At 68.6% G+C, this 57,671-nt stretch carries 42 protein-coding genes, 1 tRNA gene, 1 pseudogene and 1 riboswitch (1 of these 45 running past the window's edge); of the genes and pseudogenes, 24 read left to right on the plus strand and 20 right to left on the minus strand.

Annotated elements, in window-relative coordinates; genetic code table 11:
* Positions 1-151: 151 nt before the first annotated feature.
* Entirely contained in the window at positions 152-6,499 is a 6,348-nt protein-coding gene (locus tag QSK31_RS40645) for a non-ribosomal peptide synthetase (protein ID WP_285690254.1), read from the plus strand.
* A 62-nt stretch (positions 6,500-6,561) separates the two neighbouring features.
* Here QSK31_RS40645 and QSK31_RS40650 read toward each other — a convergent pair whose 3' ends face one another.
* The 6 genes from QSK31_RS40650 to tcuA all read right to left on the minus strand — a co-directional run bounded on the left by QSK31_RS40650 (position 6,562) and on the right by tcuA (position 13,402).
* On the minus strand, positions 6,562-7,782 hold the full coding sequence (locus QSK31_RS40650; protein WP_285690162.1) for an FAD-dependent oxidoreductase: 1,221 nt from the start codon (positions 7,780-7,782) through the stop codon (positions 6,562-6,564).
* A gap of 4 nt (positions 7,783-7,786) precedes the next feature.
* The gene (locus QSK31_RS40655) at positions 7,787-9,412 is read right to left on the minus strand and encodes a (2,3-dihydroxybenzoyl)adenylate synthase (RefSeq protein WP_285690164.1); all 1,626 of its coding nucleotides are present in this window, start codon (positions 9,410-9,412) and stop codon (positions 7,787-7,789) included.
* A 91-nt stretch (positions 9,413-9,503) separates the two neighbouring features.
* On the minus strand, positions 9,504-9,938 hold the full coding sequence (gene panD / locus QSK31_RS40660) for an aspartate 1-decarboxylase (RefSeq protein WP_285690165.1): 435 nt from the start codon (positions 9,936-9,938) through the stop codon (positions 9,504-9,506).
* A gap of 119 nt (positions 9,939-10,057) precedes the next feature.
* A complete protein-coding gene (locus tag QSK31_RS40665; protein WP_285690167.1) occupies positions 10,058-10,282 on the minus strand; it encodes an MbtH family protein in 225 nt (74 codons plus the stop codon).
* A 21-nt stretch (positions 10,283-10,303) separates the two neighbouring features.
* A complete protein-coding gene (locus QSK31_RS40670) occupies positions 10,304-11,725 on the minus strand; it encodes a lysine N(6)-hydroxylase/L-ornithine N(5)-oxygenase family protein (protein WP_285690168.1) in 1,422 nt (473 codons plus the stop codon).
* Between the two features lie 228 nt (positions 11,726-11,953).
* Positions 11,954-13,402: an FAD-dependent tricarballylate dehydrogenase TcuA gene (tcuA, locus tag QSK31_RS40675; protein ID WP_285690169.1), complete on the minus strand. Its 1,449-nt coding sequence runs from the start codon at positions 13,400-13,402 to the stop codon at positions 11,954-11,956.
* A gap of 124 nt (positions 13,403-13,526) precedes the next feature.
* On the opposite strand from tcuA, the gene dapB reads away from it, so the two are divergent.
* From dapB to QSK31_RS40690, 3 genes are all read left to right on the plus strand, one after another.
* The gene (gene dapB, locus QSK31_RS40680) at positions 13,527-14,273 is read left to right on the plus strand and encodes a 4-hydroxy-tetrahydrodipicolinate reductase (RefSeq protein ID WP_285690170.1); all 747 of its coding nucleotides are present in this window, start codon (positions 13,527-13,529) and stop codon (positions 14,271-14,273) included.
* Between the two features lie 251 nt (positions 14,274-14,524).
* Entirely contained in the window at positions 14,525-15,250 is a 726-nt protein-coding gene (locus QSK31_RS40685) for a hypothetical protein (protein ID WP_285690172.1), read from the plus strand.
* A 62-nt stretch (positions 15,251-15,312) separates the two neighbouring features.
* Entirely contained in the window at positions 15,313-16,791 is a 1,479-nt protein-coding gene (locus tag QSK31_RS40690) for a GGDEF domain-containing protein (protein ID WP_285690173.1), read from the plus strand.
* A gap of 220 nt (positions 16,792-17,011) precedes the next feature.
* Here the strand turns inward: QSK31_RS40690 and QSK31_RS40695 are convergent, their stop codons facing one another.
* The 3 genes from QSK31_RS40695 to QSK31_RS40705 all read right to left on the minus strand — a co-directional run bounded on the left by QSK31_RS40695 (position 17,012) and on the right by QSK31_RS40705 (position 18,568).
* Positions 17,012-17,392, minus strand: coding sequence for a hypothetical protein (locus tag QSK31_RS40695; protein ID WP_285690175.1), 381 nt, complete (start codon positions 17,390-17,392; stop codon positions 17,012-17,014).
* A 153-nt stretch (positions 17,393-17,545) separates the two neighbouring features.
* Positions 17,546-17,947 carry a GntR family transcriptional regulator gene (locus QSK31_RS40700; RefSeq protein ID WP_502873095.1) on the minus strand — a complete coding sequence of 134 codons (402 nt, stop codon included), beginning with the start codon at positions 17,945-17,947 and terminating at the stop codon, positions 17,546-17,548.
* Positions 17,948-18,049: 102 nt separating this feature from the next.
* Positions 18,050-18,568 carry a monooxygenase family protein gene (locus QSK31_RS40705; RefSeq protein ID WP_285690176.1) on the minus strand — a complete coding sequence of 173 codons (519 nt, stop codon included), beginning with the start codon at positions 18,566-18,568 and terminating at the stop codon, positions 18,050-18,052.
* 215 nt (positions 18,569-18,783) lie between these two features.
* Here QSK31_RS40705 and QSK31_RS40710 point away from each other — a divergent pair, with 215 nt between their 5' ends.
* The 14 genes from QSK31_RS40710 to QSK31_RS40775 all read left to right on the plus strand — a co-directional run bounded on the left by QSK31_RS40710 (position 18,784) and on the right by QSK31_RS40775 (position 40,993).
* Positions 18,784-19,218, plus strand: coding sequence for a DUF2690 domain-containing protein (locus tag QSK31_RS40710; RefSeq protein WP_285690178.1), 435 nt, complete (start codon positions 18,784-18,786; stop codon positions 19,216-19,218).
* A gap of 102 nt (positions 19,219-19,320) precedes the next feature.
* Positions 19,321-20,298: an ArsR/SmtB family transcription factor gene (locus QSK31_RS40715; RefSeq protein WP_285690179.1), complete on the plus strand. Its 978-nt coding sequence runs from the start codon at positions 19,321-19,323 to the stop codon at positions 20,296-20,298.
* Positions 20,299-20,390: 92 nt separating this feature from the next.
* Entirely contained in the window at positions 20,391-24,155 is a 3,765-nt protein-coding gene (locus QSK31_RS40720; protein WP_285690180.1) for an endonuclease/exonuclease/phosphatase family protein, read from the plus strand.
* 113 nt (positions 24,156-24,268) lie between these two features.
* The gene (locus QSK31_RS40725) at positions 24,269-25,120 is read left to right on the plus strand and encodes an FG-GAP repeat domain-containing protein (RefSeq protein ID WP_285690182.1); all 852 of its coding nucleotides are present in this window, start codon (positions 24,269-24,271) and stop codon (positions 25,118-25,120) included.
* 16 nt (positions 25,121-25,136) lie between these two features.
* Positions 25,137-25,574: a DUF2690 domain-containing protein gene (locus tag QSK31_RS40730; protein ID WP_285690183.1), complete on the plus strand. Its 438-nt coding sequence runs from the start codon at positions 25,137-25,139 to the stop codon at positions 25,572-25,574.
* 44 nt (positions 25,575-25,618) lie between these two features.
* The gene (locus tag QSK31_RS40735) at positions 25,619-28,555 is read left to right on the plus strand and encodes a hypothetical protein (protein ID WP_285690185.1); all 2,937 of its coding nucleotides are present in this window, start codon (positions 25,619-25,621) and stop codon (positions 28,553-28,555) included.
* A 368-nt stretch (positions 28,556-28,923) separates the two neighbouring features.
* On the plus strand, positions 28,924-30,231 hold the full coding sequence (locus QSK31_RS40740) for a glutamine synthetase family protein (RefSeq protein WP_285690186.1): 1,308 nt from the start codon (positions 28,924-28,926) through the stop codon (positions 30,229-30,231).
* A 33-nt stretch (positions 30,232-30,264) separates the two neighbouring features.
* On the plus strand, positions 30,265-32,271 hold the full coding sequence (asnB, locus tag QSK31_RS40745) for an asparagine synthase (glutamine-hydrolyzing) (protein WP_285690188.1): 2,007 nt from the start codon (positions 30,265-30,267) through the stop codon (positions 32,269-32,271).
* Entirely contained in the window at positions 32,268-33,005 is a 738-nt protein-coding gene (locus tag QSK31_RS40750) for a class I SAM-dependent methyltransferase (RefSeq protein ID WP_285690190.1), read from the plus strand. The genes asnB and QSK31_RS40750 overlap by 4 nt, the downstream gene beginning before the upstream one ends.
* A gap of 155 nt (positions 33,006-33,160) precedes the next feature.
* Entirely contained in the window at positions 33,161-33,688 is a 528-nt protein-coding gene (locus tag QSK31_RS40755; RefSeq protein ID WP_285690191.1) for a hypothetical protein, read from the plus strand.
* 162 nt (positions 33,689-33,850) lie between these two features.
* Positions 33,851-36,727, plus strand: coding sequence for an nSTAND1 domain-containing NTPase (locus tag QSK31_RS40760; RefSeq protein WP_285690193.1), 2,877 nt, complete (start codon positions 33,851-33,853; stop codon positions 36,725-36,727).
* A gap of 77 nt (positions 36,728-36,804) precedes the next feature.
* Positions 36,805-38,739, plus strand: coding sequence for a glycoside hydrolase family 76 protein (locus QSK31_RS40765; protein ID WP_285690196.1), 1,935 nt, complete (start codon positions 36,805-36,807; stop codon positions 38,737-38,739).
* Between the two features lie 271 nt (positions 38,740-39,010).
* The gene (locus tag QSK31_RS40770; protein WP_285690198.1) at positions 39,011-40,015 is read left to right on the plus strand and encodes a magnesium and cobalt transport protein CorA; all 1,005 of its coding nucleotides are present in this window, start codon (positions 39,011-39,013) and stop codon (positions 40,013-40,015) included.
* Positions 40,016-40,387: 372 nt separating this feature from the next.
* A complete protein-coding gene (locus QSK31_RS40775; RefSeq protein WP_285690199.1) occupies positions 40,388-40,993 on the plus strand; it encodes a DedA family protein in 606 nt (201 codons plus the stop codon).
* A gap of 489 nt (positions 40,994-41,482) precedes the next feature.
* Here QSK31_RS40775 and QSK31_RS40780 read toward each other — a convergent pair whose 3' ends face one another.
* A complete protein-coding gene (locus QSK31_RS40780) occupies positions 41,483-42,592 on the minus strand; it encodes a glycosyltransferase (RefSeq protein ID WP_285690200.1) in 1,110 nt (369 codons plus the stop codon).
* Between QSK31_RS40780 and QSK31_RS40785 the strand changes: the two genes are divergently transcribed.
* From QSK31_RS40785 to QSK31_RS40800, 4 genes are all read left to right on the plus strand, one after another.
* Positions 42,591-43,313, plus strand: a complete 723-nt coding sequence (locus QSK31_RS40785; RefSeq protein ID WP_285690201.1) for a TetR/AcrR family transcriptional regulator — start codon at positions 42,591-42,593, stop codon at positions 43,311-43,313. The genes QSK31_RS40780 and QSK31_RS40785 overlap by 2 nt on opposite strands.
* A 189-nt stretch (positions 43,314-43,502) precedes the next feature.
* Positions 43,503-43,805 (plus strand): hypothetical protein, encoded by a 303-nt coding sequence (locus tag QSK31_RS40790; RefSeq protein WP_285690203.1) that lies wholly within the window; start codon positions 43,503-43,505, stop codon positions 43,803-43,805.
* 32 nt (positions 43,806-43,837) lie between these two features.
* Positions 43,838-44,446, plus strand: coding sequence for a hypothetical protein (locus QSK31_RS40795; RefSeq protein WP_285690204.1), 609 nt, complete (start codon positions 43,838-43,840; stop codon positions 44,444-44,446).
* Between the two features lie 70 nt (positions 44,447-44,516).
* Positions 44,517-45,602, plus strand: a complete 1,086-nt coding sequence (locus tag QSK31_RS40800) for a ScyD/ScyE family protein (RefSeq protein WP_285690205.1) — start codon at positions 44,517-44,519, stop codon at positions 45,600-45,602.
* A 304-nt stretch (positions 45,603-45,906) separates the two neighbouring features.
* Here the strand turns inward: QSK31_RS40800 and QSK31_RS40805 are convergent.
* A tRNA-OTHER gene (locus tag QSK31_RS40805) sits at positions 45,907-46,003 on the minus strand.
* Positions 46,004-46,028: 25 nt separating this feature from the next.
* Complete coding sequence (locus QSK31_RS40810) at positions 46,029-46,760, minus strand: DUF7873 family protein (protein ID WP_285690257.1); 732 nt, start codon at positions 46,758-46,760, stop codon at positions 46,029-46,031.
* Between the two features lie 718 nt (positions 46,761-47,478).
* Between QSK31_RS40810 and QSK31_RS40815 the strand changes: the two are divergent.
* Together QSK31_RS40815 and QSK31_RS40820 are read left to right on the plus strand one after the other, a co-directional pair.
* Positions 47,479-48,063 (plus strand): annotated as a pseudogene (locus QSK31_RS40815) (ice-binding family protein); the annotation flags it as partial.
* Positions 48,064-48,238: 175 nt separating this feature from the next.
* Positions 48,239-48,718: a hypothetical protein gene (locus QSK31_RS40820; RefSeq protein ID WP_285690261.1), complete on the plus strand. Its 480-nt coding sequence runs from the start codon at positions 48,239-48,241 to the stop codon at positions 48,716-48,718.
* A 227-nt stretch (positions 48,719-48,945) separates the two neighbouring features.
* On the opposite strand, the gene QSK31_RS40825 is transcribed toward QSK31_RS40820, so the two are convergent.
* The 8 genes from QSK31_RS40825 to QSK31_RS40860 all read right to left on the minus strand — a co-directional run.
* Entirely contained in the window at positions 48,946-49,101 is a 156-nt protein-coding gene (locus QSK31_RS40825; RefSeq protein WP_285690206.1) for a hypothetical protein, read from the minus strand.
* 207 nt (positions 49,102-49,308) lie between these two features.
* Positions 49,309-50,286, minus strand: coding sequence for a ribonucleotide-diphosphate reductase subunit beta (locus QSK31_RS40830; RefSeq protein ID WP_285690258.1), 978 nt, complete (start codon positions 50,284-50,286; stop codon positions 49,309-49,311).
* Between the two features lie 17 nt (positions 50,287-50,303).
* The gene (locus QSK31_RS40835) at positions 50,304-52,652 is read right to left on the minus strand and encodes a ribonucleoside-diphosphate reductase subunit alpha (RefSeq protein WP_285690208.1); all 2,349 of its coding nucleotides are present in this window, start codon (positions 52,650-52,652) and stop codon (positions 50,304-50,306) included.
* Between the two features lie 128 nt (positions 52,653-52,780).
* Positions 52,781-52,988, minus strand: a riboswitch (cobalamin riboswitch).
* A 266-nt stretch (positions 52,989-53,254) separates the two neighbouring features.
* Positions 53,255-54,343: an aldose epimerase family protein gene (locus QSK31_RS40840; RefSeq protein WP_285690210.1), complete on the minus strand. Its 1,089-nt coding sequence runs from the start codon at positions 54,341-54,343 to the stop codon at positions 53,255-53,257.
* A 26-nt stretch (positions 54,344-54,369) separates the two neighbouring features.
* Positions 54,370-55,314 carry a sugar kinase gene (locus QSK31_RS40845; RefSeq protein ID WP_285690213.1) on the minus strand — a complete coding sequence of 315 codons (945 nt, stop codon included), beginning with the start codon at positions 55,312-55,314 and terminating at the stop codon, positions 54,370-54,372.
* Positions 55,302-55,958: a bifunctional 4-hydroxy-2-oxoglutarate aldolase/2-dehydro-3-deoxy-phosphogluconate aldolase gene (locus tag QSK31_RS40850; protein ID WP_285690214.1), complete on the minus strand. Its 657-nt coding sequence runs from the start codon at positions 55,956-55,958 to the stop codon at positions 55,302-55,304. The genes QSK31_RS40845 and QSK31_RS40850 overlap by 13 nt, the downstream gene beginning before the upstream one ends.
* Positions 55,955-57,052: a zinc-dependent alcohol dehydrogenase gene (locus tag QSK31_RS40855; RefSeq protein ID WP_285690215.1), complete on the minus strand. Its 1,098-nt coding sequence runs from the start codon at positions 57,050-57,052 to the stop codon at positions 55,955-55,957. The genes QSK31_RS40850 and QSK31_RS40855 overlap by 4 nt, the downstream gene beginning before the upstream one ends.
* Positions 57,010-57,671, minus strand: partial view of an IclR family transcriptional regulator gene (locus QSK31_RS40860; RefSeq protein WP_285690216.1) — the 3' portion only. The gene runs 196 nt beyond the window's last position; the window shows 662 of its 858 coding nt (coding positions 197-858); its start codon lies beyond the right edge, outside the window; it ends in the stop codon at positions 57,010-57,012. The genes QSK31_RS40855 and QSK31_RS40860 overlap by 43 nt, the downstream gene beginning before the upstream one ends.

Genomic DNA, 57,671 nt, shown 5'->3' on the forward strand with positions numbered 1-57,671 from the left:
ACTCGCCACCCGAGTCGTCGCGCGCGCCAACGCCCTGCTCGGCACCGCACTCACGCTCCGCGACGTCTTCGACCACCCCCGCATCGGCGAACTCGCCCACATCGCCGACACCACCACCACCACCACCACCACCGAGACATCCGGCCCACGCATCGGTGACCTACCCCGCCCAGCCGTCCTACCCGTCTCCTACGGACAACAAGCACTCTGGTTCACCGAGCAGATCGCAGGGCGTTCGATCTATCGGACCGAAATCGTGTTGCAGGCAGGTGAGCGGCTCAACCTGGATGCTTTGGCAACGGCGATCCGTCGGATAGTCGCTCGTCACGAGATTCTACGTACGATCCTCGTGCCGGACGAGGAGTCCTCATCACTGCGCCAGGTCATATCTCCGGTACCCCGCGAGGACACCAAGGTCCTGGAGGTCGAAGACGTCGCTTCCGAGCTGCTCGGCGACAAGATCGCTGAGGTTGCCGGACTGCCACTCGACTTCACCTCCGAGTTCGGGCTGAAGTTTCATTTGCTGCGTCATTCTGGCGGCGATGTTCTCGTCGCTTACGGGCATCATATTGTTACCGATGCGGATTCCTTTGTCGTCCTCGTTCGTGAACTGAACGAGTTCTATATCGAAGCGGTTACCGGAAATCCCACTGAGGTCGAGCCCCTGCCGACTCAGTATGCTGACTTCGCGGTCTGGCAGCGGCATGTCCTGGGAAGTCGGAGAGACCCGGATTCCCGCTATCAATTGGACCTGCAGTACTGGCAAGATGCGCTGTCGGGGCTCCCGACGGAAACCGCCCTGCCTCTCGACCGGCCACGTGACGGATCCGAAGAACGAACAATTCAGCCGGCAACCACGTCCCTCACCGCCGATGAGACAGCCAAGGTCAACGAATTACTGGTCGAACACAAGGCAACGCCGCTGCAGGCGTTGATTGCGGCATTTTCATTGGCGCTCTGGGACGAAGGGGCAGGCGATTCTGTACCTATCGGCACTCCGGCCAGTTTGCGCGACAAGCCCGAGTTGCACGACCTGATCGGGTACTTCGTCAACACCGTCGTGGTGCGCGCCGATATCGACGCTGAAGCGGGCTTCGTGCAGACGCTGCTACGTTGCCGTGATCGCATGCTCGAAGCTGCCGACCACAAGCTCGTTCCGTTCGAGCACGTCGTCGAGGCGGTGAACCCGCCGCGGCAGGTCGGGATCAGTCCGCTTTTCCAGGTGATGGCCGCCTACGTGGATCGCGGTGGAGATATTGGTGCGGCGTCGCCGCTCACCAACTACGCCTCGACCACTGCGGATGGCCCACTGGCATCTCAGCCTGCGCTGTTCGATCTCGTGTCGAGTATCGAAAGACTCGGCAGCGGGGCATTTGGAATGAATCTGAACGCGGCCCGCGAGTTGTTCTCGGCGGAAACCACGTCACGGTTGTTGCGGAACACAGCGCGCTTCCTTGTGCTCGGCTCCCAGCACCCGGATCTGACGGTCAAGCAACTCGCCCAGATCGTTCGCGCCGGCGGCGAGGGCCAGGCCGAAGCTGACGACAACGTCGGCGACACGCGCCGCTTCCATCTGCCGCTTGAAGATTTCGACATCAGCGTGGCTCCGCTCTGGCGGGCGGCGATCGACCACGTCAGTCACTCCCTGTCGGGAGCAAGCCTCGCCTTGCGGCTGGCGATCCGCGACAGCGGCACCGGTGAACTGGTCGCCGAGACCGGCAATCCTGAGATGCTGGATGCGGTCACGAAGAAGCTCACCGAGCTGGTCACCGCATATCGGGCAAAAATCCCGATGGTCGTCGTCACGTCCACTTCGACTGCGGCCGGATACAAGGACGACGAATTGGCGGCCGTCCTTGACGATCCGTTCTGGGAGGAGTGGGTAGACCAGCTCGCTGATGCGACCGCCACCGTGCTGCGGCAGCGAGGCGACTCGGAAGCGTTGAGCGTCACGGCTGGACGAGCGGTTCCCGCCGCAGATGAGACTTCGCTTTCGTCCGTTGTGCTGGCGGCCGTGGCCAAGGCCTTGTCCGGGATCGCTGAAGGTGATCTGCTCGTGGAGCTCCACGAGTCCGACGGTCCCCTGAAGACGCGTAGATTCCCCGTGCTACTTGACGATGACGGAGTCACCGGATTGAGCCCGGAGCGAGCGGCCGAATACGCCGCGCTGGCCGGACATCCCCGGTTCAGCCGCTTCTTCGATGACCTTCCGATCCCACGGATCCGCGTGAGCGTGTTCCGTAGCCGAGCGGAGCTGATCGCCGAGTCTGCCGCGGGTGTCGGCGTACCAGAGGATGGACTTGGCATCCAGGTCCACGTCGCGGGTCGTGAGTCTGGCGACTACGTCGTCCGCGTCTGGGTGGAGTCGGCGGACACCGTTGATGTCGACACAAGGGCGCTGGCCGCCGCCATTACTGACGAGGTTGCCGGCGCCGGAATCCCTGCTGCCGGCCACGAGCGTCGAGAAGCATTCACTTTGCGTCGCGCTGACCGGGCCACGTTGACGCCCGTCGAAGAAGAGTCCATCCGCGCCCGCTACGGGCACGATGCCCAGATCCTTCCGCTTGCCCCGTTGCAACGCGGATTGTTCTATCACCTACTACGGTCCCGGGAATCCGACGACCACAACACCTACGTCTCGCAGATCACCCGACAGCTTGCGGGAGATGTCGACCCCGAGCGGATGACGACCTCCATCGCCAGTGCGATGGAGAGGTACCCCAATCTCCGGGCAGCGTTCGTTCCTCCCGGTGACGTACAGGTGATCCCGTCCGGTGTCAAAGTCCCGGTGCGGGTCATCCGATTGGACGACTGGGGTGGCCGTGGGGTCGATGTGGAGCAGTTCCTGGCGGCCGAGCGAGGTGAGCCGTTCGACTTCGAGGTCCCGCCGCTGATCCGATTCACACTGCTCGAAATCGGCCACCGAGCGTGGATATTGGTCATGAGTTTTGAGCACATCCTGCTGGATGGCTGGTCCATCAACGCGCTGTTCGCCGAGATCCTCAGCATCTACGCCGATGACGGATACGCCGATCGCGTGCGACCGGCGTCTTTCCGCTCTTATCTGGACTGGGTCGACGACCAGGATCCCGCTACCGCCTATCGCGCCTGGGACGGCTACCTTGCGGAATTGGCTGGTCCCACGTTGCTGTGCCCTGACTTCGTCGACCTCGGTGATGCACAGAGCGAGACCGGTGAACTTCACCTCGATCTCAGCCCGGCAGAGGCCGCGATGGTGTTCGGTACCGCACGAGACGCCAAGGTCACGGTGGGTACCCTGCTGCAGACCGCCTGGGGGATCGCGCTCAGCCGGCTCACCGGCAGCAACGACGTCGTATTCGGTAACACCGTTTCCGGGCGGCCGCCGTCGTTGCCCGACGCTGACCGGATCATCGGGCTGCTGTTCAACACGGTCCCGATGCGGGTGGGTCTGCCCCCGTTCGAAACGAATCGGCAGTTGCTCGCCCGGGTCCAGCGCGAGCAGCTGCTCGTCATCGACCATCCGCAAGCCGCTCTGACACAGATCCAGACCAATGCCGGCGTTCCTGTTCTGTTCGACACGCTGTTTGTGGTGCAGAACGTGCCGCTCGGCAAGGCTGGGGGGCAGGACACAGCCGGATTGCAGGTCGTCGGCGCAAAGGTCGATGACGCGACACACTACCCAGTGACGTTCGCGGTCGACCCAGAAGAACGCGACGGAGCGGCGACCGTGCACGTGCGCCTGTCCTACCGCCGGGACATTTTCGATGCCCCGGCCGCCGAGCTGTTGCTCAAGCGCTACGTCCAGGTGCTCGTTTCTCTTACTCGCCGGCTTGACGAGCCCGTTGGCACATTGTCCGCCCTGTTGCCGGACGAGGCTGCCCCGCATACGGGTATCGCCGCTGATCTCATCCGCGACATCGAGCCGGTCACGGTCGCCGAGTTGCTGCATCGGCAGGTGGGGCTGTCCGGATCGGAGACGGCGCTTGTCGCCGGCGATCGTGCGTTCACCTTCACGGAGTTCTTCGCCGAGGTGAATCGCTACGCCCGCCTGCTCCTTGAAGAGGGGGTGTGCCCGGAGCGTCGGGTCGCATTGCTGCTGCCGCGCGACGAGCGCACGGTCATCGCGATGTTTGCGGTGTTCGCCATTGGAGCTGCCTACGTCCCGGTGGACAGTGAACTGCCGGACGAACGGATCGGCTACATGCTCGAGGTCGCTGAACCGACCGTCACTCTGGTGACTGACCGCGACGTGGATCGGGTCGCCGGCACCGCCGGCAGGGTGATCAACCTGGATTCCGCGACGACGGTGGATCGCCTCGCGCAGATTGCTCCAGCTCCGGTCACGGCAGCGGAACGAGGCGGGCAGGTCTCGCTCGACAACCTCGCGTACATCATCTTCACCTCGGGAACCACCGGACGGCCCAAGGGAGTCGCCGTCGGCTACCGCGGACTGACGAATATGTACTTCAACCACGTCGAGAAGATTTTCGATCGGGTGGTGGACCACCAGCGCGGGCGCCGGTTGAAGATCGCGCACACGACGTCCTTCTCCTTTGATGCCTCGTGGGAGCAACTGTTCTGGCTCCTGAACGGGCACGAGGTTCACGTCATCGACGAGGAGATGCGACGCGACCATCAGCGGCTGCTGGCTCACTATGACGAGGTGCGTGTGGACGGGTTCGATGTGACCCCGTCCTACGGGCAGTTGCTGGTCGAAGAAGGACTGCTCGAGCGAGACCGGCCGGCCGGCCGGTCCGTGTTGTCCGATGCGGCCGGTGTCGTCTTCGTCTCCCTTGGTGGCGAGGCTGTCCCCGACCGGCTGTGGCAGCAACTGCGCGGCGCACCCGGAGTCGAGTCGTACAACCTCTACGGACCTACCGAGTACACAATCAATGCTCTCGGTGCCGATCTGGCCGACAGCACCACCTCCAGTGTCGGAACGCCGATCTTCAACACCCGGGCGTACATCCTCGATGAGAACCTGCAACCTGCCCTTCCCGGCGTCGCCGGCGAGCTCTACCTCGCCGGCGCAGGAACGGCGCGCGGATATTGGGGCCAAGCCGCGCTGACTGCCGAGCGTTTCGTCGCCTGTCCGTGGGAACCAGCGGAACGCATGTATCGCACCGGGGACCTCGCCCGGTGGAATGATGACGGGATGATCGACTACCTCGGTCGCGCCGACGAGCAGATCAAGATTCGCGGTTATCGCATCGAACCGGACGAGATCCGGGACGTGGTACAGAAGTTCCCCGGGATAACGCGCGCCGAAGTGGTGGCTTTCGAGCATTCCACGGGGCTGCAGCTGGCTGCCTATTACATCACCACTGCGGACCTCGACATCAGTGAGTCGTTGCGTAACCACCTGGCCGTGTACCTGCCTGACTACATGATCCCGGCGGCCCTCGTCGCGGTGGACTCCTTCCCCCTCACCCCGACCGGAAAGCTGGATCGCCGAGCGTTGCCTCCGGCCGACGTGGCCGCGGCCGGAGTCGGCATGGGCCGGGCACTCGAGTCGGATACCGAGTTCGCGGTGGCCGCGATCTTCCGTGAGGTGCTCGACCTCGATGAGGGACTGGTCCTGGGCGCGGCCGACGACTTCTTCCGGCTGGGCGGGCATTCACTCGCGGCGATGCGGCTCGCCTCGCAAATGAACCGCACGTTCCCCGTGACCGTAGCGATGCGGGATGTCATCACCGCTTCGACGATCGGCGAGCTGAGTTCGGTTGTCGATACGAAGATGCATCCGGATGCAGATCCCAATGTCGACATCACCGCGATCGCAACCCGATTCACTCAGTCCCTGAATGGCCGCACGCTGTTCTGCGCACACCCGAAGTTCGGCGCCTCATCCATGTACTCGGAACTGTCGAGATATCTCCCGCACGGGGTCGGGCTGGTCGGAATCGATGATCCTGCGATCGTCGGACTGGATATCGAGTTCGATGACCTTGCAGACCTCGCCTCGACCTATGCCGACGTCATCCAGGGGCTGCAGCCGACCGGCCCGTACGAACTGCTGGGGTGGTCATATGGCGCGCATATCATGTTTGCCGTGGCGCGCCAGCTCCTCTCCCGAGGGGAGCGCGTCGGACCCCTGGTGATCGTGGACGCCATGCCTGCTGGTTCAGAAAGCTCGATGGAGCTCCTCGTGCGACCGGGATCTGCCGAGTCGATGCGTGACGAAATGCTGAAAGCCTTCGGCGAAGAAGCGTTCAACGAGTTGCTCGCCGACGCGAAGCAGTTGAAGGCTGTCGAGACGGCTGGACGTCGTTGTGATGTCCTGACGTCTACTCCGACGGGGGGCAGTCTCGACATCGAGGCGCTCGTGATCGCGTCCTCCGCAACTCATACGCCCCGGCTGGCGGAGCTGGGTCGTGAGGACGCGCTGGGATGGGACGGCTATTTGACCAACTATTCCTTCTTCGTTGCTGAGGACGAGGACCATCAGTCCATCCTGGAGCCCGATTCCGGGCTGCTGAAATGGGGCCCACTACTGACGAACTTGTTGGTCAGCTGAGTGGATTTCGTTGTCTGGTGCGGTACGGCGCGTCGTACTGCACCAGACCCGCAGCCGATGGCTCAGGTGACGGCGGCAGCGTCCTGCAGGCTGTCGAACAGGGCCGCGCGGCGCATGTAGGCGCGGGCGGTGTCGAACTTCTCGGCGGTGCGGCGCAGTTCGTTGAGGTTGCGTCGACGCACCTCGGGGTCGCGTTGCTCCAACAGGCGTTTGTTGGCGATCGTCTGGGCCTGTACGTAGTTCACCGCGGCATGGCGACGCTGGCGGCTGTAAAGGTCGAGCAGGTCGTCGCCGGCCTCACCGGCGATCACCTTCGCGAGCTTCTCCGTCAGGTTGATGGCGTCATGGATGCCGCCGTTCATGCCCATGCCGCCGATCGGATTGTTGACGTGCGCGCTGTCGCCGGCGAGCAGGATGCGCCCCTGACGGAAGCTCGCAGCCACGCGCTGATTGACTCCGTAGACGTTGCGGTACTCGACGTGGTACGGGCCGGTCTTCGGGAGGAACCTCTGCAGGCGCTCCTCGACGCGCGCCGGCGACAGCGCGGTGGCGTCGTCCTCGTCGTGGCCGATCGGCAGAATCACTCGCCAGAGCCCCTCGGGTGCTTCTCCGCGCACCTTGAACACGTTGGCCCACTCATTGGGGTCGGAGAAGTAGTTGCGCAGCGCCAGATCCGGCTTGACGGTCATGAAGTCGAAGCTGGTCGCGATCTTGATGAACCGCTCCGGATAGGTGAATCCCTCGAACTCGATGCCGGCGAGCTTGCGAACCGTCGATCGGCCACCGTCGCAGCCGACGACGTAGGCCGCCGACATACGTTCCGTGCCGCCAGGGGAGGTGTACTCCACCTCGATGCCACCTGCGGCTTCGGTCAGACCGGTCAGCGTGTGGGAGAACCGTACGTCGAAGTCGGATTCGTCGGCGTATTCCCCGGCGATGGCGGCGGTCAGTTTGTACTGCTCGTACTGCAGTACATACGGGAACCGGACCTCGTCCTTGAGCCGGCCGAGATCGAACTCCGCCACGACGTCTCCGGTCGGCCGGTCGTGGAAGCGATAGGTGCTCGAGAGCAGGCTGTGCGCTCGGATCTTCTCGGTGATGCCCAGGTCGTCGAGCATCTCCAGCGTGCTCGGATGGATGGTTGCCGCGCGCTGATCCTGCACCGGTGCCGGCTCGGACTCGAGAACGGTCACCGGGATGCCGCGCCGATTCAGCGCCAGCGCGCAGACCATGCCGACGGGGCCCGCGCCCACGACGAGGACACGTGTGGTCTTGTTCGACATGCGTCTAGTTCAGCTCGCGCTGCAGACGCTTGCTGACCTTGCCGACCGCGGTGTACGGGAACTCGTCGACGACCTCCACGACGTCGGGGAGCTTGAACGTGGCGAGACCCTTGTCGCGCAGGAACTGGCGCAGCTTGCCCAAGGTGAGATCGGCCGCGCTCTGCGGCGTCCGGGGAATCAGGTACGCCTTGACACGTTCGCCGAGAACCTCGTCATCGACGCCGACGACGGAGACATTGTGGACGCCTGCATGAGTGAGCAGCGCGTTCTCCAGCTCCTCGGGCGCGATCTTCTCGCCGCCGCGGTTGATCTGGTCCTTCGACCGTCCCACGACTCTGATGAATCCACGCTCGTCCCGCTCGACGATGTCGCCGGTGCGGTAGAAACCATCGCTGGTGAACGCCAGCGCATTCTGCTCGGGATTGCGGTAGTACCCGCGAATCACCGACGGTCCTCGGGTCAGTAAGTGACCAGGTACACCGGGTGGCACCTCGTTGCCCTCGTCATCGATGACCTGGATCTCGTCGGCCGCTGACGCCGGACGGCCCTGGTATCGCACGCTGGTGGCCCGATCGACGTCGGCAGGATTGCTGACGACGAGGCCCTCTCCCATCCCGAAGCTCTGCGACAGTTGCACGCCGAACTCCGGCTCGACCCGACCCGCCACTGATTCGGTCAGCTTCGCGCCTCCGCACATGAGCACCTTCAAGCTGGAGAGGTCACAGGACTTTCGGAGCGAGGAGTTCAGCCAGGCCAGCAGGATCGGAGGTACCAGCGAAACGCGGGTCACCCCGTGCTTCTCGATCAGCGGGAACGCCGCATCGGGGCTGCCGTTCGGTGCGATCACAATGGTGGCGCCTACGCTGAACGCACCGAGAAATCCTGGCGAACGCGTCGACATACTGTGGCAGATCGGAATGACCAGCAGATGCACGGTGCGCTCGGTGATGCCTCGTTCCCCAACGCTTCTCCGCAACGCGTAGCCGTACGTCTGGTGGGTGTGCGGCATCAGCTTCGGAACGCCCGTCGTGCCGCCTGACATCTGCAACAGAGCGACGTCCTGCGGGTTGCACCGTCGCGCGTGCTCGAGCGATCCTTTCGACTGCAACGCCAGGTACTCAGCGCCGCCGCCATCACGTTCGAGTACTACGGTGTGCTCCAGGTGTTGCCATCGCTGCTTCAGCTCGGCAGCCATCGCAGCGAGATCGGTGCCGCTGTCCGAGGCGACTGTGATGTAGGCACGCGCCTCGGCGATCTCGATGAAATGCTCGATCTCGGCACGGCGGTGCGCGATGGGAGCGACGACGGGAACCGCCCCGAGCTCCCACAAGGCGAAGACGAAGGCGATGTACTCATAAATGTTGGGCAGGTGTACCACCACCCGGTCGCCACGGCTCAGCCCCAGATCCTGCAGACCGGCAGCGAGGCGCAGAACCTCGTCCGTGAGCTGTGTATAGCTCAACTCGGCTTTGCGGTCGACGACAGCGAGTTTGTCGGGACAGCGCTCCGCGGTGGCGAACAACAGCTCCGGCAGCGTCTGGTCGCGCCAGTACCCCGCCGCGACGTACTTGGCTGCCGTCTCCGACGGAAACGGAACGACCCCGTCAAGGGCCAGCGGTTCGATGCTCAATTGGTTTCCCTTCGAGGAGCCGCCTCCGAGAGCGTAAAAGGTAGGCTTGCTGGTGGAGAAACATGCCGCCCACAAGCACCTGTTCGCGATGTCACCGGCTTGGTGTCGAAGGCGCCGTCAGGCGACCAGAAGCCTGGTCGTCCGCTCCTGGGACCGGCTCGGCGAGGTCGTTGCCCAAGGCGATGATGCGGTTGGTGGCGTCGACGTGTACGACCTTGGGCTGGTAGCCGACCAGTTCGGACTCCTCGGCCAGCACGAAGGACATGATGATCACCAGGTCGCCGGGATGGACGAGATGTGCCGCCGCGCCGTTGATGCAGATGTCGCCACCTCCGGCGGGCCCGATGATGATGTAGGTCTCGAGACGGGCTCCGTTGGTGATGTCGACGACTTGAACTTTCTCGCCTTCGGTCAGGCCCGCGGCACGCGCGAGGTCTTCATCGAGTGTCAGCGAACCCACGTAATGCAAATCGGCCTGGGTGACGGTGGCGCGGTGGATTTTTCCGCCCAGGACTTCGCGAAGCATGTCCGGCTCCTCTGTGGCTTGTGCAGGGTGGGTTCTACGGGATCAGCGATGGTGTTCAGGCCGTCTTGCTACGCAAGGGCGGCATCGGAGGTGCCGGCGGCCTTGTCGGTGTGGTGTATCTAGTACTGGGAAATATGGTCGCGCAACGACTTCGGGCGGATGTCGGTCCAGTGCTCGTCGATCCAGTCGAGCACTTCCTGACGCGGTCTGCCGCCGGGTTCGCCGTACACGATGCTCCAACCGGCTGGCACCGGCTTGAACGTCGGCCACAACGAGTGTTGCTCCTCGCGGTTGATCAGCGCGTAGAAGGAACCGTTGTCGTCGTCGAACGGGTTCTGGGCCATAGGTGCTGCTCCTCGTTGTTCCTATCGGGGGTCGGTCCGGATCGCAGCAGGCAGTCGTTGCTGGGCGGCGGAGTGATCGGGCTGCTCGTCGGTGATCGCACGCAGAATGTCGGCGGCGCGGACCGCGACGTTGGACAGCAGGGATGAGGTCAACCCGTGGCTGTGCTGGACCCCACCATTGAGGAAGATCCGTTCGGGAACGCTGCGCAGACGCAGCCGGTAGTCACGCTCGACGATCGGGAGATCCCCCTCGAACGAGGACGACCCGTCAATGCTCGGCCCGAGCATGCTGCGGGTGTCTGCGGGACGGAACCCGGTGGCGAAGACGACAGCGTCGACCTCGAGCGTGGTGCTGCCCCTGTTTCCCAGGTCCCGGATCGTCACTGTGACCCCGTCGGAGCCTTCGCTCAGCTGTTCTATCCCGGTGACCCGGTGCACGATCAGCCGACGCACACCACGCGTGCTTTCGTCGTACTCACGCTGGTAGAGATCCCTGATGAGGTCGGCGTCGACGGCGGAGTAGTTGGTCTGCCAGTGATAGTCCATCAGTTGCTGCTTGAGCTCCGGCGGTGCCGTGTAGAACTCGTCAACCGCTTCCGGATCGAAGATGCGGTTGGCGTAGGGCGTGTCATCGGCCGGGCTGTAGCCGAACCGGCGGAAGGACGCGTGTACGTCCGCATCGGGATACGAATCGTGCAGGTACGCGGCGACCTCCGCCGCACTTTGCCCGGACCCTACGACAAGGAAACGGCCGTGCGGCCGCGAGGGCAACCCTGCGAGCCTGTTCAGCAGCTGATGGTTATGGAACACCCTGGCGCCCGGCACGATCCCCTTCGGCAGCACCGGCCGGCTACCGGAGCCGATCACGACATGACGTGCCGCGGCCGTCGTCACCTCCGAGCCGTCGACCATGGACTCGAGCGTGACCTCGAACCTCCCGCCGGCCCAGTCGATACAGGTCGCCCTCGTACCGTAGGAGACCGGAAGGTCGATCCGGCTCGCGGCCCAGCTCAGGTATCCATGGAACTCACGTCTGGTCGGGAAGAACGTCTTGAGATTGATGAAGTCGGACAGCCGCCCCTGCTCGTGCAGATAGTTCAGAAACGTGAACGGACTGGTCGGGGTCCGCAGCGCGACCAGGTCTTTCAGGAAACTGATCTGCATGGTCGTACCCGGCAACAGCATCCCGTCATGCCATCCGAACCGTCGCCGGACATCGACGAATCTCGCCGTCAGCCGGGGGCCCGCACGGCGACGATCATTGAATTCCTCAATCGCGATCGCCAGGCTCAGATTCGACGGCCCGAACCCGATACCAAGAATGTCGACCTCATCGCCGGCGCGATCTCCCGATTCGAGATGTCGATCGCCGTCCTTGATCAACTCATCCATCGACATCCGGCAATTGGCCCCTTTTTTCCAGGTCGCGAACGAACGGCGCAACGACCGGCCATCCCTGATCGAGGGCCAACTATAGCACCACGACTTAGGTTAGCCTAACTTTGGTGGTGCACGCCGCAAGCCGCCGCGGAACAACGGCTGGACGAGGTGACCGGCATCGATCAGCCATCGTGAGAGCCTCGCCCAGACCGGCAGACCGGCGCTCATCCCGAGGCATGCGGCCGCACGGCGGCTTCCAGCCGCGAACGTGCTCGCGCCCAGGGCGGCGGCTCAGGCCAGTGAGCCGGCACGTCGCCCGATCACCATTCCCCCGGTCAGGCCAGAGCCAGTCGGGTAGTTCTCGCTGAAGAGCCCCCCGAGCGTTTCACCGCACGCGAAGAGTCCGGGGATGGGCTCACCCGACCGATCAAGCACCCGGCCGTCAACGTCACCGCGAAGGCCTCCAAAGGTGAAGCTGATTCCACAAGTCACCGGATACGCGTAGTACGGCGGCGCCTCGATCGCCGATGCCCAATTGCTCTTGATGGGCTCCACCGCTGCGCTGCGGCCATCCTTGATCGTCGGATCGAGCGGACGGCTGGTATCGATCGATGAGTTGAACTCCCGAACCGTCTGCACGAATCCGTCGACATCGACATCCATGGCCGCGGCAAGCTCTTCGACACTGTCGGCAACAACCGGGATGATCCCGGGCATCTCGTACTCGTACGCCGCCAGCATCGGGCGCGACTCCGCGTCGAACACCTGAAACGCTACCGACCCCGGCTGTTCGAGGATCGCCTTGCCGTACTTCGCGTACGTGAAGTTGCGAAAGTCCGCGCCTTCGTCGATGAACCGTCGGCCCAGGCGGTTGACGACGATGCCGAGCGGATAGCCGTACCGGCTGAGCCGGTTCGTCAAGGCGCGATTGCTCTCGTTCTCGGGAAATGACGCGTCCCACGGAACACTATGGCAGGTCGACCAGTCGCCTCCACGGTCTGCACCTATCTCCAGAGCCGCGTGGATCAGGTCACCGGTGTTGTACGGCGTGCCACGCACCTTCGCGTGCTGCCAGCCGTCTCCCAGGTAGCGCTGACGCCATTGCGCATTCGCCTCGAAACCGCCGCTGGCGATCACCACCGACTCTGCTGGAAGCTCCTGATCGCCTATCCGAACGCCAACGACCGAACCACCATCAGTCATCAGTCCCGTGACCGAGCGGTTGTAGTGCACCTCGACTCCGAGTCGTGATGCGACGCGCTCATGGACCGACATCAGCCCGGGGCCGCCGTCGACGTTGCACACGTGCGATCCACCCCAGAACACGAACGTCCCGTCGGGACGCTCGTGAGCTTGCCGCTCGTACATCAGTTGGAATCGCAGTCCCAATGCATGCAGCCAGCGGACAGCGTCACGCGAGCCCTCGACGACAGCCTCGGTGAGTTCCTTGTCGCCCCGCCCTCCGGTGACCCGCTCCAGATCGGCCAGGAACTCCGCCGCCGAGTACGGCGGGACCTCGGTACGCGCGTGGCGCTCATCAGGGTCGAGGACCTCGAGCAGGTCGCCGAGCCCGTCGTGCACCATCCGGATCGAACCTAGCGTGTAGTAGCTGTTCCCACCGGCATGTGCCCGCGGGGCCTTCTCCAGCAGCACTACGCGTCGCCCACGTTCGGCCGCGGCGTGAGCCGCGCAGTAGCCGGCGTTTCCTCCGCCCACCACAACAACCTCCGGATCGCGCATGTCCACCTCCCCGCCGACAACCACACCACGGACCACCATGAAACCCCATAAATCAGCTGTTAGATCGACAGACCCCATCATCGGGTACTGGAGTCGGGCAGCCAACATAGGTTAGGCTACCCAAATGAATCGAGTTGCTGTGTTGGGGGCTCGCGGGCGGATGGGCGTGGCGTCGGTGCGCGCGATTGAGGCCAGCTCCGACTTGACCGTGGTTGCCGAGATCGACGTTGATGACGACGTGCAGGACATCGTCGACCACAACGCTGATGTCGTGCTGGTGTTCTCGCCACCCGACGTTGCCCACGAGCACGTCCAGTGGTGCATCAAGCAAGGAATTCATGTGGTGGTGGGGACGTCCGGCTTCGACGAGCGCTCTGTGGAGCAGATCCGCGCCGCGCTGGTCGACCATGATGACGTCAGCGTGTTCGTCGTTCCGAACTTCTCGATCAGTGCGGTACTGATGACCAAGTTCGCCACGAAGGCCGCCCCGTACTACGAGTCTGTCGAGATCATCGAGATCCATCATCCCGGCAAGGTTGACGCGCCATCGGGAACGGCGCAGCACACGGCCGAACTGATCGGTCGCGCTCGCGCCGAAGCGGGCTGCGCCCCATCACCCGATGCCACCAATCGCGACCCACATGGCGTGCGGGGCGGGCGCATCGAGGGAGTCTCCGTTCACGCGGTCCGAGTCCGTGGGTTCATGTCATCGCAAGAGGTGCTGTTCGGCATCGACGGCGAAATTCTGAGGCTGCGATACGACTCCGTAACACGGGAGTCCCTCATGCCCGGTGTGCTCACCTCGCTGCGCGCCGTCCCGAATCTGACCGGAGTGACGGTCGGACTCGACGCGGTACTCAACCTGGACTGACACGAAGCGGCGACAGGGCGACGTGTGGACCTTTTAGGTTCTACTGCCGTTCTCGTGGGTGACTTTCCGCCCGGATGACAGAGCACGCCGTGTCCCGTCCAGGTTCCTGAGCTGAGAAGACTTGGGAACTGAAGATCGGAAACACGGCGTGCTGGGAGTCAGGGTGATCCACCGGATGCTGGGCTTGGAGCGAACTGCTGGCCTTCGCGGACTACCCTCGCAGCTCCGTTCTCCCGCCAGATTGGTCGTCGATGTCGTCTGAATCCAAGGACGTCCCCTACTCGCCCGAGGAGATCGCCGAGATCTTCACGGACTTCTACACCTTTCTCACCACGCTGCACTACAACCCCGGCGAGCTGGTGATGCCGCCTCCGCAGGGGTGGCCGAACCTCACGCCCGGAAGCGATCTCGACGCCAAGTCTCACCTCGCCCTCGAGGTCATCAGGCGCCTTCCGTGCCTCGCCGGCTCCTCTGACGTCCACTACAAGTCGCGTCTTGTCGACTACAGCACGGTCGACCGCTCGTATTTCGTGGGGAAGCGGGTGTTCGACGGCGAGGAAGTCTTCGAGGGGGACGTGCCGGACCACGTGTTCATCTTTGCTCGCGGTCACGAGAGCGGCGGCCGAACTCTGTTCTTCGATGTCAACACGGGTGAGGTCATCGAGGAAGTGATCCGGATGGAGCGGAAGCCGGTCAAGGATGTGAAGGTCTACTTCACGGACCTGAAGGAGGCCTACCGGAGCCTGAAGCTCATTCCGTACCCGGGCATGGACACGATCGAGGCGTGGGATGTGGACGAGCGGGAGACGACGATCCCGGAGGAGGAACTCCTGGCACAGACGGACGACTGGGAGACCGACCTGGACATCCAATACCTGCGGCAGGTCTACCGGGACTGCGGATGGCCGTCCGCGTTCCGGAAGGACGAGGCTTTCGGCGAAGTTGACAGGCTGCTGGAGGAGCGGGGCTACTTCTAACGGGGCACCGGATAATTCGCCCAGGGCTCAGGTGTCGCGCTGATGTTGTCGATAAATAGGGCATGAGGCAGCAGCCCGGGCGGGTGGCATGGCGGAGCGTGATCGCCGTCTGCGTGATCGCAGGTGGGGTCGCCGCGACGCTGTCCGGCCCGGCGGCACCTGCGGCGATGCTCGCGGGTCTGGCTGTGCTCGCCGCTGTGCTTGTTGCCGCCGCCCGCTCACTCCTGCCCGGCACCCGCCGCATCTGGACGCCCTGGATCGCTGCGGTCGGCTGCGCGGTCGCCGGAGCGGCCATTTACCAGACCGGTGTGCTGCTGGACGTCGCGCCGGTGGCAGCCGACGTGGCGCAAGTCTTCTGGCTGGCCTTCTACCTCCCCGTCACCGTTGCCACCATGCGCTTCATCGAGCGCCGTGGGCTTCCGAAAGCCGTTCGTCGCGCCGTCCTCCAGGACGTGGCGGTGGTGACCGCCGCGGCGACCGTCCTCGCCTGGTACGCCCTGATCAGTCCCGCGCTGACGGTGACGCCACCCGGAAACCGGTGGGCACTGATCGCCGCGTTCTCCTTCCCGCTGGGCGACGTGGTGATCCTGGCGCTCGGGCTCACCCTGATGCTCGCCCCGGGCGCGCTGTCCGCCGCCGAGCGCCTCGCCCTGCTCGGTTTCGGCCTGACCCTGGTACTCGACGTGGTGTACGCCGTGCTGCCGATGGTGGCGATCGGAGTGGAGGCCTTCTGGCACCACCCCGGCTACCTCGTGGTCAACGCGGTGCTGGCCGCCGCGGCACTGCACCCGAGCCGGGACGTCGTGCCCCCCGCCGCGCCCCGCACGACGCTCACCGTCAGCCTGACGGGCTGGCGGATGGTTCTGCTCGGGGCGGCCCTGTCCGGGGTGAGCCTGAGTGTCTTCGTCATGCCACGTGACGGCTGGGACGCCGTACCGGCCGCGCTGGCGCTGCTGGTCATGATCGCCCTCATTCTCGCGCGCCTGCGTCGCTCCGTGACCGCTCTGGAACGGACCGAGCGTGCCCTGCGCCACGAGGTGACGCACGACCAGCTGACGGGCATCGCCAACCGGGCCCGCCTGATGGACGACCTCCGCAGTGCCCTGCGTACCCGATCAGCCCTGTTCTTCATCGACCTCGACGGCTTCAAGGCGGTCAACGACCAGCGCGGCCATCACAGCGGCGACCTGGTCCTACAGACCGTCGCCGCCCGGCTCAGCACCTCGGTACGCGACTCGGACACGGTGGCTCGCCTCGGCGGGGACGAGTTCGTGGTGCTCTGCCCCGGGCTGGAGGACGAGACCGCGTCGTCGCTCGCCGCCCGGATCGAGCGGTCGATCGCTGAACCGATCGCCGTCGACCAGGGTGCGGTCACGATCGGGGCGTCGATCGGGATTCTGATGCTGTCCGCGCCGGCACCGGCGCCGGCGCACGACGACAACATCGATCAGGTGATCAGCGATCTGCTGCGCTCCGCCGACGCCGCGATGTACGAGGCGAAACGTGACGGCGGCGGCGTCCGCGTCGTGACCTACGGCTGAGCGGGCACGGCCGGCCGTCACCGGGTCAGGCGGGTACCTCGTGTGCTCGTTCCAGGGGGAGCGACGACCCCCTGCTCGCATACGACCCCTGCCACCGGTTCGATGCTGGTCGTCCGCCTCGGGCCTTGTCCCACGAACGGTGATCGATCATGCCTCAGGCCGTCCGGTGGACTGCCCGCCGTCGGCGTCGGTGGCGTGGCCGAAGGGACGGCTCGGTCTCTCATGCGGTCGTGCGGCGGCGAACCATCCAGATGGCAGCGGTGAGGAACACGGCGGCGAGGGTGACGAAGGACGCGGACTCGATGGCTTGGAAGGCCCAGAAACCGCTGTCGGGGTGGTATTCGGTGTAGTGCTGGAGGCCGTGGTCGATCATGAAGCTTTCGACGCGTGCGTCGGAGCTGTAGAGCGTGTCGCTGCCTCCGTAGACCTGACGGATGATCGCCGCCTCCTCACTGCCGGAGAGCAGGTGCCCGGTGCGGTCGATCCAGCCGTTGTGAACGATCCAGTCGGTGCCTGGTAGCCGCTCGGGGCCGGACAGGCGCACCCGTCCTTCGTGCAGCAGGACCAAGTGGTCGCAGACCCGTTCGAGTTCGGCGACCACGTGAGAGGAGAGCAGGACGGTCAGGTCGGCCGTTGGCGCCGACGAGCCCGATGATCCGGCCCCGAGGCAACTCCAGAGTGCAGTCGCGCGGAGCCCAGATGCGGCGGCCGTACCGCCGGCCCAAGCTCTCGGCGCGCAGCGCGGGCTCGTTGCTCACGCCACGCCCGCCTGGGCCTGATCGTCGTCCAGGGTCGCGGCCACCAGAGCGCGGACCTGCTCGTGGTCCAAGCCGGCCTCGTGGGCCGTGCGCAGCCAGCCGCGCAGACCGCGCGACAGCCGGGCGTAGGTGGCCGCCGGCACCTGGTCGATACTGCCCACGACGAAGGTGCCCTGGCCCGCCCGCGGCGCGACCAGCCCGGCCCGTTCGAGGTCCCGGTACGCCTTCGCGACGGTGTTGGGGTTGACCACCAGCGCAGCGGCCACCTCCCGCACGGTCGGAAGCCGGTCACCGTCGAGCAGATAGCCGAGCAGCAGCCCGCGCCGAACCTGCTCGACGAGCTGCAGATAGGTCGGCACCCCCGAACGGACGTCCAACCGGAACGCGAACACTCGCATCGACCTCCGACGCCTGTCTATGTGTACTAGTTGAATAGTACACGGCAGCCGGCGTCGAGTGAGATCACCGCCGAGAGTGTGTCCGCACCGTGGATGGGGCCGCTACTGCCCGGTCCCGGGGGTGTAGAGGTCGTCCTCGGTGACGACCGGTGCGATGTCGTCCTCCGGGCGGCCGACCCGCGCGGCCGAGCCGAACATCGCGCCGCGGGCCGGGTGCACCGGGGCGAAGGATGCGAAGCCGCGCCGCTGCGGGATGTCGTCGTAGACCGCCTCCATGCCGCCGCGCAGCAGGTAGGTCTCGTGCCAGAAGCCGGTGCCGCCGCTGTCGCGCAGGAAGTCGCGCCACCACAGGCGGTGCGGCTCGGAGCGGGCCCAGGCCAGCAGCGTGGGTAGGTCCCGCCAGTACTGGCGGATGCCGAGGTGCATGGGGAACAACGACCAGAGGAGCGGCTCGTGCGCGAGCAGCCCGTCCGGCTTGTCGTCCGACCGGTCGATCCGCGGGCCGCGGGCCATCAGGGTGCGCAGGCCGTAGAGCCGGTTGACGCGCATACCCAGATAGACCACCACCAGGTCGGGATAGGACGACAGGTCGACGGTCTCTCGATTGACGCTGCTCAGCATCGCCGGACCTCCTCCAGGTCGGGGATCCTCCAAGGGTAAGGCAGCGCACCGGCCCTCTACACGATGTGCACGGCCGCGCCGTGGGCCGACAAGAATCCACCACGGATTCGGGGCAACCTTTTGCTCCCCGCTTAACAGTGTTGTCGCCCGTCGGCGTGCCCTGTGAGGGTGGCTGCGCGACACACCACGAGGAGCCCCGGAGAAGGGTACAAGTCATGTCGAACGTGCTTCGCTGGATCACCACGATAGCGCTCGTCGCCGCCGGCCTGTCCGTCGTCACCGCGGCGCCCGCGGCCGCGGCGGCCTGTGGGACCGGGGGAACGCTGTGCACCGGCTGGGACCCGCAGAGCGCCGGCTGCAGTCCCGGCGCCTACAACCTGGAGTCGTTCGACCATGGCGGGGACGGCATCACCGATCTGCGCTACAACGCGACCTGCCACGCGGCGTGGGCCCGATTCACCAGCAGCTCCGGCCGGGGCGGGAAAATCTCGATCGAGTCGACCGACGGCATCGAGTACGTGGTGAACCTGGCCGGCTACGTCGGTGAGGTGAAGTGGACCCGCATGATCGACTTTACCAAGACGGTGCGGGCGTGCCACTTCGCCTACTACGGGGACCAGGCGCTCTGGAAGTGCTCGTCCTGGCGCTGAGTGATCGCGTCTGCAGTAACGTTCTCGACAGTCGGGACGGATCGGCAACGTGGTGGCCTAGAGTGACTCTCGTCGATCTATGGGGAGCCGACGGGGGTCGCCTTGCTGCACATCGAGTTCACGCCGGAGGATGTCGGCCGGGTCCGGCTCGCGGCCCGGCCCGATCCGCTGTGGGAGACGGTGTTCAGCCTCTACCGGCTCCGTTGGGGCGGCCCGCCGCTGATCTTCGGGCGCTGGCGGCAGCTGGCCGTCCGCGCGTCGCGCCGCCCCGACCTCGAGCAGCTGATGCCGCTCGTACCCGGCGGATTCTTCCCCGACTTCCTCACCCCCTCCGAGGGGACCTCCGGCTTGGCCGCCGGTCTGGACGCGCTGTTGCGCACACCTCGGTGCCGGTTGCGCCGCGACGTCGAACTGCTGGCCATGCAGGGCTCGCCGCTGCCGGCGTGGACCGCCGACCTGGCCGACGGGGACGCCGAGACCCTGCAGCGGCTCGCCGCGGCCATCCACTCGCACCACGAGGCGGTGGTCGCACCCGTCTGGCCGGAAGCCCGGGCACACGTGGAGGCCGACCGCGCCAGGCGAGCCCGTGCCCTGCTGGACGGTGGCAGTGAGGGCCTGCTGCGCAGTTACCTGCCGATGATGCGGTGGAACCCGCCGGTGCTGGAGGTGCCGGACTTCGCCGCCGACAGGACCCTGCGCCTCGATGGCCGTGGTCTGCTGCTGCTCCCGGCGTTCCTGTCCTGGGGCACCACCGACGCGCTGCACGACCCCGAGCTTCCGCCGGTGCTGGTCTACCCGGTCGAGCACAGCCTGACCGTCTCGGCCGGCCAGGACAACACCTCGGTCGCCGCACTGATCGGCATGACGCGCACCGCGGTGCTGGAGTCGGTGGGGGATGGGCGCACCACCTCCGAGCTGGCCCGTCGTGTCGGCGTGAGCGCGGCCTCGATCAGCCAGCACACGGCGGTCCTGCGCGAGGCCGGGCTCGTGCACACCAGCCGCATCGGCAAGGCCGTGCTGCACAGCGTCACGCCGCTCGGCGCGGCGCTGCTGGAACCGCGGGCAACGACCGACAGCTAGGTACGCGGGTCCGCCACGGTTTCGGCCGGTGTTCCTTCAGCGGTGGCTTCAAGGTGTGGCCGAGGCGCCGCGCGCGTTACGACCATGTGCGCATGTTCGCATCGACTCTCCGCGCCGCGCTGATCGGCGCGCTTCTCCCGATCACGGTTCCGGCGGCGGCGCCGCCGGACGACCACGTCTACGACACGGTGGTGCCGGCTGCGCACCGCGCCGCGGCGCTCGGCCACGGCTGGGCACGTTCGGACGACCGGGCCTGGACCGTGGCCGGTGACCAGGACGGCTTCCATCTGATGACCGCCGACGCCGCCGACGGATACCGCTGGCGCACCGCCGCCACCCTGAGCGAGCCCGGCATCGACACCGACCGGTGGATCGGCAACGCCTGCGTGACCGGATCGGGCGAGCGTGCCGTCGTGGTCTACGCCCCGCGCACCTTCACCAACAACGAGGCCCTGTTCGACCGGGGCGGGTTCACCGCGGTCGTCGACCTGGCCGGCGGCGTCGTGCGCAAGCTGCGGGTGCGGACCAGCCTCGCCTACTTCAACCCGGGTTGCGGCGCGGGCGAGGACGCCGTGCTCGCCCAGGCGACCGGGGAGAAGGGAGCCAAGACCCGGCTGCTCACTGTGGACGGGCGTACCGGCGCGACACGCGCGCCGATCACCGTGCCGGGTCAGCTCACCTCGCCGGTGCCGACGTCCGCGGGCATCGTGGCCGCCGACCGGGGCGCCGTCGTGCGGGTGGACGACAGGGGAGTGCGCCGCCGGCTGGCCACGGCGGCCTCGGTGCCGTTCCGGCTCGCCGCGGACGGTGACGGTGGTGTGGTGTACCTGGAACGCACCGCCGGCGGCGCGGCAGCCCGGCGGGTCACCCTCGCCGCCGGCCGCGGCGCGCCGGCCACGGTGGCAACCGGCACGCTGACCGGGCTGGACGTGACGTCCGGGCGCGGCGGGCGGGTGTACGTCACCGGCGCCGCCCGGGACGCCGGGGTGCCGGGCGCCCCGAGCGTCCGCGCACTCGCCGTGCCGGCGGGCAGCGGGGTCTCCACCGGCGGCGCGCTCGCGGTCACCTCCGTGGGGCGAGCCGGTGCGGCGGGTCCGATCCGCATCGGTGCCCGATCGCTCATCACCGGCGCCACCCTGACCTTTGACAAGGTCACCGCTGGTGCGGCGAACGGCCGGGCGCCGAGCCCGGCGCTGCTCCCGGCCGGCGTCGGCGGACCGCGGTCGCGGGCCGTCGCCGATCCCAGCGACCCGGCCGACATGGCCGACCGCTACTGCGCGGTGCCGCGCAACGATCCGCGCAACCAGGCGATGCAACCCAAACCCCGGCAGGTGGAGTGGGCGGTCGACCAGGCGGTGCGCGGCACGCTGACGGTATCCCGGCCGGCGAACTGGAAGAACCTCGGCATGCCCGCCTACACCCCGCAGGGGCTGTTCCCGCCCCTTACGCTCAACGGCGGAGGCTACGTGCCGGCGCAGATCATGCTCGGCATCGCGGCGCAGGAGTCCAATCTGTGGCAGGCGGCCCGGTTCGCGGTGCCCGGAGTGACGGCGAACCCGTTGATCGGCAACTACTACGGCGTCGACATCTACAACGCCACCGAGGCCGACGACTGGACGATCCGCTTCGACCACGCCGACTGTGGGTACGGCGTCACCCAGGTCACCGACGGCATGCGCCGGGCCGGACGGGAGAAGCCGGGCGAGACGGCCCTGCCGTACGAGCACCAGCGGGCGGTCGCGCTGGACTTCGCCGCCAACGTCGCGGCCGGGCTACGCATCCTGCAGTCGAAGTGGAACCAGACGCGCGAGGCGGGCCTGTCCGTCAACAACGGCAACTCCTCGAAGATCGAGAACTGGTTCTTCGCGGTGTGGGCGTACAACTCCGGCTTCTATCCGCAGTCGCAGGCCGCGGCGAACGACGGCGCTTGGGGCGTCGGGTGGGCCAACAACCCGGCCAACCCGAAGTACCCGGCCAACCGCGGCGCGTTCCTGGAGAAGGTGGTGGTGAACGAGGAGAGCGGCAAGGTGGAGTACAAGGACGACTACGCCGACGCCGCGCACCCTCAGGACTGGCCGTACCCGGAGAAGGTCCTGGGCTGGGCCGGCCACCCGATCGAGGCCCTCGAGGCGCCGGACACGCTCGTCCACGGTTACCGCCAGGCCACCTGGGACGGTGGCGACGTGCAGGGCCCGATCAACCGCCACCTCGCGGCCCCGCCGTACGCCACGTTCTGCGACGCCACCAACAGCTGCGAGTTCGGCGCCGCCTGGACGCCAGACGCCCCCGAGGTGGTCGGCGAGCCGGCCGGGCCGTGTGCGCACCGCAACGCGAGCGGACGCATCGACCTCAAATGCTGGTACCACCAGCCCGCGGTCTGGAAGCCGGACTGCGCGACCACCTGCGGCAAGGAGTTGCTGCGTTTCGACCCCGGATTCGCCTACCAGGAGGACGGCACCGCGTACCCGCCGCGATGTGACCTGGCCGGTCTGCCATCGGGCGCCCGGGTGGTGGACAACCTGGACGCCTCGATTCCCTCCGTACGGCCCAACTGTCCCCGGACCGCCAATGCCGGCGCGTTCTCCTTCACCTTCACCCAGAATGCCGCCGGTCAGCGACCCGGAAAGATCGACACGCACCAGCTGGGCACCGGCTTCGGCGGCCACACCTGGATGTCGAACACCCGCACCACCGACGCGCTCGAGGCCACCGGCACCTGGCGGTTCGACGAGGCGGTCCACGGCCTGGCGCAGGTGTGGGCCCATCTGCCGCAGCTGCACAACGGCACCACCCAGGCGCGCTACCACATCAAGACGCGGTACGGCGTACGACTGAGCGTCGTGCCTCAGCGAGGCGACGGCAACCGCTGGGTGCCGATCGGCTGGTTCATGTTCGGCGGCACTCCCGAGATCACGCTCAGCACGGTCACCCTCGACGGCGACGGCTCGCAGCGGATCGTGTGGGACGCGGTCGCCGTGGCGCCGGTCCGCGGCTCGAGAACTCTCTCGGTGCTGGACTGGAACATCGCCGGTGCGGCCCTCAACGACGGCGACAACATGGTGATCGAACGGCTCGTCACCGAGGTCCTCGCCCGCCGGCCGGACGTCATCACCCTCAACGAGGTGTGCGGAAGCCAGTTCGATCACCTCACCGAGCGCCTTGCCGCGGTCGGCTGGCAGATGACCGGCCACTGGGTGGTCGCCGAGGCGTTCAACCCCACCTGTTACAACGACGGTGACGACGCCGGGCTCCTGCAGGTAGGCAACGCGGTCTTCGTGCGCGGCACGGTCAGCCGCGAGCAGGACTTCATATTCGACGTCAACAACAAGCTCATCGAGGACGGTGTCCCGATCCCGGAGATAACCGATCGGGCGGTCGCCTGCGTCACGGCCCGGTTCCCGGGCACCGAGCGCGACGTCAAGATCTGCGCCACCCACCTGGCCACCGACCCCCAGGACCGGGACGCGCAGGTCCGGGAGCTGGCCCGGGTCTTCGGCCCGGAGGCACGGCAGATGCCGTTCGTACTCGCCGGGGACACCAACATCCCGACCCCGCCGGCCGACGCCGGGATGGGGTCGCTCTACGGGGCACCGCTGGGCACCGGCGAGTTCTGGGAGGTCGACCAGGAGCGTGGCTGCGTGCCGGCCGCGACGTGTGCCGTCGCCCAGGGCGGCGAGCCGACGTACCTGAGAAGCAACAAGATCGATTACGTGCTCGCCAGTCGCTGGCACCTGTACGTGCCGGTCGGCCAGGTCGTCGTCAACCGCGACGTCGGCGAATGCGGCGACCAGCAGGACACCCTCACCTGCTCCGACCACTACATCCTGCACAGTCAGTTGGTCCTGCCGTTCGCCTGACACCTTTCAGCCCTGCCTTGAAGGTATGGCGACGCGTCCCGGCCGGTTCCTAGGGTCCCCCTCGCATCCACAGAACGGGGGAAGAAATGGTACGCCGAGTATCAATCTTCGTCGTGACGGCGCTGCTGGTGACGCTGTTGCCGGCGCCCGCATCGGCGGCGGCGGGGGAGCGGCGCGACGACTACAACCGGGACGGCGTCAGCGACCTGCTGGCGATCGGCAGGGACGACGGCTGTCTCTACCTGGCTGCCGGTGACGGCACCGCCGCGAGCGTGGGCGCCGCGACGCGCGTGGGCTGCGGCTGGAACGGCTACCGGCCGGCGGCGGTCGGCGACATGAACTCCGACGGCAACGGAGACCTCATGGCGCTGACCGCCGAGGGCAGCCGCCCGGCGTGCCTGTGGCGCTGGCAGGGTGACGGCCACGGCGGCTTCGGCGGCGGCGCCCAGGTGGGCTGCGGCTGGGAGAACTTCACCGGGCTGATCGGACCGGGCGACATCACCGGCGACGGCCATGCGGATCTGATCGCCTTCGACCAGTCGAAGACCGATCCGTGCCTGTGGCGCTGGGCGGGCGACGGCCAGGGCGGGTTCGCTCCAGCCGCGGTGGTCAACTGTGGTGACTGGCACCTGTACCGCGACCTCACCGCGGCCGGTGACATCAACCGCGACGGCCGGCCTGATCTGATCGGCATCCGGCGCGGCACCGGGTGCCTGTTCCAGTGGTGGGGTGACGGCCGGGGCGGCTTCCGCGCCGGTGGCTCGTTCGAGTGCGGCTGGGCCGGCGTCGACGACCTGACTGGTCTCACCGACCTCAACGAGGACGGCAACGGCGACCTGCTGGGCCGGCAACCGCTCGAGAACGGCGAGTACGCGCTGGTCGGGTGGTACAGCACCGGCTTCGCCTTCTACTCCGGGGGCCGCGAGCTCGGCCGGACCGGCTGGTCATCGATGGATCTGATCTGACGGAATCGGAGACACCATGAGAAATCGCCGACTGGCCGCACTCTTCTGCGGCATTCTCGTTCTCATCGGCCTGACCGCCTCGGCGACTCCGGCGAGCGCCGTCGTGCATTGCTGGGGCGCCTCCTGCAACGGCCTTCGGCTCGCCGACACCGACTGCCATGTGCAGGCGTTCGAGATCACCGGTGCCACCGGCTTCTCGGGCGGCGTCGCGGCCGGCTCGGCTGGGGTGTGGTACAGCCCGACCTGCCACGCCATGTGGGCCGTCTTCATCATCACGGACGACGGCACCTACAACGCGGTGCTGGAGACCCAGCCCGAATACGGCGGAGTGAGCCGGACCCCGTTCACCGCAATCGTTTACCGGCAGAGCGGCGCCACCAGCACTCTCGTCGATTCCCAGCAGTCGGTGCGGGCCTGCTTCGGGACCTCCGGCTGGTGCACATCCTGGCGCTGATCCGCCGACTTCACACCCTCATGGGGGAGACAATGCGTCCATCGTTGACGAGATCGCGGCTGATCGCGGTCGTCGCCGCCCTGTCCCTGACACCCTCCACCGTGCCCGGCGAGGCCCAGGCCGCTCCGGAACCGAAGCCGGGGGCCGGCACGCGCGGCGCCGTACCGTCGCCGGACACCGCGCTCGGGCCGTCCTGGCGCACGTCGACCGACGTGCTGGTCGCCGGCGCCGGTGACACCGACGGCTACCACCTCTCGATCGCCCGTGAGAAAGACGGCTTCGCCTGGTCCACCCTGGCCACCCTGACCTCCACCGCGCTGGAGGTGGGTCCGTGGATGGGCGAGGTGTGCGTGACAGGCTCGGGCCGGTGGGCGGTCGCCGTCTTCGCGCCGAAGAAGGCCGCCAACCGGCCGAACCTGATGATGGCCGGCGGCCTCGCCGCGGTGGTCGACACCAGCACCGGCAAGGCGAAGCACGTCGCCACCGGGCTCCAGCTGTCCCACTCCAACCCGGCCTGCGGCCCGGACGACCGGGCCCTGCTGACCCGGGTGACCGGCGACGAGGTCAACCCCACCACCGAACTGCTGACCGTGGACGCCGCGGCCGGCCGGGTCACCGGCACCCGCCGCCTGGCCGGGCCGGTCGCCAACCCGGCGCCGGCGCCCGGCGGCGACTATGCCGTGGCCGGCGACCATCTGGTCAAGATCGGGGCGGCCGGCGAGCTGACCCCGGTCACGAAGCTCACCGGACGGCCGTTCGCGCTGCGAGCCACGTCCGGCGCCGCCCTCGACGTCGTCGCGGTCGAGGGCGACCGGGCGGTCGCCTCCCGATGGGCCGGTGGCAGGCTGACCCGGACCGGCACCGGCCCGGTCGGCAACCTGCAGCTCTTCGGCCAACGGGGCGGTACCAACGTCCTGGTCGGCACGGTGGACCGGCCGGCGTCCGTGCCCGGGCTGCGTGTCCTTCCCACCGACCGGCGCGTCGAGGCCGTCTCGGCCCAGGGACACCTGCTCGCCGAGGAGGTGTACAGCCGGCAGGCCGCCCACTCGGTCGTCGCGCCGCTGGAACGCGCCTCGGAGAAGCAAGCCGGAGCGTTCATGGTGAAGGTACGCGCCGCCGCCGGCCGGCGCAGCGAAGCGCTGGTGGTGCGGACCACGGCGCCGCAGCTGGACGCCGACCCGCACGCGGCGCCCGACCGGGGGATCCCGGCTCCGGTCATCGCCGCCTCGGTGCTCGAGCCGTCCTGCGCGGTGCCGCGCAACGACCCGTCGGTGCAGCCGGCGCAACCCAGCGCGAACCAGGTCGAATGGGCAATCGACCAGGCGGTGCACAACCGGCTCTTCGTCAACCGCCCGGCGAACTTCCTGAAGGCCGGGCTCGACGCGTACCAGCCGCAGCAGATGTTCCCCCGCAAGAGCCTCTCCACCGGCGGGACCGTGCCGGCGAACCTGATGCTCGGCATCGTCGCCCAGGAGACGAACATGTCCCAGGCGTCCTGGCACGTGGTGCCCGGGGATACCGGCAACCCCCTCATCGGCAGCTATTACGGCAACGGCGGCAACCTCGATGTCATCAACTACGACGACGCCGATTGCGGATACGGCATCGGCCAGGTGACCGACGGCATGCGGGCGGACAGCCCCGTGTGGAACGTCCAGCAGAAGCGGGCCATCGCCGTCGACTACGCGGCCAACATCGCGGCCAGCCTGAACATCCTCATCGAGAAGTGGAACCAGATCCAGGCCGAGCCGTCCGCGTACCGGATCACGTTGAACAACAATCAGCCGCAGTACATCGAGAACTGGTTCGTCGCGCTCTGGGCGTACAACAGCGGTTTCTATCCGTACGCGAACCGCAACGCCAACCCCGACCACCAGGGCAACTTCGGCATCGGCTGGCTCAACAACCCGGCCAACACGTTCCAGTACTCCGCCGACCGCACGCCGTTCCTGCGGTACACCATGGCCGACGCCGAGCACCCGAACCGATGGCCTTACCCGGAGCGGGTGCTGGGCTGGGTCGAGACACCGCAGTACAAGGGCTATCCGGTCTCGACGCCCGCCTACAGCGAACCGGACTACGGCGACAACACGCCGCAAGGGCCCCTGGGCGGCGGCAAGGTGCTGTCCTTGCCGGACTACTTCGACTTCTGCGACACCGGGGTCAACAACTGCCTCCCGTTCGTCGGTTGCCCGACGGACGACCCGAACTGCTGGTGGCACGGGCCGGTGACGTTCGCCGACTGTGGCGACCAGGAGTGCTCGACGGAGCATCTGGCGTACTCGCTCGGCTCCGGGGAACCTGGCGTCCAGCGCATCTACGACCGGGACTGCGCGACCTTCAACGAGTGGGCCGATCCACAACGCGACGCCACCAAGACCGTGTCGATGGTCTACAGCCTGAACAACACGGCACAGCACAACCTGGGCTGCGACGGGATCCAGCCCCAGAACGGCAAGTTCACCCTGCGGCTGGGTGACCCTTCCGGCGCCGAGTCGACCGCACCCTACGCGGCGGTCGACCTGCATCAGATCGGCGCCGGGTACAAGGGGCACGCGTGGTTCACCTATCTCTATCCGGGCAACCGGCCGAAGCGCCGCGTCGTCGGCTCGTGGACGCCCGACCTGGACCTGGCCCCGGGGACCCGCGCCAACTACGCCGTACTGGCGCACCTGCCCAGCCACGGCGCGGACGGCCACGGCACCTACGTGATCACCACCGGGGCCACCGGCCTCGGCGAGCAGAAGACGTGCCACATCAACTTCCATGACGAGACCCAATGGGGCATCCCCGGGGTGCTGGGCGCGCCCACGTGGGTCTACCTCGGCACTTACAACCTGGGCCGGGGTGCCCAGGTGCAGATCAACAACGCGGAGGTGGTGCAGGAGTCCGGCGAGGACAGCGTCGCCTTCGGCGCGATGGCGTTCGTCCCCCTCGCCAACCGGACGAGTCAGGCCTGCGGCGTCAACTATCCGAACTGACAACCGCCGGATCGTGCCGGCTCCCGCATCGCGGGACTCCGAATCCCTCCGTGCGCGCACCGATCAAGAGGGCCTGAGCCGCCAAGACGCGGCTCAGGCAGGTCATCGCGGCCCGAACGCGCCGGCCGGACGCTCAGCACACCCATCACAGTCGCTCGCCCGGATGTCGTTTCGGGAAGACCTTGGGGTCCGGACGCCCTGAACGACGACGCGGCCGGCGATCGCCCGACCGGCCGGCCCGGGCCGTGTGACCAGGCTCGACGCTGGGCGTTCACCGGTTTCGCCGGTCGTCGCGGCCCGAGGAAGGCACGGGCGGCGGCACATACCATCCGGAGCGTTACATCACGTGTACCGCCCGAGGAGCAAACTTGTCAGGGATTGACCGGTTCATCGCCGAGAACGCGATCGAGATCGTCGAGTTGGCGGTGGTGGACACCCAGGGCGCGATCCGGGGCAAGCGGATTCCCGCGCCGGTCTTCCAGCGCAGCGAGCGGTTCGCCATGTCCTCGGGGCTGTACTGCCTGGACTACGGCCTCGAGGTGCTGCCGGCCGGCGACTACAACTGGGCGAGCGGCTACCCGGACGTGTTCCTGGTGCCCGACCCGGAGACCGTCCGGCTGGTGTCGTGGCGTCCGGGGACGGCGCTGGTCTTCTGCGACGTTGTGGATCGTGACGCTCAGCCCGTACCGCTGGATCCGCGGTTGATCCTGAAGCGGGCGCAGGGTCGGCTGGAGGGGGCGGGACTCGATCCGCGGATCGGGCTCGAGACGGAGTTCTACCTGCTGGACCCGGAAACCCTGCGACCCCGGTCGGAGCGCATCCCGGTCTACAGCCTGCACGACGACTCCTACCTGTGGCCGATCGTGCGGGAGATCCAGGCGGCGCTGACGGCCGCGGGGGTCGTGGTCGAGGGCTGTCAGCCGGAGTACGGCGCCGGCCAGGTGGAGATCAACCTGGGTCATGCGGGGCCGCTCACCGCGGCCGACGACCTGCTCTTCCTGCGGTACGCCGTCAAGCAGATCGCCGCCGCGCACGGCTACCTCGCCACCTTCATGGCCAAACCGAGGGCCGAGTCGTCCGGCAGCGGGCTGCATGTCCACCAGAGCCTGCGCAGCCGCAACACCGGTGACAACGTGTTCTGGGACGCGGCGACCGGCGACCTGAGCGAGACGGCCCGGTGGTACCTGGGCGGGTTGCTGCACCACGCGGCCGAGACGGCCTACGTCGCCGTGCCCACGCTGAACGGGTACAAGCGGCCGGCCGCCTACTCCTTCGCGCCGACCCACGTGACCTGGGGTTTCGACCACCGCTCGGCCGCGGTGCGGGCGCTCGTGCACGGCCCCGGCGGGACCCGGCTGGAGCATCGGGTCGGTGCGGCCGACGCCAACCCGTACTTCCTGGTCGCCACTCAGCTGCTCGCCGGGCTGGCCGGCCTGGACAAGCAGCTCGAGCCGCCGCCGGCGACAACCTCCGACGTGTACGCCGGGGCCGCCGCCGACCCGCTGCCGGCCGGCCTGCCCGAGGCGCTGGCCCGGTTCGGCGACAGCTCGTTCGCGCGGTCGGCGCTGGGCGCCGGAGTGACGGATCTGCTGAGCCTGATCGGGCGCGCCGAACAGGCGGCCGCCGACGCCGAGGTGACCGGCTGGGAACGTCGTCGCTACCTCGAATCAGTCTGATCCGTCACCCACTCACCTTTCGGAGGTAGCGCCATGTGTGGCGTCGTCGGCTTCGTCAACAGCGGGATGCGCAAGGCCGAGCGCATCGCCGACCTGCGCCTCGGCATCAGGGGCATCGCCCATCGTGGACCTGACGAGGCCGGCATCTACGACGACGACCACCTCAGCCTGGGCACCGTCCGGCTGTCGGTGATCGATCCGCGGCTCGGCAAGCAGCCGATGGTCACCGCCGACGAACGCTTCGTGCTGGGCTTCAACGGCGAGATCTTCAACTACCTCGAACTGCGCCAGGAGCTGATGGCCGCCGGCGTCACCTTCGCCACCGAGTCCGACACCGAGGTGCTGCTGCACAGCCTGGCGGTGTGGGGCGAGAAGTCGCTCGACCGGCTCAACGGTCAGTTCGCGTTCGCCTTCTACGACCGGCGGCGGCACGAGCTGCTGCTCGGGCGGGACCCCTTCGGGGAGCGCCCGCTGTTCTACACCGATCAGGACGGCGCCTTCGCCTTCGCCTCCGAGGTCAAGGGATTGTTCGCGCTCCCGAGCGTCCGGCGGGAACTGTCGGCCGCGGGTGTGCGGGCGAACGGACGCTTCTGGACGCCGGTTCCCGGCGAATCCTGCTTCGACGGGGTGCGCAGTCTGCCTCCCGGCCATGTTCTCCGGGTACGGCCGGACGGGGCCGAACTGGCGCCGTACTTCGAGGTGCCGATCGACCGGAACGCCGACCCGGCCTCCGACCGCACTTTCGGCGGTACCTTCGACGAGGCCAAGATCGAACTCCGCGACCGCGTGCAGGAGGCGGTCCGCTTCCGGCTCCGTGGTGACTACCCGCTCGGCGCGATGCTCAGCGGTGGGCTCGACTCCAGCATCATCGCCTCGGTGGTCCGCCAGAACACCACCGGCGACCTGCCGACGTTCTCCATCACCGTGCCGGCCGGCGGCTGGGCCGACGAGTCCGAGCACCAGAAGGTCATCGCCGCGCACCTGGGCACCGACCACACGTCGGTCGAGGTCACCGGCCGGGACGTCCGCGAGCGGTTCCCGAACCTGGTCCGCAAGTGCGAGGCGCTCCTGCACTTCGGCGCGCCGGTCGCGGTCGAGATGCTGGCCGAGCGGATCGGGCGCAGCGGGGTCCGGATCGTGCTCGGTGGCGAGGGCGCCGACGAGTCGTTCTTCGGCTACGACATCCTCAAAGAGGCGACGGTCCTCGACTCCGGCCCGGCGGGCGGCGCCACCCCGGCGCAGGAGGCGGCCCTCAGCGCCGGCCTGGCCGACGTCCTGCTCACCGATCCGACGACGCCGGCCGACATCCTGCGGTTCTTCCAGGAGCGACCGGCGCCCGCGTTGAGCGCGCACCTGCGCCGGTTCGAGGCCGAGCTGTTCCCCGGCCTGGTCGCGGCGGACGACGCCGGCGACGACGATCGGCGGCTGCTCGCCTTCGCCCGGTCCCGCCTCCGCGGCTTCGACGACCTCGACATGGTCGGCCGGTCCCAGTGGCTCGACTTCCAGACCTTTCTGAGCGGGTACGGCATGACGTGTCTCGCCGATCGCCCCGGCGCCGGGTGCCGCATCGAGTCGCGCTACCCGTTCGTGGACCGGGCGGTGGTCGACTTCGCGGCCCGGTTGCCCCGGGAGTGGAAGCTGCGCGGCCCGGCCCGGGAGAAGCACATCCTCCGTGAGGCGTACGCCGACGTCCTCCCGCCGGAGATCCGCGAACGACCCAAGTTCGGCATGCGGATCCCGGCCGCGGACCACCTCCTGCCGACCGGCGCCGGGGACTGGGTGGACGAGATCCTCACGCCGGGGCGGGTGCGTGCTTGCGGCGTACTCGACGAATCCCGGGTCGTCTCCCTGCTCGACCGGGTCAGGTCCTTCCCCGGCGGCCATGTCCCGTACCCCTACAACCACGCCTACCTGCAAGTCCTCAGTGTGCTCCTGCTGCAGGACAGCCTGGTCGACAACTACCGGGTGCCCGAGGTGGACATCGACCGGATCCTGCTGCGGGAGTTCGACGGCACGGGTGAGACGCTGGTGCGCCGATGACCCCGGCCCAGGGCGAGCAGTACGACGCGATCGGCGCGCGGTTCGAGGAGTCGAAGTCGACGGCCGCCTTCTCCGCCGCCGACACCTATACCCTGCGCGCCGCGCTCGGCGACGTCAGCGGCCGGTCGGCTCTCGACCTGGCCTGCGGGTACGGCTACAACACCCGGCTGCTGGCCGAGCGCGGCGCCCGCCCGGTGGTCGGCGTCGACGTCTCGCACGAGATGATCCGGCTCGCCGAGAAGCACCCGGCCGGGTCACCGACGGGCATCGAGTACGTCGTCGCGGACGTCGCCGAGCTTCCCGCGCTGGGCCGCTTCGACCTGGCCACCGCGGTCTACCTGTTCAACTACGCGCCGTCGCGGGCGGTGCTGCGGGCGATGTTCGGCAGCGTCCGCGCCAACCTGTCCGACGACGGCCGTCTGCTGGCCATCGTGCCCAACCCCGCGCCCTTCCCGCACGGCAACTACGAGGAGTTCGGCCTGCGCCTCCTCGAACGCGTCCTCGGCCCCGAGGTCCCGCTGATCCGACAGGAGTTCACCACCGACCCGCCGACCCCGCTCGAGGACTACGAGTGGCAGCTCGCCGACTACGAGCGGGCCGCCGTCGGGGCCGGCTTCGGCGCCGTCCACTGGTCGCCCATCCGCACACCCCCACCCGACGCCGACCGCGACCGGTCCTTCTGGCGCCGCTACCGGCGGCACCCGGTCAGCTCCCTGATGACGTGCACAGCCTGAGCGAGTCTGGCTCTCGGCGCACCGGCGTTTCACGGCGACCGGTTTCTGCCGGTTGTATGTCTTGAGCCGCGGGCCCGACGCCGTACAACCGAGCGTGTTATCCCTTCCGTGGTTGCGCAACCGATCGATCGAACCGCAACAGGAAGGAATCGACCATGTCAGGATCTCGAATCCGAACGGCGCTCGTCGTTGTCGCGGCCGTCGTCGCGGCTTCGGCGGGGCTGTCCGCACCGGTGAGCGCCGCCGGGCCTCAGCGAACGGACCAGGCCGCCGGCGCGCGTCCGGCACCGGGGCACGCCGTCAAGCCGCTGGGCGGTTGCGCGGTGACCTTGGCACCCGCCGTGGGCCGGGACGAGGGCCGTGTCTGCTTGCAGCAGGCGGCGGAGGCGACGGCCTCCGCGGAGGCCTGCAGCTTCGCCTACTACGAGAACGGGCCGTGGGGTTCCCAGGACTGGTACGACGGCTGGGGCATCTGCGTCTCCGGACAGGGGTACGGCTACGTGCCGCTGGAGCTGAACGACCAGGCGAGTTCGTGGGACTCATGCAGTGACGGGTTCTTCTACGCGAACCAGCCGAACACTGATCCGCTGGCCTACTTCCCGGCCGGCTCGATCGGCAACTTCCCGATCGGTGGGGTGCCCAACGACGCGCTGTCGTCGTTCTGGGTCAACTACGCCTGCTGACACGGCCGGATCTCCGGCGCCGCCACCTCAACCGGGCCGCGGCGGCGCCGGAGGTCCCTCTGACCAGTGCTGTCCGGTGTCGGGTGTGCGACGCCGGAGAAACAGTCCCCGATCGGGCGTAACGTCCATAATGGGCGGTGACGCGATTGAAGGGGGACTTTCGTGCCACGCAGCGAGCGACCGCTGGACTCCGCCCACATGCCGCTGACGCGTTTCGCCGCCGATCTGCGGGCGCTGCGCCGGGCGGCCGGCACGCCGACCTATCGTGAGATGGCCGCCCGGTCGCACTATTCGGTGTCCACGCTCTCCGCCGCGGCCGGCGGTCGCCAACTGCCCACGCTCGGGGTGCTGCAGGCGTACGTGACGGCGTGCGGCGGCGACCCGGTGAACTGGACCGGGCGCTGGCACGAGCTGGCCGCCGCGCTCGCCACCGAGGCGGCGCCGCCCGATGACGAGCAACCGTCGCCGTACGCCGGGCTCGCCGCCTTCCAGACCGAGGACGCCGAGCGTTTCTTCGGGCGCGAGACGCTCGTCGCCGAGGTGCTCCGGCGTCTGCGCGACCGGCCGCTGGTGGCCGTCTTCGGCGCATCCGGCTCCGGAAAGTCGTCGTTGCTCCGTGCCGGCGTGGCGGCCCGGCTGCAAGCCGACGCGGTGCTGTTCACCCCCGGGGCCCATCCGCTCGATGAGTGTGCCGTGGCGCTCTCCCGCCCGGCCGGGATGATGCCCGGCCCGCTGCACGCCGAGATCGCCGCCGACCCGCGCGGCCTGCTGCGTACGGTCCGCCGGATCTTGGTCGACGCGCCCCCGGGCGCCGAACTGGTCCTGATCATCGACCAGTTCGAAGAGGTCTTCACGCTGACCACCGACCCGGCCGAACGGGACCTCTTCGTCGAGGCTCTGTGCGAGGCCGCGATGGACGTGCGGGGATCCTGCCGGGTCGTCCTGGGCGTCCGGGCCGACTTCTTCGCCCACTGCACCGCGCAGTCCCGGCTGGCCGGCGTGCTCGCCGACGGCCAGGTGATCGTCGGCCCGATGACCGCCGCCGAGCTGCGCACCGCGATCGTCCAGCCGGCCGTGCGGGCGGGTCTCGCGGTGGAGACGCCGCTGCTCACCGAGCTGATCGCGGCGGCGGCGGGGCAGGCCGGGGTCCTGCCGCTCGTGTCGCACGCGCTGCTGGAGACGTGGCGCCGCCGCCGGGGCAACACGCTGACGCTGGACGGCTACCAGGCGGCCGGCGGCCTGACCGGCGCGCTGCAGCAGACCGCGGAGAAGACGTGGGCGGGGCTGGGCCCGGACGGGCGGCGCTCGGCCAAACACCTGATGCTGCGGCTGGTAGCGGCGGGTGACGGCACCGTGGACACCAAGCGCCGGGTCGCCCCCGCCGAGCTGGGCGACGATCCGGAGCTGTCGACGGTGGTCGCCCGGTTCGCCTCGGCCCGGCTGATCTCGGTGGACCGGGACGGCATCGAGGTCTCGCACGAGGCGCTGATCCGGGCATGGCCGCGGCTGACCGGCTGGCTGGCCGAGGATCGGGAGGGACATCGCCTGCGGCAGGAGCTGACCGCGGCCACGGACATGTGGCTGGCGGTCGACGGCGACCGCGGCGCGTTGCTCCGCGGCGTACGCCTGGTCCGGGCCCAGGAGTACGCCGAGCGTGCCCCGTCGTCCCTGAGCGATCGGGAACGTGCCTTCCTCAGCGCGAGCCGGACGGCGGAGGAGGCCGAGCGTGCCGCGGCCCGCCGCGGCCGCACCCGGCTACGCCGGACGGTCGCCCTGCTCAGCGTGCTGCTCGTGCTGGTCGTGGCGGCAACCGCCTACGCGGTCGGAGCCGGCCGGGACGCCGCCCGGCAGCGAAACACGGCGCTGTCCGAGGTGGTCGCCACGCGGGCGGCCAAGTCCCGCGGCGCGGATCCGCTGCTGTCCGCCCGGCTGAGCCTGGCCGCCTACCGGGTGGCGCCCACGGCGGCCGCGCGTGACGGCCTGCTGTCCGCGGTGCCGTTCCCGGCCGGACCGCGGCTGACCGGGCACGCCGGCAACATCAACGCGCTCCGGTTCAGCCCGGACGGGCGCCGGCTGCTGACCGTCTCGCACGACCGGACGGCGCGGCTGTGGGATGTCGCCGATCCGCGCCGGCCACGACCGTCCGGAGTGCTGACCGGGCACACCGGCACGGTCAACGACGCCGCGTTCCGGCCGGACGGCCGGCTCATCGCGACCGCGGGCTGGGACCGCACCGTACGGCTGTGGGCCGGACCGGCGGGACGGTCGCCGGTGGCCGTGCTGGCCGGGCATACCGCCGACGTCAACGCGGTCGCGTTCAGCCCGGACGGCCGCCGGTTGGCGAGCGTCGGCAGCGACCGTACCGTCCGGCTCTGGGATGTGTCGCGGCCCCGGTCGCCGCGGCCGGTGGCCGTCCTCCGCGGGCACACCAAGCAGGTGGTGACGGTGGCGTTCCGGCCGGACGGCGCCGAGCTCGCCACCGGCAGCTTCGATCGTGAGATCCGGCTGTGGCCGCTGACCGGCACGGGCCGGGGCCGCGTGCTCACCGGCCACCGGGCCGGCGTGACCTGGGTGGCGTACCGCCCGGACGGCGCCGAGCTGGCGTCCGCCGGGCAGGACCAGACCGCCCGGATCTGGGACTTGTCCACCGGCCGGGAGCGCGGGCTGCTGGCGGGACATCAGGGGGTGGTGCGGTCGGTGGCGTACCGGCCGGACGGCGGTGCCGTGGTGACCGCGGGCGAGGACCGGACGGCGCGGCTGTGGGCGCTGACCGGGCCGGCCGCGTACCGGCAGATCGCGGTCCTGGAAGGGCATGTCCAGGCGGTCACGTCGGCGGCCGCGCACCCGTCGGGCCGGCTGCTCGCCACGGGCAGCGACGACGACACGGCGGCTCTGTGGCCACTGCCGGACGCAAGGTGGGCGCCGGTCGGCCCGGAGCAGGCGGCCGCGTGGATCTGCTCGCTCGCCGGTCCTCCGCTCTCCCCGGGCGAGTGGCACGTCAGCTTTCCCGGGGTCCGTTACCGGCCGCCGTGTGACTGAGGTTGTTTGTACGGTCGCCGACCGTCGACACCGGACAACGTTTCGGTGTTAACCCTGACTCCGACGAAGGAGGTCAGGTGAGGAAACGAAGAGTACGAAGCATCGCTGCGGCGCTCGTCCTGAGTCTGCTGGGGATGGCCGCGGCCGAGGGTGCGACCACCGCGCCGGCGGCGGCCGCCGAGGTGCAGGTCTGCCGCAACGGCATCTGCGACGGGCAGAAGGACCCGGCGACCGCCGCGCAGGACACGCTGTTGCAGACCGCACACCGGGAGAACCGGTCGATCGAACTGCACGTGTCGTTCACCGACGGTGGCATGGCGTGGGCGGACCTGAGGTCCGGCGCCCCGGGCGACCTGGTGTGGCTGGATCGCACGTTCGACGGCGGCGCCACGTGGGAGGGGCATCTCGGGCTGACCGAGGTTCCGGCCGGCGGCACGAGCTGGCGGACGATGATGTACTGGATCAGCGATGTCATGCGCGGGGGGATGGTGCGCGCCTGCGGGGAGACCGGGGGCGCCGGTCGTACGGCATGCACCTCATGGTTGCCGGTCTGCCGGGACGGCCGCTGCGACGGCGCCGACCCGGCCGGCGTGGCCGACAAGCTGCCGAACGCCCGGTCCTGGGTGTGGGGCCGCAAGGTGACCATGCACGTCAGCGCGGACGGGCTGGCCGGCTGGGCCAGCATCGACAACGTGGACACCAGCCGGCGGGATGTCGTCTGGCTGGACCGCAGCTGGGACGGCGGCACCAGCTGGGAGAGCGGGCTCGGCGCGACGGCCATCCCACCGGGCCGTACGGGCTGGCGGACGCTGCTGTTCCACTTCGACAACCCGTCGCAGGGCGGGGTCGGCATGCTCCGCGCCTGCGGCCAGGCCGAGTTCACTCCGGAGACGCAGATCGACTGCACGCCGTGGGTGCGTGGGAGCCAGCCCCCGCCGGACATCTATCGGGGCGCCTCCGACGAGCTGGAAAGGTTGTACAACGGCGATTCGGGCATGTTCGGTCCCGGCGAGCCGGACGCCGGCATCTGGATCTCGGCCAACGCGCTGACCGCGCTGCTCGACTACACCGCGCGGACCGGCGACGACCGTCATCTCGGCGTCCTGGCGACGATGAGGAACAAGCACACCACCGGGATCCCGGCCAAGACCTGGACCGGTGAGTACTACGACGACTACGCCTGGTGGGGACTGGCCTGGCTGCGGGGCTACGACGTGACCCGCAACACCACCTATCTGGCGCTCGCGGAGAAGGTCGCCGACCGGATCCGGGACAAGTGGAGTTTGACCTGCGGCGGCGGCATCCGTTGGAGCGATCAAGAACCGCTGGTCAAGAACACGATCACGAACGCGCTGTACCTGAAGCTGGCCGCCGGGCTGCACCGGCGCGGGCGTGGCGGCGGCCGGTGGCTGGAAGAGGCGAACCGCACCTGGGACTGGTTCGAAAGCGCGAACGGTGGCCGGGACCTGCTGGACGCGAGCAACGGCCTCGCCGAGGACGCGATGGAGCCGGTGAACGGGAGGTGTGTGGTCACCAACGGCCGAACGTACACCTACCTTCAGGGCACGATGGCGGGTGGCCTCGCCGAGCTCTATCGCGTGACCGGCAGGCGGGAACTCCTGGTCCGTGCGGCCAGGATCATGAACGCCGCCACCACGGACGAGTCGATGGTGCGCGACGGAGTGCTCTACTACGACATCGAGGAGATCGCCGACGACGGCGACGGGCTGAAGGACGTCGAAAAGCGTTACCCGTCGGACGGCACCGCGTTCAAGGGCGCGTTCATGCGCAACCTCCGCGAGCTGTACGACGTCAGCGTGGCCGCGGGCGCGCCGACCGGCGACTGGCGCGGGTTCATGCTGCGGCAACGCACAACGCTGATGGACGGCAGCCGCAATGACTGGAGCCAGTTCGGCATGCACTGGGCCGGCCCGGTCACCCGCGACCACAACATCACGTTCGGCACGCAGCTGAGTGCCCTGGACGCGTTCAACGCCGGCCAGGGTCTCTGATCAGCTGAGCAGCGCCCGCGACACCGGCCTCCGCCTCCGTCGTGGGCGCTGCTCAGGGCAGGCAGCGTGCCCCGTCGAGGCCGGTGGAAAGTACCGCACCCGACTTGCTGCGTACGGTGATGGAGCGTCATCGCCGCACCGACCTGACGGGTGCGGACCGTCGCGGAAAGTACCAGCTGAGGATCTCGGGATAGCTGCTGTCCACTGATTGCCCCTCATCATTGGTGCGACCGGCGTCCCCCAGGTGCCCGCCCGTCGATAGTGTGATCAGGTGTTCGCAGATGGCGCGATCTACCGGGACGGTCGGCGCACGGCCGAACCACTGGGACTGGCGCGCCTGGATGGTTCGGGCACGGACGGCGCCCTCTTGGCGTGGGCCGGGCTCGATCGGCCGACCGAGGCGGAGTTCACCGCCGTGGCGCGGCAGTTCGGGCTGCCGGACGCCGCGGTCGCGCACAGCCTGCATCCGCACCAGCGGCCGAGGCTCGAACGGTACGGCGACACCTTGTTCTGCGTGCTGCGCACGGCCCGCTACATCGACGAGTCCGAGACGTTCGACTTCGGCGAGGTGCTCGTCTTCCTGGGCCCGAACTTCGTCGTGACCGTCCGCCGCGGCGAAACACCGGACCTCTCGGCGGTGCGCCGCACCCTCGAGGCCCGGCCGGAGCTGTTACGGCGCGGGCCCGTGGCGGTCCTGCACGCCGTCATGGACCAGATCATGGACGATTACGGGCCGGTCGTCGCCGGGGTCGAGAACGACATCGACGAGATCGAGGACGAGGTCTTCGACGGCAGCGCGGGCGCGCCCCGGCGGGTGTACCGGCTGTCCCGGGCCGTGATCGCGTTCCAGCGCGCGACCAAACCACTGCCGTCGATGTTCGACCGCCTGATCGACGAACCGCTCTTCGACGAGGACGAGCGACGGGCCCTGCGGGTCGTCCGGGATCGCGCGCTGCAACTGGTCGAGCAGGCGGACGCGTTCCGGCAGGTGCTGCAGAACATCCTCAACGTCAACCTCACGCTGGAGACGAAGAGCCTCGCCGAGATGTCCAACGCCCTCACCGAGATGTCGAACGACCAGAACGAGGTCGTCAAGAAGATCTCCGCCTGGGCGGCCATCCTGTTCGCACCCACCTCCGTCGGCACGATCTACGGGATGAACTTCCAGATCATGCCGGAACTGTCCTGGGAGCTCGGCTACCCCTTCGCACTGGCCCTGATGGTGCTGGTGGGGATCGCTCTTTACGGGCTGTTCAAAAAACAGAAGTGGATCTGACGACCGAAAACAGAAGTGGATCTGACGACCGAGGCTGTGACGTGGCGAGTGTTTGTCGCAGGGGAACCGGGATGGTCGGCCCCCCAACCAACCTGAAGCCAGCATTAGAGCGTCGCTGAGGACCGCCCTCTTACGGATATCTAAGAAATGGAACCTACCGTCGGCTCATGGGCAGGGGTGAGGACCAGATGACCGGCATCGCACCCGGCAACCGGACAGTAGTTTGGCGGGCCCTCGACCGCGGTGCCTGACATCCATCCCGACGTCCGCTTCCCAGCAGGCCGGTTCGCGACCACGACATCGCCTACCCGCCGTAGCGGCCCCTCATGCGCCGGACGACCGACGCCAGCAGCACGTAGGAGAAGAACGACGATGCTCGACCACCTGACACCGCTGCTCTCCTCGCCCTGGCTCTACGTCATCGTCTTCGCGGCCATGGCCGTCGACGGGTTCATCCCGGTCGTGCCGACCGACGTCGCCGTCATCGGGCTGGGCGCGCTGTCGGCGACCGGCTCGCCGAACCTTGTCGCCCTGGCCGCCGTCGTGGTGGCCGGCGGGATCGCCGGCGACCGGGTCTCGTACCTGCTCGGCCGGAAGGCCGGCGGCCGGGTCACCGACGGCAAGCTCGCGGTGGTCAAGAAGAAGGCGGAGCGTGCGCTGATGCGGTACGGCGGAGTCGTGATCCTGGTCGGCCGGTTCCTGCCGTACGGGCGTACCGCCACCGCCCTGACGGCGGGCTCGACGTCCGTTCCGCTGAGCCGGTTCCGGCTCTTCACCGCGCTGGCGAGCGTGGCCTGGGCGGCGTATGCGATCGGCCTGGGCCGGCTGGGCGGGGCGACCTTCGCCGGCTCGCCGCTGCTGGGCGCCGGGTGCGCGATGGTGTTCGGCGCGATCCTGACCGCGATGTTCGCCCTGGGAGGGAAATGGAGCGGCGGCGCGAAGGTCACCGCCGGAAGCTATCTCCCTCGTCAAGACTGAGGCAGCACGTGAAGCACGTCCGCGTCGCGCTGCGCGGAGACCACCTCACCCGCGCCGGACTGACCCATTACCCTCAGTTCGGGCCTGGCATACGGACTCTTCCTGAGCTGGAGCACGTTCCGGCCGTTGCCAGTACGGGAGAAGATGATCCCTATGACCCTCGTAAATAAGGGGTTTGGGCGAACGGCGGCCGGGATGGGGATCGATGATCGCGCTTGTGCCCGGCGTGGTGGCGTGACACGAGGAAGGGCCTTCGGTACGTGCAGAGGTGACTAGCCAAAGCTCGAACTCCGAAGGCCCAACCCCGTTGGTATACCTTGCCGCCGGGACCGCCACATCGATGCCCCCGGCCGCTCTCACGCCGCGATGGTCTAGTGGGCCATGATCATCATCATGACCCGCCGTCTCGCCCGCCACCAACACCCCTGAAGTCCTCTATTTCCAGGGTCTTACGCCCGTAGCCCCGGCGGTCGGGTCGTGCTGGATTCTTCAGACGGTGGCGGTGAGGGTTTCGAGGACTTGGCGAGGGGACGGCATAGCGCTGATTTCCTTCGCCATCGTCTGCGCCGCCGTGCGGTACGCGTCATCCTCGAGGACTTTCTGGATCGCACCGCCGATCTCGGCCGGGTCGGCGACGACCTCTGCTGCGCCGACCGAGGCGGCTCGTTCGGCGTTGACCGGCTTGTCCAGGCCGAGTGGGAGCAGCACCATCGGCAGCCCGGCGCTGAGGGCCGCGAGCACGGTGCCTGCCCCGGCCGCCGAGACGACCAAATCCGTGGCCTGGAGCAGGTCACGCATGGGCACGAAGCCTGCGAGCTGAACCCGGCGGCGATCGACCTGATCCATGTCGAGGTCCTTCGCCGTGTGTGGCGCCAGGAGCAGGTTGACGTCAAGTTCGGAGGCGGCGACGACGGTGCGGGTCAGGACCTGAGGGTCCTCCACGACCGTACCCAGGGAGAGCAACACGGTCGGACGGTCCTCCCTTTCCCGGAAAGCGGGGCGGGTCCAAGACGGCCCTTCGCCCGCGTGTGGTTCCGGTCGGATCGGCATACGCGGGGCCGGATAGTGGTCAGTGAACCGCAGCAGGCTGTCCGGCCACGGGTCGACGTACGCGAACGGGGCGCTCGGGACGAGGCCGTGCTCACCAAACTTGACGAGGGCACGTTGCCCGAACTGCACGGCCAACGGTTCAATGAGGGGCAGCGTGGCGCCGTGCGCGGCCCACGGGACGTCGAGGGCGGCCGCCACGAATTGGCCAAGGTAGTCGGACATCTCGGCGACGACCAGATCGGGACGGAAGTCGCGGGCGTGCGCCAGCGCTTCGCCCGCCGAGGAGTTGATCGGGTTCTCCACGAAAAACTCCACTGCGAAGGCCGCCATATCGGTCAGCGGGTCGCCGCCGGTGCGGCGGTTCACCTCGCCGAGGTTGGCGGCTATGTCCAAGCCGGCCGGGAGCAGAGGCATCGACGGTGCCGCTGAGGCCATCGACGGATGAGTCATCAAGGCGACGTCGTGGCCGGCATCTCGCGCTGCTTTGGCGAGCGGGAGCAGCGGGAGCACATGCCCGAAGGCTGGAACGGCGGAGAACAAGATCTTCATGCTGGTGGACTCTACTCCATCCAGTAGAGTCCACTCCAGTGAGTGGATTGGTGGTTACCATGACACCGTGGGTAGTGACCAGGAGATCTCGAAGAGCAGACGAGCGGAGAACGCGGAGCAGACCCGACTTGCGATCCTGGCGGCTGCGCGAGATCTGTTCACCCGGCGCGGCTATTTCCAGACGAAGGTCGGCGACATCGCGATCGAGGCCCGGGTCTCGGTGGCCTGGGTCCACGCGGTGGGCGGCGGCAAGAGCGGCCTGCTGCGTACGCTCATCGAGAACGGCGTCACCACCGAGGACAATGCCGTAATGCTGGAACGGATGACCTCGATCACCGAACCGGCAGAACTCGTACGGTTCCTGGTGCAGGCCACCCGGCTCCGGTTCGCGGAGTGGGCGGACCTGATGCGGCAGGTCGCCGCAGCGGCGCCCCAGGATGTCAGTGTCCGTCAGAGCCAGGATATTGCCCACGAGGGCCTACGCGGCGCCTTACGCCTGACCGCGCATCGACTGGCCGACATGGGCGCCTTGAAGGAGAAACTGGACCCGGATCGCGCCACCGATCTCCTGTGGCTTTACCTGTCCAACACGGCGTACTTCCTGAGAACCGACGAGCTCGGCTGGTCTCTAGACGAGTCCGAGACCTGGCTCATCGAAATTCTCACGCAATCCCTGCTGGCACCCCGGGCTCAGGCCGGCGCCCCCGCCAGCAACTTCTGAGGCATCGGGGTCCGGGGGCGGCGCCGGCGGTGCGGGTCCCCGCCGCTGGAACTACGCCGGCTGGGGATACCGGCCATCACGGATCGCGTGGTCCAAGCGGCGCTGAAGCTGGTCCTGGAGCCCGTCTTCGAGCGAGCCGTGCTGAGCACCGTCGCCAGAAGAGGCAGTACACCTGAGGAGGCCCTGCACATGCGTAAGCTCGTCCAGTTGTCGGTTGTCGAGCGACGACAGATCCTCCGGGACTTCGTCGACCGGGCGCTTGCCGACGGGATCAAACCCGAGTCGGAGGAGGGACGCGAGATCGTCAACCGCATCGTCGAGCCGACCCTGCCCAGCATCCGTGAGGCGCTGACGCTTCGCCTCGAACTGCTGGCCGACGCCTCCCTGGAACGGTTCTGGACCCTGGCCAGCGTGCTGCAGGGCCGCGAGCCGGGTCCGAGCGCGATCCCCGCCTTCCAATGGCTGCTCGCCGGGTTGCGCGCGCACCACTGATCCTGCCCGGCCGCGGTGCGTAACCTCTTGCTATGGCCCGACGGGGATGGTGGCCGGTGCTTGCCGCTGCCGTTGTGCTGGCTCTGGTGTCGCTCGCCTCGAACGTGACGACCACGAGTCAGCTCGAGGGCAGGGCGGACTCACTGCTGGCCGGGCGCTTGACGCTCAGCCAGCTCATCAACGCGGGCTCGGTCTGGGCCGGGCTGGCGGTGCTCTCCGGGTGGCTCGTCCACCGCCGCGTCGCGGCCGTTGCCGCCGGCGTCGTCGCCCTGCTCACTGCCTGCCTCGTGCATTACGGCGCCGGGATCGCCTTCGGCATGTTCGATCCGGACATCTGGATGGCCAACGCGCATTGGCTGATGGGCGCGATGGTCGTGGGTGGACCGCTCGGCCTGGTGGGCGCAATCGCCCGGCGGCTGGATCCGTGGGGAATGGCGGCCCGCCTCGTCGTCCCCGCTGGAGCCGTGCTCGAACCATTCGTCCTCGGCCGCTTCACCACTCCCGCGATCCTGCCCTGGCCGAACAGGGTGGCCGACTTCGTCAGCGGAGCGGTGCTGTTGATGGCCGGAGTGGCGGGCTGCGTCTGGATCCTCGCCGCTGGGCGGAGGCGGCGGCGGGCGATGGCCGGCCTTCCGGCTTGATCCGCGACTGACTCCGGTGGTTTTCCGCCATCCGCCCTCCGGCGCACCCGGCCGGGCTCAGGATTACGGCATGATCATTCAACGTACGGTGAGAGCACTGGCCGTTGCCGGGACGAGTGCGGTGGTTGTCCTGGCGGGGGTGCCGGTGTCAGCGGCCGTCCCGCCGGTGCGGACCATCGCCGCCGAGTTGGACGGACCTATGGGCCTTGATGTGCTGCACGCACGGCGGGCCCTGGTCGCCGAGTCCGTGTCCGGCAAGGTCACCTCCATCGACCTGAGCACCGGCGCCAAGACGGCCTTGATCTCGGGCCTGGCCCGTCCGGCCGGGGTCACCTCGTGGTTCGGCAAGATCTTCGTGGCGCTGGGGGTGCCCGGGCCCGGTGAGCCGGCCGGGCCGAAACCCACCTTCCCCCCGGCCAGCATCCTCAAGGCCGACAAGCACGGCAGATATGTACGCGTGCACGCTGACCTGATGGCGTACGAGTTGAAGCACAACCCGGACGGCCAGAGGCAGTTCGCGCCGGACGGCAAACCGTACGACGCGTTGTCCAACCCGTTCAGCGTCCTCGGCACTCCCTGGGGCATCCTGGTCGCCGACGGCGGCGCCAACGCCGTCCTGAGCGTGGATCCGAAGTCCGGCAAAGTCCGCACGTTCTTCGTGCCGCCGAACCCGAAGACGCCTGAGTGCCTGGCGCCGGGCGCGCAGGCCAACCCCGGCACGGTCGGCTGCGACGCGGTGCCCACCGGCATCGCCGTCTTCGAGAACGACGTGTACGTGTCCACGCTCGGCGGCGAGAAGCCCGGCGCGGCGACGATCTACAAACTGGACGGCCGCACCGGCGAAACGGTGAAGAGCTGGACCGGGTTCACGTCCCTCACCGGCATCGCGGTCTCGCCGCAGGGCACCGTTTACGTCTCCGAGGTGTTGCACGGCGCCCCGGCCGGCAACGGCCCGCCGCCGCCTGGTTTCCCCGCGAACGTCGGCCGGCTGACCCGGATCGCCGGTGACACCGTCACCCACGCCCAGGTCACCATGCCGACCGGCGTCGAATTCCACCGCGGCCGCCTGTTCGCGAGCACGTGGAGCATCGCGGCCGGTTTCAAGGTCGAGCACGCCGGGCGACTGGTCGAGGTGCCGGACGGCGCATTCAGCTGACGGTCGAAACCAGGCGACCTCACCTCGCGCATGGCGAAGCCCGGGGACATGGCCAGTCCCCGGGCCTCCGTTTACCACTGAATTGCACACACCAGCACGTTTAAGGGCGTGGATCATTCGTCAGGACATCGGGTTTTGCCATTAAACTACCGCCGCTCGAAGCGCGGCGGACCGGACTTGAACCGGCATCCGCTGTCATCGTCCACACTCGGTCGACCTGGTGATCAGTGGTGAATGCTGACATTGGAGCGAGAATCTGAGTCTCATGCCGGCTGCCTCTGCCAGTTGGGCTACCCCCGCGTGGTGGTGCGGGGGGCGGGGCTCGAACCCGCACTGGGACCGGTGGATTCAGCTTCAGCCTCAGCTGTCAGCTTTGCGCCGGCTGCCCGGCGCACCCCCGCGCTCCCACGGGGGAATCGGTGACGGCTACTCGAACAGGTAGCCGAAGACGGCCGCGCCGACCCGCTGGTCGACGGCGTCGGTGTTGTTGGCCTCCTCGCGCGCGAACTTGACCGCGGTCTGCAGGGACTGCACCCGGTCGAGGATCTCGTTGACCCGCTTGGCCGGCAGTGCGCCGGAGAACTTCACGGTCGTCCAGTAGCCGACGGTGACGTCCTCGTAGTAGACCTCGACCTGCGCCGGGTGCTTCTCGGTGGCCTCGGCCTTCACGTGGTTGCGCGGCACCTTCTTGGTGCGGTTGGTGCGCACCGCCTCGGTGCGCCAGCTGTCCGTCGAGTCGTCCCGCTGCCAGGACTCGGCCGCGTCCAGCACCGGGAGCTTCTTGACGAACGTGTGCAGGTCGACGAGCTGCTTCTCGAGGAACAGCAGGTACGTCACCGGCACCTGGGCGGCGATCGTGCGGCCGTCGACCACCACGTCGGCCCGCGCCGTGCAGTTCGTCCAGTCCTTCGTCGCGGTGACGTCGAAGAGCCGGGTCAGCGTCCCGGACACCTCGCGCAGGATCTCCTCGGCCTTGATCTGCACCCGCGTCGACTCGGCGGGCAGCTGCTCGCCCTCCTCGTCCTTCGGCTGGTACGTCCGGGAGATGCCGGCCAGCGGACCGGTCTTCTGCACGGCGTGGTGGGCGTCGCTCAGCTCGGCGAACGCCTTGCTCTTGACGCCCTTCTCGACGGCGATGATCTGGTTGAGCTTCGGCACGATGTCCCCTTTCAGCCCGAGGAAGGTAACACCCGGAGCACCCCTGGGCCGACCGGGTTTCCGCCGCCGCGGATCCGCCATCTGCTCCCGGTCGGAGCCGGGGTCGGGCTGACCGATGTGGACCGGGACCATGCCGGCGGTAGGAGAGCTCACGGCCGTCCAGGTTGGTGCGCGCAGCTGACATGACGACGCCTTTCCTGCGGCCGACGCCCTTGAGTCGCAGTGGCTGGCGGTCGACGGCGCCGCACAGTGGTGGACCTGGGTGCCTAGCTGGTGGTGTGCTGCTGCTCAGCCTGTTCCACCCGGCCGGCGCCCGGATCGGCTGGCGGCCATCCGCATCCAGCGCATCGTACTTAGCCCAGGACGGGCACCGGCATAAGCGAGACAGGCACGACTGGGGCCGGCTTGGCGATCGGGTTGGGATCAGAGCCCACAGCTGCCCGCTACTTCGCTTGTCGCCGGGACCGCCCTCCTCCCGTCTACGCCTCAGGAGTACCCGTGACCGGAGGGACGCCCCACCAGGCGCACTGAAATCATCGTGGCCGCAGGGAATTCGAGCATTCGGCCCGGCCGCCTTTGAGAAATGCTCATTTCTTACTCTGCGTCAGGCCGAACATGGTGCAGTGAGTACATGCCGTCACAAATACCACTTCGGGAAAGAAGTGGCCCGCGTCGGCGGGCGGTCCGGACGGCGCTCAGGGCTTCCGCGGCCGTAGCCATGACCGTCATCCTGCTGGTCTTCCACTCGAGTGCGGTCAAGGCCCTGGAAGCGCCGGTAGACCTGGGGACCGCCGGCGACTTCTCCGTGCTGGCCGGCGCTGAGCCCACCAATACCGGTTCGAGCTTCCTGGGTCAGGATCTCGGGAGGTACCCCGGAATCACTGCCGCGGGTTTCGGGACTGCCACCGTCGTCGGCGAAAACCACCTTGGCGACGCGGTCGCCGCGCAGGCCCAGGACGACCTCACCGTCGCCTTCAACGACGCCGCCACCCGGACCCCCTTCACCACCCTTCCCGCAGAACTCGGCGGCACCACGCTGAACCCGGGCGTCTACCGGATCGGAGCCGCACAACTGACCGGACCGTTGACGCTCAACGGCCAGGGCGACCCGCGGGCGGTGTTCATCCTCCAAATCGACTCCACGTTGACAACGGCAGCGAACAGCGGAGTCGTCCTCATCAACGGCGCGTCGGCCTGCAACGTGTTCTGGAAGATCGGGAGTTCGGCGACGGTGGGCGCGGGCACCACTCTCGTAGGCACCCTGATGGCTCAAGCGTCGATCACGATGAGCGCGAACGCTACTCTCCAGGGCCGCGCGCTGGCCCGTACCGCGGCCATCACCCTCGACACCAACATCATCACCGAGCCCGTGTGCGCCGCCGCACCCGGCCCGCCCGGTCCCCCTGGGCCATCTGGCGAGCCCGGCGCTCCAGGCGAGCCCGGCGCTCCTGGGCCATCTGGCGCTCCCGGCGCTCCCGGTGAGCCCGGCGCTCCTGGGCCATCTGGCGAGCCCGGTGAGCCCGGCGCCCCTGGCGCTCCCGGCGCCCCTGGTGAGCCCGGCGCCCCTGGCGCTCCCGGCGCTCCTGGTGAGCCCGGCGCCCCTGGCGCTCCCGGCGCTCCTGGTGAGCCCGGCGCTCCTGGGCCATCTGGCGAGCCCGGTGAGCCCGGCGCCCCCGGTGAGCCTGGTGCTCCTGGTGCTCCTGGTGCTCCTGGCGAGCCCGGCGCAGTCGGTGCCCCCGGCAGCCCTGGAGTCTCTGGCGTGCCTGGACCTACCGGTACCCCTGGTGCACCTGGTGCTTCTGGAGTTCAGGGCCGGCCTGGCGAGCCTGGCACAGCTGGCGTTCCCGGGCCTGTCCCCCTTGCCGCTCCCAGAGCGCCCGGCCAGCCCGAGGACCCTGATGCGCCTGGCCAGCCCGACAATCCCGACGAGTCCGGAAATCCTTCGTTCCTGCCGGTAACCGGTGACAGCCTGGCTCGTACCCTGACTGGCCTGGCAATTGTCATGGTCGCTATGGGCGGGCTTATTTTCTTCCTCGCCCGGCGTCGAGAGCGCCGATCCTGAACGGCCAGCGGCCCAGCCTGTGTACCAGCCGTTGCAGGTTTCCGGGCCCGGCGACCAGGTCAAGCCCGACCGCCTCGACATCGGTGGCGAGCAGGGCCGGCAGGGCGTCGCCGAGCTCGCCGATTAGGTGGCGACGAAGATCTTCGGCCGTTTCGCCGCCGACGTGAGCCGGGTGTAGGCGCGGCGCAGCCCGTCGATCTCGGCCGTGAGGACGGTGTCGGTATCCTCGAACGCCTGGACGCCAACCGCCGGGAGACGGGCGCGTCCGGCCCGCGCCACCCGCCCGCAGCAGCAGCTGAAGGACGCGGGGGCTCAGCTGTCCCGGATCGAGGAGATCCTGGCGGGAACCGGCCCCGACGCGTGCACGTGCAGGCAGGTGGCCGCGGTCCTGGACTCCTCTACCGGGACTGGAGGGCGGCCCACCAAGACTGGTCAGGGGTTCTCTGCCGGCGCCATGGGAAGCCTGACGCCGGCCGAGACTCACGATCAGAAGTCGTCGTCGAAGCTGACCGAGCCGGTCACGCCCATCTGGTAGGCGGAGACGCGACGCTCGAAGAAGTTGGACAGCTCCTGGACGTCCTGCAATTCCATGAAGGCGAACGGGTTCTTGCTGCCGTAGAGCGGCTCGATGCCGAGGACGCCGAGGCGGCGGTCGGCCACGTGCTGGAGGTATTCGCGCATGTCGGACAGGGACATGCCCGAGACGCCCTGTTCGAGCAGGTCGGCGGCGAACTGGACCTCGCATTCGACGGCGTCGGCGAGCATGTCCTTGACCTGCTGTTCCATCTCGGCGTCGAAGAGGTCCGGCTCTTCGGCGCGGACCGTGTCGACGACGTCGAAGGCGAAGGCCATGTGCATCGACTCGTCGCGGAACACCCAGTTGGTGCCCGAGGCGAGCCCGTTGAGCAGGCCGCGGGAGCGCAGGAAGTACACGTAGGCGAAGGCGCCGTAGAAGAACAGGCCCTCGATGCAGGCGGCGAAGCAGATCAGGTTGAGCAGGAACGCTCGCCGGTCGTCGCGGGTCTGCAGCGTCCGCAGCTCGTAGATCGAGTCGATCCACTTGAAGCAGAACTCGGCCTTGCGGGCGATCGACGGGATGTTCTCCACCGCGGCGAACGCCTCGAAGCGCTCCTTCTCGTCGGGGACGTAGCTGTCCAGGAGGTTCAGGTAGAACTGGACGTGCACGGCCTCCTCGAAGAGCTGCCGGGACAGGTAGAGCCGGCCCTCCGGGGAGTTGACGTGCTGATAGAGGTTGAGCACCAGGTTGTTGGCCACGATGGTGTCGCCGGTGGCGAAGAAGGCGACCAGCCGGGAGACCAGGTGCTGCTCGGCCGGCGAGAGTTTGGCCAGGTCGGCGAGGTCGGAGTGCAGGTCGACCTCCTCGACCGTCCAGGTGTTCTTGATGGCGTCCTTGAACCGGTCGAAGAAGCGCGGGTAGCGCATGGGACGCAGGGTCAGATCCATGCCGGGATCGAGCAGGTTCACTGGCACGCCTCACAGGACTCGGGGTTCTCCACGGAACAGGCCACGGCGTCGACCGGAGCGATCGACACGGTTGCCTGCTGAATGCGCGTCGCGGGACGCGAGCGCAGGTAATAGGTGGTCTTCAGCCCGGCCTTCCAGGCGAAGAGGTACATCGACGAGAGCTTGCCGATGGTCGGCGAGCTGAGGAACAGGTTCAGCGACTGCGACTGGTCGATGTAGGGCTGCCGTGCGGCGGCGAGCTCGATCAGCGCCTTCTGCGGCAGCTCCCACGCGGTGCGGAACAGCTCGCGGACCTCGGCGGGCAGGTCGGTGAGCCCCTGCACGGATCCCTCGGCGCGCCTGATCTGCTCGCGGACGGGTGTGGTCCAGAGGCCGCGCGCCTTCAGCTCGCGTACCAGATAGGTGTTGATCTGAAGGAACTCGCCGGACATCGTCTCGCGCTTGAACAGGTTGGACACCTGCGGCTCGATGCACTCGTAGCAGCCGGCGATCGAGGCGATGGTCGCCGTCGGCGCGATCGCGATCAGCAGTGAGTTACGCAGGCCGTGCTCGGCGATGCGCGTCTTGACCGCCGTCCACCGCTCGGTCTGGGTCGCCTCGGCGGCCCACAGCTCGTGGTGCAGGTCGCCCTTCGCGGCCCGGGTCTCGTCGTAGGCCGGGTGCGGGCCGGACTGCTCGGCCAGCGCCGTCGAGGACTCCAGTGCGGTCAGGAAGATCTCTTCCTGTACGCGGGTGGACAGCTCCTTCGCCTCGACGGAGTCGAACGGCAGCCGCAGCGTGAAGAACGCGTCCTGCAGGCCCATCAGACCGAGGCCGACGGGACGCCAGCGCGGGTTCGACTTGGCCGCCTGCACGCTGGGGTAGTAGTTGATGTCGATCACGCGGTCGAGGAAGGTCACCGCCGTGCGGACCGTGGCGCGCAGCTTCGCCCAGTCGACGCCGTCGGCGGTGGTGTGGGCGCCGAGGTTGATCGAGCCGAGGTTGCACACGGCCGTCTCGTCGTCGCTGTTCACCTCGAGGATCTCGGTGCACAGATTCGACAGGTGGATGGTGTTGCCCGGTGCGCCGGTCTGGTTCGACAGGCTGTTCGAGCGGTCCTTGAAGGTCATCCAGCCGTTGCCGGTCTGGGCCAGGGTGCGCATCATCCGGCCGTACAGATCACGGGCCTTGACCTTTTTAACAGCCTTCTTCTCCGCCGTACGGTACGCCTCGTCGAATTCGTCCCCGAACAGATCGGGCAGCTCCGGGGCGTCGCTGGGGTCGATCAGGGACCACTCGCTGTCGGCCTCGACGCGGCGCATGAACTCGTCGGGGATCCAGTTGGCCAGGTTCAGGTTGTGCGTGCGGCGGGAGTCCTCGCCGGTGTTGTCGCGCAGCTCCAGGAACTCCTCGATGTCGGGGTGCCACGGCTCCAGGTAGACGCATGCGGCACCCTTGCGCCGGCCGCCCTGGTTGACCGCCGCCACGCCCGCGTCGAGGGTCTTCAAGAACGGGACGATGCCGTTCGACTTGCCGTTGGTGCCGCGGATGAGCGCGTTGCGGCCGCGGACGCGGGACCAGGAGATGCCGATGCCGCCGGAGAACTTGGAGAGCTTGGCGACCTGGTGGTAACGCTCGTAGATCGAGTCGAGCTCGTCCCTGGGGGAGTCCACCAGGAAGCACGACGACATCTGCGTGTGCGAGGTGCCCGAATTGAACAGCGTGGGGGAACTGGGCAGATAGGCCAGGCTGGACATCAGGCGGTAGAAGCCGATCGCCTCGGCCGGCGTCTGCGACAGGCCACACGCGACGCGCAGCAGCCAGTACTGCGGTGTCTCCACGACCTCGCGGGTCTCGGGGTGGCGCAGCAGGTAGCGGTCGGCCACCGTACGCAGGCCGAAGTACTCGAACCGCAGGTCACCGCCGTTGTCCACGGCGTCGTCCAGCTTGCGGGCGTTGAGCGTGACGAAGGCGAGCGTCTTGTCGCTGATCAGTCCCTGCTGGTGGGCGTACCGGATCGACTGGGAGAAGCTCGCGACGCCCTGGCCACGAACCTCCTTCTCGACGTACGCGGCCAGCAGGCGCGCCGCCAGCCTGGAGTACTGCGGTTCCTCGCCGATCAGCTCGGCCGACGTCTGGATCGACAGCTTGTCCAGTTCGGCGGTCGTCGCTCCGTCGTACAGGCCGCTGATCGTCTTGGTGGCGACCCGCAGCGGGTCCACCTCGTCCAGGTCGGCGACCCACCGCTCGACCGCCTTGACGATCTTGTTGACGTCCACCGTCTCCAGGTCGCCGTTGCGCTTGCGGACCTGCATCCCGTGCCGCCTCTGCTCCGGCACCGCGGTCTCGTCCTGAGTGATCGTCATCGTCCCCCCTCGTCCAGCCCAACCCCAAGGCCGTCGGACGCGCAGGAGGACGCCGCCGGGGTTCCCCCGCGCATGGCGGCCCGGCTGATGGCGTCGGCCGTCCCACGCGGCCTTCGACCGCCGCACACGACGTGTGCGGCGCGCTGGCAGGTCTTCGGACTCGCGGGCGTCGTGCTCGTTCCTACTGACCGTCGCTTCCCAGGCCGGACCGGCCCAGTGCTTGATGACGGCGTTCGTTCCTGCTCACCGCTGCGGGGCAGTCCCGGACTCACACCGGGTTCCCTGTTGCCTCGACCCTCCGGAAAGGAAGATCGAACCAGCTGCGAGAGACACCATATCTGGGTACGCCCAGGAATGTGCAACACCAGATGGTGTGTCGGCGTGTCGCGCCCACCTATCGCCCTCCACGACATCGCCCACCTGAACAGACCGGCTCTGCCCGGCCGGCCTGACCGCCGACGCTCCTCAGCTAGGCTCTCCGATCAGCCGCGCTTACCCAGACGCGGCTGATCCGTATCCAAGACCAAGACTCGGGGTGCTGGGACAGCTACACGAGCGCGGGGCCCTGTATACGAGTCCTGCTGGGCCCACTGACCTGAGGATCAATCACTTTTCACGGGACGGAATCCCGTTTCCATGACGGAATCCACGGTGGTGAACTCCAGTCTTTGGTGGTTGCGATAGGGCTGCCCGGGGCGTGCGTCGGCCGGTGGGAAGTGGGCCTGGTTCGGCGCGTCGGGGAAGGTCTGGGTCTCGACGGTGAAGCCGGCGAAGGCGGGATAGGTATCGGCCGGGGATTTGCCGGAGACTCCGGCCAGGTATCCGCCGGTGTAGAGCTGGACGCCGGGCTGGTTGGTCGACATGGTGAGACGCCGTCCTGAGGCCGGGTTGGTGACGGTGAGGACCTCCCGCATTCCGGAGCCGTCGAGGACCCAGTTGTGGTCGTATCCGCTGCCCGATTCGGTATTCCGGCCGGCGCCGGTTCCGCCCACGCCGGCGATGTTCTTGCCGATCGGGGTGGGGGTGCGGAAGTCGAACGGTGTGCCGGCCACCGCGCGGATCTCGCCGGTCGGGAGCAGATCGTCGGTGACAGGCGTGTAGTGGCTGCCGTTCACCTGCAGCACGTGGTCGAGGACCGTGCCGGAGTCGTGACCGCCGAGGTTGAAGTAGGCGTGGTTGACGATGTTGGCGATCGTCGGCGCGTCGGTGGTGGCCTCGATGAGGATGTCCAGGGCGGCCGGCTCGATTCGGTAGGTGACCCGCGTGGTCAGGGTGCCGGGGTAGCCCTCCTCGCCGGCCGGGGAGATACGCCAGAAGGTGACCGCGTGACCGTCCGGGTCGAGTTCGGTGCTCCAGACCTTGCGGTCGAATCCGCTGGCGCCGCCGTGCAGGTGGTTGGCGCCCTCGTTGACGGACAGCTGGACGGGCCGGCCGTCGATCCGGGTCCGTCCGTCGCGGATGCGGTTGGCGTACCGGCCGACCGTGGCGCCCATGTAGTTGTCGTCGGTGGCGATGGTCTCCCAGCCGGGGCGCTGCAGGACGACGTCGGCGGTCCGGCCGTCGCGGTCCGGGACATGCAGTTCGAGCAGGCGGGCGCCGAGGTCGGTGAGCTTGGCCATGACGGCGCCGTTGGTCAGCGTGATGACCCGGATCTCGATGCCGTGCAGGGTCTCGGTCTTGATGTCGGTCATTGTTCCTCTTCTCGGTACGGTTCCGGTCAGCGAGTCACGCCGGTCAGAGCGGCGGCGGTCATCTCGTGCCGCATCGGCAGTCCCTCCCAGTCGCCGGAGGTGCCGACGGTGCGGGCGGCGCAGAAGGTGCCCTGCGCGAGCCGCTCGGCGAGAGGCCGGCCCTCGGCGCGCGCGGCGAGATATCCCGCGACGAAGCTGTCACCGGCGCCGATGACGTCGGCCACGGTGACGTCCGGAGCGGCCGTGGCGGCGGTGGTCCCGTCGGCCAGGGCGGCGAACGCCCCGTCGCGGCCGCGTTTGACGACGACCTCGCCGGGGCCGCGGGCGAGCACGGCGGCGGCCGCTTCCGGGTCGGCCGGGAGCCCCAGCACGGCGAGTTCGTCGTCGCCGACGAAGACGACGGTGCTGCGCTCCAGGATCGTCCGCAGCACGCCGGGAACCGTTGCGCTGCGGGCCAGGCCGTGGCGGTGGTTGACGTCGAAGGACACCTCGATGCCGGCGCGGTGTGCCCGTTCGATGGCCCGCCGGACGGCCTGCTCGGCGTCGCTGCTCAGGGCCGGCGTGATGCCGGTGAGGTGGACCAGGTCGACGGTCGGCAGCGCGTCGAAGGCGAAGTCGACGTGCGCGGGCCGCACGGCGCTGCCGGCGCTGCCGTCTCGGTAGTAGGTCACCACGGTCCGGTCGGCGGTGCGCAGGTCGCGGAGCATGAATCCGGTCGGTCGGCCGGCGACGGTGTGCAGGTGCTGCACCTCGACTCGTTCGCCGGCGAGGTCCCGCAGGACGCGCCGGCCGAGGGCGTCGTCGCCGACGCAGCCGACGTAGCTGACCCGGTGCCCCAGGCGGCTGACGCCGATGGCGACGGTGGCCTCCGCGCCGGCGGTACTCAGGCGCAGTTCGGCCGCGGTCCGCAGCGGGTTTCCCGGGCGGGTGGCGCCGACGCCGAGCGTCTCGCCGATGGTCAGGAGGTGCACGGCTGCGGTTCCCGGCCTTGTCGGATGGTGTCGAGCAGCCGGGCGGCGCGGTCGGCGAGGGCGCGCTGCGATCCGCCCTCGGTGGCGTCGCCGATCAGTCCTCGGCCCAGGCCCAGCCCGCAGGCGCCGGCGCGGAGAAACGCGGCGGCGTTGCCGGCGTCGACACCGCCGGTGGGAACCAGCGGAACGTCGGGCAGGGGGTCGCGCAGGGCTCGGCAGTATGCTGCTCCCTCGCGCCCGGCGGGGAAGATCTTGACCGCCAGGGCCCCGGCCCGATGGGCGGTGAGGACCTCGGTGGCGGTGTAGGCGCCGCAGAGCACGCCGGTGCCGGTGGAGGCGGCCGCGGTGATCACCTCCGGTACGACCGCGGGGGTGACGAGGAAGGCCGCGCCCGCGTCGGCCGCCGCGTCGGCCGCCGCCGCGTCCAGCACGGTGCCGGCACCGAGGTGGACCTCGTCGGGGAGGTCGGCTCGTATGTCGAGAATCGCGCGGGCCGCTCCCGGCGTGGTGAGCGCGAACTCCATCAGCGTGATGCCGGTCCGGGCGAGTGTGGCGGCGGTGGCGGCGAAGTAGCGCGTGTCGGTACTACGCAGGATCGCCACGGCGGTGCGTTCGCGAAGGACCGTGAGGTCGAACGGGGTCATGACGTCGACGCCCGCCGGTCGAGGGTCAGCAGGATCTTGCCGCGCGGTCCGTCGCCGGCGCCGTGGCGCAACGCGTCGACGGCCTCCGCGAAGTTCTCGAGCGGAAACCGGTGGGTGATCAGGGGGAGGGGAGTGAGTGCGCCGCTGTTGAGCAGTGCGACGGCCGAGCGCCACGCCTCGGCGGTGTAGCCGAAGCTTCCCCGGATGCGAAGGTCGTTGTTGACGATGTCGTCGGCGGCGGTGGTGATCGTTCTGCCGTGCCCGGCGATGCCGAGCAGCAGCACGCTGCCGCCACGTCGCGGCGCGGTCAAGGCTGATTGGACGGCGTCGATGTTGCCGGCCGCCTCGACGACGAAGTCGAAGCTGCGCTCCGGCGCCGGCTCGACGGTGAAGGCGTCCGCTCCCATCGTCCGGGCGAGGCCGGCCTGCTCGGGTCTGCGGCCGCTGACCACCACCTCGCTCGGCGACCACAGCCGCAGCGCGTGGGCGGCCAGCAGCGCGACCGTGCCGTCGCCGATGACCAGCATGCGGCCGCCGCGTTCCGGGTTCGCCTCCAGCAGCCCGCGGAGCACCACCGACAAGGGTTCGACCAGCGCCCCGGCCTCGGCCGGGATCCCGGGACCGAGCCGGTGCACGAGGCGTTCCGGGACGGTGACGGATGGGCCGGCCGCACCGTCGCGCATGAAGCCGAGTTCGTCGTACACCGCGCAGAGGTTGGTCCGGCCCGCCCGGCAGGCAGCGCAGACACCGTCGGGGATGATGCCCTCGACGACGACCGTGTCGCCGGCCTGGAATCGGCCGGCCCGGAAGCGGTCGGCCCGGTCGCCCGTCGCCGCGACGACGCCGGACCATTCGTGCCCGATGACCAGCGGGTAGCGAACGTAGTCGGGATCCATCCTTCCGTCGATGATCTCCAGGTCGGTGCCGCAGACCCCGACGAACAGCGGGGTGATCCGGACCTCGCCGGGGCCGGGGGCGACGGCCGTACGGTCCTCGAGGCCGAACACCCCGGGTCCGCGGACGACCAGGGCCGGTCCGCCGGGCAGGGCGGTCACCACGTCGGCGCCTTGCCGCCGGCCAGGTACTCGTGCCATGTCGGTCCGCCCAGCCCGATCGAGATGTCGTCGGCGTGGGCCCGGACGGACTCGCCCAGCTCGCGGACCCGCCAGGTGGGGATGTCCCGCTTGAGGCCGGTGACGCTGATCGAACCGAGGCACGTCCCCGTGCGGTCGAGGAACGCCGCGCCGAGGCAGAAGACACCTTCGTCGTCCTCCTCGTCGTCGATGGCGAAGCCCCGGGTGCGGCTGGTGGCCAGGTCGGCCAGAAGGTCGTCGACGGTGGTGATGGTGTTCCGGGTGCGGCCCGGCAGGCCGGTCTCCTGGGCGATGGCCCGGATCCGGCCGGCGTCCAGGGCCGACATGATGGCCTTGCCGGCGGCGCTGTGGTGCGGGAGCTCGCGCCGGCCCAACTGGGTGTGGAATCGGATCGTGCCGGGCCCGTCGACCCGGTCGATGAAGACCGGGAAGCCGTTGTCGGCCACGGCCAGCCGGGTCGTCCAACCGGTGCGCGCGGTGAGCTCCTGCATCACCGGCCGGCCGATCTCGGTGAGCCCCAGTCCTTCGGTGAGGCTGTCGGCGAGCCGGATCACGGCGCGGCCGAGGCGGTAGCGCGGTCCGGGCTGGATCTCGGTGGCGTACGAGTGCGCCACCAGCG

This window comes from Actinoplanes sp. NBRC 103695 (genome assembly GCF_030269485.1).
Classification (GTDB): Bacteria; Actinomycetota; Actinomycetes; order Mycobacteriales; family Micromonosporaceae; genus Actinoplanes.

Excerpts from the sequence above, each read along its gene's own strand:
- QSK31_RS40790 (WP_285690203.1), top strand. The coding sequence starts at position 43,503 with ATGCGTAAGCTCGTCCAGTTGTCGGTTGTCGAGCGACGACAGATCCTC.
- QSK31_RS40710 (WP_285690178.1), top strand. The coding sequence starts at position 18,784 with ATGTCGAACGTGCTTCGCTGGATCACCACGATAGCGCTCGTCGCCGCC.
- QSK31_RS40850 (WP_285690214.1), bottom strand. The coding sequence starts at position 55,958 with ATGACCCCGTTCGACCTCACGGTCCTTCGCGAACGCACCGCCGTGGCG.
- QSK31_RS40855 (WP_285690215.1), bottom strand. The coding sequence starts at position 57,052 with ATGGCACGAGTACCTGGCCGGCGGCAAGGCGCCGACGTGGTGACCGCC.
- QSK31_RS40830 (WP_285690258.1), bottom strand. The coding sequence starts at position 50,286 with ATGGATCTGACCCTGCGTCCCATGCGCTACCCGCGCTTCTTCGACCGG.
- QSK31_RS40730 (WP_285690183.1), top strand. The coding sequence starts at position 25,137 with ATGAGAAATCGCCGACTGGCCGCACTCTTCTGCGGCATTCTCGTTCTC.
- QSK31_RS40705 (WP_285690176.1), bottom strand. The coding sequence starts at position 18,568 with ATGCTGAGCAGCGTCAATCGAGAGACCGTCGACCTGTCGTCCTATCCC.
- QSK31_RS40775 (WP_285690199.1), top strand. The coding sequence starts at position 40,388 with ATGCTCGACCACCTGACACCGCTGCTCTCCTCGCCCTGGCTCTACGTC.
- QSK31_RS40800 (WP_285690205.1), top strand. The coding sequence starts at position 44,517 with ATGATCATTCAACGTACGGTGAGAGCACTGGCCGTTGCCGGGACGAGT.
- QSK31_RS40795 (WP_285690204.1), top strand. The coding sequence starts at position 43,838 with ATGGCCCGACGGGGATGGTGGCCGGTGCTTGCCGCTGCCGTTGTGCTG.
- QSK31_RS40685 (WP_285690172.1), top strand. The coding sequence starts at position 14,525 with ATGTCGTCTGAATCCAAGGACGTCCCCTACTCGCCCGAGGAGATCGCC.
- QSK31_RS40835 (WP_285690208.1), bottom strand. The coding sequence starts at position 52,652 with ATGACGATCACTCAGGACGAGACCGCGGTGCCGGAGCAGAGGCGGCAC.
- QSK31_RS40720 (WP_285690180.1), top strand. The coding sequence starts at position 20,391 with ATGTTCGCATCGACTCTCCGCGCCGCGCTGATCGGCGCGCTTCTCCCG.
- QSK31_RS40755 (WP_285690191.1), top strand. The coding sequence starts at position 33,161 with ATGTCAGGATCTCGAATCCGAACGGCGCTCGTCGTTGTCGCGGCCGTC.
- tcuA (WP_285690169.1), bottom strand. The coding sequence starts at position 13,402 with ATGCGCGATCCGGAGGTTGTTGTGGTGGGCGGAGGAAACGCCGGCTAC.
- QSK31_RS40690 (WP_285690173.1), top strand. The coding sequence starts at position 15,313 with ATGAGGCAGCAGCCCGGGCGGGTGGCATGGCGGAGCGTGATCGCCGTC.
- QSK31_RS40785 (WP_285690201.1), top strand. The coding sequence starts at position 42,591 with ATGCTGGTGGACTCTACTCCATCCAGTAGAGTCCACTCCAGTGAGTGG.
- asnB (WP_285690188.1), top strand. The coding sequence starts at position 30,265 with ATGTGTGGCGTCGTCGGCTTCGTCAACAGCGGGATGCGCAAGGCCGAG.
- QSK31_RS40650 (WP_285690162.1), bottom strand. The coding sequence starts at position 7,782 with ATGTCGAACAAGACCACACGTGTCCTCGTCGTGGGCGCGGGCCCCGTC.
- QSK31_RS40840 (WP_285690210.1), bottom strand. The coding sequence starts at position 54,343 with ATGACCGACATCAAGACCGAGACCCTGCACGGCATCGAGATCCGGGTC.
- QSK31_RS40780 (WP_285690200.1), bottom strand. The coding sequence starts at position 42,592 with ATGAAGATCTTGTTCTCCGCCGTTCCAGCCTTCGGGCATGTGCTCCCG.
- QSK31_RS40700 (WP_502873095.1), bottom strand. The coding sequence starts at position 17,947 with ATGCGAGTGTTCGCGTTCCGGTTGGACGTCCGTTCGGGGGTGCCGACC.
- QSK31_RS40750 (WP_285690190.1), top strand. The coding sequence starts at position 32,268 with ATGACCCCGGCCCAGGGCGAGCAGTACGACGCGATCGGCGCGCGGTTC.
- QSK31_RS40665 (WP_285690167.1), bottom strand. The coding sequence starts at position 10,282 with ATGGCCCAGAACCCGTTCGACGACGACAACGGTTCCTTCTACGCGCTG.
- dapB (WP_285690170.1), top strand. The coding sequence starts at position 13,527 with ATGAATCGAGTTGCTGTGTTGGGGGCTCGCGGGCGGATGGGCGTGGCG.
- panD (WP_285690165.1), bottom strand. The coding sequence starts at position 9,938 with ATGCTTCGCGAAGTCCTGGGCGGAAAAATCCACCGCGCCACCGTCACC.